44 protein-coding genes and 2 riboswitches (2 of these 46 running past the window's edge) are annotated in these 57,671 nt (G+C 35.7%); of the genes, 9 read left to right on the top strand and 35 right to left on the bottom strand.

Annotated elements, in window-relative coordinates:
* Window positions 1–626 carry the 5' portion of an A/G-specific adenine glycosylase gene (gene mutY / locus ABEB31_RS05440; protein WP_347050340.1) on the bottom strand. Its footprint begins 409 nt before the window's first position, so 626 of the gene's 1,035 nt are visible here — the first part of the coding sequence; it begins with the start codon at window positions 624–626; the stop codon falls past the left edge of the window.
* A 140-nt stretch (window positions 627–766) separates the two neighbouring features.
* On the opposite strand from mutY, the gene ABEB31_RS05435 reads away from it, so the two are divergent.
* Both ABEB31_RS05435 and ABEB31_RS05430 read left to right on the top strand, forming a co-directional pair.
* Window positions 767–1,057, top strand: a complete 291-nt coding sequence (locus ABEB31_RS05435) for an HU family DNA-binding protein (RefSeq protein ID WP_007805026.1) — start codon at window positions 767–769, stop codon at window positions 1,055–1,057.
* Window positions 1,058–1,462: 405 nt separating this feature from the next.
* A complete protein-coding gene (locus ABEB31_RS05430) occupies window positions 1,463–3,007 on the top strand; it encodes an Rne/Rng family ribonuclease (RefSeq protein WP_347050339.1) in 1,545 nt (514 codons plus the stop codon).
* Window positions 3,008–3,108: 101 nt separating this feature from the next.
* On the opposite strand, the gene pbpC is transcribed toward ABEB31_RS05430, so the two are convergent.
* The 3 genes from pbpC to ABEB31_RS05415 all read right to left on the bottom strand — a co-directional run bounded on the left by pbpC (window position 3,109) and on the right by ABEB31_RS05415 (window position 11,918).
* Complete coding sequence (gene pbpC / locus ABEB31_RS05425; protein ID WP_347050338.1) at window positions 3,109–5,484, bottom strand: penicillin-binding protein 1C; 2,376 nt, start codon at window positions 5,482–5,484, stop codon at window positions 3,109–3,111.
* Between the two features lie 121 nt (window positions 5,485–5,605).
* Window positions 5,606–11,281, bottom strand: coding sequence for an alpha-2-macroglobulin family protein (locus ABEB31_RS05420; RefSeq protein WP_347050337.1), 5,676 nt, complete (start codon window positions 11,279–11,281; stop codon window positions 5,606–5,608).
* Between the two features lie 193 nt (window positions 11,282–11,474).
* The gene (locus ABEB31_RS05415; RefSeq protein ID WP_347050336.1) at window positions 11,475–11,918 is read right to left on the bottom strand and encodes a nucleoside deaminase; all 444 of its coding nucleotides are present in this window, start codon (window positions 11,916–11,918) and stop codon (window positions 11,475–11,477) included.
* A gap of 60 nt (window positions 11,919–11,978) precedes the next feature.
* On the opposite strand from ABEB31_RS05415, the gene ABEB31_RS05410 reads away from it, so the two are divergent.
* The 4 genes from ABEB31_RS05410 to ABEB31_RS05395 are packed head-to-tail and all read left to right on the top strand — an operon-like array spanning window position 11,979 to window position 16,551.
* Window positions 11,979–12,809 carry an energy transducer TonB gene (locus tag ABEB31_RS05410; protein WP_347050335.1) on the top strand — a complete coding sequence of 277 codons (831 nt, stop codon included), beginning with the start codon at window positions 11,979–11,981 and terminating at the stop codon, window positions 12,807–12,809.
* 5 nt (window positions 12,810–12,814) lie between these two features.
* Window positions 12,815–13,675 (top strand): hypothetical protein, encoded by an 861-nt coding sequence (locus ABEB31_RS05405; protein ID WP_347050334.1) that lies wholly within the window; start codon window positions 12,815–12,817, stop codon window positions 13,673–13,675.
* A gap of 53 nt (window positions 13,676–13,728) precedes the next feature.
* The gene (locus ABEB31_RS05400) at window positions 13,729–15,516 is read left to right on the top strand and encodes a 1-deoxy-D-xylulose-5-phosphate synthase (protein ID WP_347050333.1); all 1,788 of its coding nucleotides are present in this window, start codon (window positions 13,729–13,731) and stop codon (window positions 15,514–15,516) included.
* A 33-nt stretch (window positions 15,517–15,549) separates the two neighbouring features.
* A complete protein-coding gene (locus ABEB31_RS05395) occupies window positions 15,550–16,551 on the top strand; it encodes a DUF3078 domain-containing protein (protein ID WP_347050332.1) in 1,002 nt (333 codons plus the stop codon).
* A gap of 77 nt (window positions 16,552–16,628) precedes the next feature.
* On the opposite strand, the gene ABEB31_RS05390 is transcribed toward ABEB31_RS05395, so the two are convergent.
* The 5 genes from ABEB31_RS05390 to ABEB31_RS05370 all read right to left on the bottom strand — a co-directional run bounded on the left by ABEB31_RS05390 (window position 16,629) and on the right by ABEB31_RS05370 (window position 23,130).
* On the bottom strand, window positions 16,629–17,975 hold the full coding sequence (locus ABEB31_RS05390; protein ID WP_347050331.1) for a deoxyguanosinetriphosphate triphosphohydrolase: 1,347 nt from the start codon (window positions 17,973–17,975) through the stop codon (window positions 16,629–16,631).
* A 161-nt stretch (window positions 17,976–18,136) separates the two neighbouring features.
* Window positions 18,137–18,919 (bottom strand): pyruvate formate-lyase-activating protein, encoded by a 783-nt coding sequence (pflA, locus tag ABEB31_RS05385; RefSeq protein ID WP_347050330.1) that lies wholly within the window; start codon window positions 18,917–18,919, stop codon window positions 18,137–18,139.
* An 85-nt stretch (window positions 18,920–19,004) separates the two neighbouring features.
* Window positions 19,005–21,239: a formate C-acetyltransferase gene (pflB, locus tag ABEB31_RS05380; RefSeq protein ID WP_347050329.1), complete on the bottom strand. Its 2,235-nt coding sequence runs from the start codon at window positions 21,237–21,239 to the stop codon at window positions 19,005–19,007.
* Between the two features lie 110 nt (window positions 21,240–21,349).
* The gene (locus ABEB31_RS05375) at window positions 21,350–22,531 is read right to left on the bottom strand and encodes an L-lactate MFS transporter (protein WP_347050328.1); all 1,182 of its coding nucleotides are present in this window, start codon (window positions 22,529–22,531) and stop codon (window positions 21,350–21,352) included.
* A 137-nt stretch (window positions 22,532–22,668) separates the two neighbouring features.
* A complete protein-coding gene (locus ABEB31_RS05370) occupies window positions 22,669–23,130 on the bottom strand; it encodes an Lrp/AsnC family transcriptional regulator (protein ID WP_347050327.1) in 462 nt (153 codons plus the stop codon).
* 157 nt (window positions 23,131–23,287) lie between these two features.
* Here ABEB31_RS05370 and metE point away from each other — a divergent pair, with 157 nt between their 5' ends.
* Window positions 23,288–25,609 (top strand): 5-methyltetrahydropteroyltriglutamate--homocysteine S-methyltransferase, encoded by a 2,322-nt coding sequence (gene metE / locus ABEB31_RS05365; RefSeq protein ID WP_347050326.1) that lies wholly within the window; start codon window positions 23,288–23,290, stop codon window positions 25,607–25,609.
* Window positions 25,610–25,994: 385 nt separating this feature from the next.
* Here the strand turns inward: metE and ABEB31_RS05360 are convergent, their stop codons facing one another.
* Window positions 25,995–26,573, bottom strand: a complete 579-nt coding sequence (locus ABEB31_RS05360) for an outer membrane beta-barrel protein (RefSeq protein ID WP_347050325.1) — start codon at window positions 26,571–26,573, stop codon at window positions 25,995–25,997.
* A gap of 147 nt (window positions 26,574–26,720) precedes the next feature.
* Here ABEB31_RS05360 and gldA point away from each other — a divergent pair, with 147 nt between their 5' ends.
* Window positions 26,721–27,617 carry a gliding motility-associated ABC transporter ATP-binding subunit GldA gene (gene gldA, locus ABEB31_RS05355; protein WP_347050324.1) on the top strand — a complete coding sequence of 299 codons (897 nt, stop codon included), beginning with the start codon at window positions 26,721–26,723 and terminating at the stop codon, window positions 27,615–27,617.
* Between the two features lie 53 nt (window positions 27,618–27,670).
* Here the strand turns inward: gldA and ABEB31_RS05350 are convergent, their stop codons facing one another.
* The 18 genes from ABEB31_RS05350 to ABEB31_RS05265 form a co-directional block, all read right to left on the bottom strand.
* Window positions 27,671–28,435, bottom strand: coding sequence for a hypothetical protein (locus tag ABEB31_RS05350; RefSeq protein WP_347050323.1), 765 nt, complete (start codon window positions 28,433–28,435; stop codon window positions 27,671–27,673).
* 84 nt (window positions 28,436–28,519) lie between these two features.
* The gene (locus ABEB31_RS05345; RefSeq protein WP_347050322.1) at window positions 28,520–28,957 is read right to left on the bottom strand and encodes a helix-turn-helix domain-containing protein; all 438 of its coding nucleotides are present in this window, start codon (window positions 28,955–28,957) and stop codon (window positions 28,520–28,522) included.
* A gap of 728 nt (window positions 28,958–29,685) precedes the next feature.
* On the bottom strand, window positions 29,686–31,095 hold the full coding sequence (locus ABEB31_RS05340; RefSeq protein WP_347050321.1) for a pyridoxal phosphate-dependent decarboxylase family protein: 1,410 nt from the start codon (window positions 31,093–31,095) through the stop codon (window positions 29,686–29,688).
* Window positions 31,096–31,178: 83 nt separating this feature from the next.
* Window positions 31,179–32,402 (bottom strand): dicarboxylate/amino acid:cation symporter, encoded by a 1,224-nt coding sequence (locus ABEB31_RS05335; protein WP_347050320.1) that lies wholly within the window; start codon window positions 32,400–32,402, stop codon window positions 31,179–31,181.
* 71 nt (window positions 32,403–32,473) lie between these two features.
* Window positions 32,474–33,142, bottom strand: coding sequence for a class I SAM-dependent methyltransferase (locus tag ABEB31_RS05330; RefSeq protein WP_347050319.1), 669 nt, complete (start codon window positions 33,140–33,142; stop codon window positions 32,474–32,476).
* A gap of 97 nt (window positions 33,143–33,239) precedes the next feature.
* Complete coding sequence (gene metF, locus ABEB31_RS05325; RefSeq protein WP_347050318.1) at window positions 33,240–34,196, bottom strand: methylenetetrahydrofolate reductase [NAD(P)H]; 957 nt, start codon at window positions 34,194–34,196, stop codon at window positions 33,240–33,242.
* Window positions 34,197–34,275: 79 nt separating this feature from the next.
* Window positions 34,276–36,951 carry a methionine synthase gene (gene metH, locus ABEB31_RS05320; protein ID WP_347050317.1) on the bottom strand — a complete coding sequence of 892 codons (2,676 nt, stop codon included), beginning with the start codon at window positions 36,949–36,951 and terminating at the stop codon, window positions 34,276–34,278.
* A gap of 260 nt (window positions 36,952–37,211) precedes the next feature.
* On the bottom strand, window positions 37,212–37,670 hold the full coding sequence (locus tag ABEB31_RS05315) for a hypothetical protein (RefSeq protein ID WP_347050316.1): 459 nt from the start codon (window positions 37,668–37,670) through the stop codon (window positions 37,212–37,214).
* 24 nt (window positions 37,671–37,694) lie between these two features.
* Window positions 37,695–38,693 carry a homocysteine S-methyltransferase family protein gene (locus ABEB31_RS05310; protein WP_347050315.1) on the bottom strand — a complete coding sequence of 333 codons (999 nt, stop codon included), beginning with the start codon at window positions 38,691–38,693 and terminating at the stop codon, window positions 37,695–37,697.
* Between the two features lie 346 nt (window positions 38,694–39,039).
* Window positions 39,040–39,155, bottom strand: a riboswitch (SAM riboswitch).
* A 215-nt stretch (window positions 39,156–39,370) separates the two neighbouring features.
* On the bottom strand, window positions 39,371–39,505 hold the full coding sequence (locus tag ABEB31_RS05305) for a hypothetical protein (RefSeq protein WP_347050314.1): 135 nt from the start codon (window positions 39,503–39,505) through the stop codon (window positions 39,371–39,373).
* Between the two features lie 296 nt (window positions 39,506–39,801).
* Window positions 39,802–40,854 carry an NAD(P)/FAD-dependent oxidoreductase gene (locus ABEB31_RS05300; protein ID WP_347050313.1) on the bottom strand — a complete coding sequence of 351 codons (1,053 nt, stop codon included), beginning with the start codon at window positions 40,852–40,854 and terminating at the stop codon, window positions 39,802–39,804.
* A 99-nt stretch (window positions 40,855–40,953) separates the two neighbouring features.
* Window positions 40,954–41,535 (bottom strand): precorrin-2 dehydrogenase/sirohydrochlorin ferrochelatase family protein, encoded by a 582-nt coding sequence (locus tag ABEB31_RS05295; protein ID WP_347050312.1) that lies wholly within the window; start codon window positions 41,533–41,535, stop codon window positions 40,954–40,956.
* 127 nt (window positions 41,536–41,662) lie between these two features.
* Window positions 41,663–42,439: a uroporphyrinogen-III C-methyltransferase gene (gene cobA / locus ABEB31_RS05290; protein WP_347050311.1), complete on the bottom strand. Its 777-nt coding sequence runs from the start codon at window positions 42,437–42,439 to the stop codon at window positions 41,663–41,665.
* Complete coding sequence (locus ABEB31_RS05285) at window positions 42,432–44,522, bottom strand: nitrite reductase (protein WP_347050310.1); 2,091 nt, start codon at window positions 44,520–44,522, stop codon at window positions 42,432–42,434. The genes cobA and ABEB31_RS05285 overlap by 8 nt, the downstream gene beginning before the upstream one ends.
* A 161-nt stretch (window positions 44,523–44,683) precedes the next feature.
* Window positions 44,684–45,928, bottom strand: a complete 1,245-nt coding sequence (locus ABEB31_RS05280; protein ID WP_347050309.1) for a sulfate adenylyltransferase subunit 1 — start codon at window positions 45,926–45,928, stop codon at window positions 44,684–44,686.
* A 118-nt stretch (window positions 45,929–46,046) separates the two neighbouring features.
* On the bottom strand, window positions 46,047–46,946 hold the full coding sequence (gene cysD, locus ABEB31_RS05275; RefSeq protein ID WP_012023580.1) for a sulfate adenylyltransferase subunit CysD: 900 nt from the start codon (window positions 46,944–46,946) through the stop codon (window positions 46,047–46,049).
* Between the two features lie 146 nt (window positions 46,947–47,092).
* Complete coding sequence (locus tag ABEB31_RS05270) at window positions 47,093–47,803, bottom strand: phosphoadenylyl-sulfate reductase (RefSeq protein WP_347050308.1); 711 nt, start codon at window positions 47,801–47,803, stop codon at window positions 47,093–47,095.
* Window positions 47,804–47,823: 20 nt separating this feature from the next.
* Entirely contained in the window at window positions 47,824–48,729 is a 906-nt protein-coding gene (locus ABEB31_RS05265) for a sulfite exporter TauE/SafE family protein (protein ID WP_347050307.1), read from the bottom strand.
* Window positions 48,730–49,032: 303 nt separating this feature from the next.
* Between ABEB31_RS05265 and ABEB31_RS05260 the strand changes: the two genes are divergently transcribed.
* Window positions 49,033–49,815 (top strand): sulfite exporter TauE/SafE family protein, encoded by a 783-nt coding sequence (locus tag ABEB31_RS05260; RefSeq protein ID WP_347050306.1) that lies wholly within the window; start codon window positions 49,033–49,035, stop codon window positions 49,813–49,815.
* A 153-nt stretch (window positions 49,816–49,968) separates the two neighbouring features.
* On the opposite strand, the gene ABEB31_RS05255 is transcribed toward ABEB31_RS05260, so the two are convergent.
* From ABEB31_RS05255 to ABEB31_RS05225, 7 genes are all read right to left on the bottom strand, one after another.
* Window positions 49,969–50,379 carry an RrF2 family transcriptional regulator gene (locus ABEB31_RS05255; protein ID WP_125722103.1) on the bottom strand — a complete coding sequence of 137 codons (411 nt, stop codon included), beginning with the start codon at window positions 50,377–50,379 and terminating at the stop codon, window positions 49,969–49,971.
* A gap of 263 nt (window positions 50,380–50,642) precedes the next feature.
* A complete protein-coding gene (locus ABEB31_RS05250) occupies window positions 50,643–51,815 on the bottom strand; it encodes a trans-sulfuration enzyme family protein (protein ID WP_347050305.1) in 1,173 nt (390 codons plus the stop codon).
* A gap of 140 nt (window positions 51,816–51,955) precedes the next feature.
* A complete protein-coding gene (locus ABEB31_RS05245) occupies window positions 51,956–52,381 on the bottom strand; it encodes an OsmC family protein (RefSeq protein ID WP_347050304.1) in 426 nt (141 codons plus the stop codon).
* A gap of 215 nt (window positions 52,382–52,596) precedes the next feature.
* Window positions 52,597–55,011, bottom strand: coding sequence for a bifunctional aspartate kinase/homoserine dehydrogenase I (gene thrA / locus ABEB31_RS05240; protein WP_347050303.1), 2,415 nt, complete (start codon window positions 55,009–55,011; stop codon window positions 52,597–52,599).
* A 1-nt stretch (window position 55,012) separates the two neighbouring features.
* A complete protein-coding gene (locus tag ABEB31_RS05235) occupies window positions 55,013–55,996 on the bottom strand; it encodes an alpha/beta fold hydrolase (protein WP_347050302.1) in 984 nt (327 codons plus the stop codon).
* Window positions 55,997–56,074: 78 nt separating this feature from the next.
* A riboswitch (SAM riboswitch) is annotated at window positions 56,075–56,182 on the bottom strand.
* Between the two features lie 190 nt (window positions 56,183–56,372).
* Complete coding sequence (locus tag ABEB31_RS05230) at window positions 56,373–56,573, bottom strand: hypothetical protein (RefSeq protein WP_347050301.1); 201 nt, start codon at window positions 56,571–56,573, stop codon at window positions 56,373–56,375.
* 815 nt (window positions 56,574–57,388) lie between these two features.
* A protein-coding gene (locus tag ABEB31_RS05225) for an O-acetylhomoserine aminocarboxypropyltransferase/cysteine synthase family protein (protein ID WP_347050300.1) crosses the window boundary here: on the bottom strand, window positions 57,389–57,671 show its 3' portion. It continues 1,022 nt past the right edge of the window; only the last 283 of its 1,305 coding nucleotides appear in the window; its start codon lies off the right edge, out of view; the stop codon is at window positions 57,389–57,391.

The following is a 57,671-nucleotide window of genomic DNA, read 5'->3' as shown; positions in this document are numbered from 1 at the left end:
TTTTGCAATGCAGCACAACTCTCATTAAAAACACATACAGAACAATCTGGACTTTTGGGAACACATTGCAGCGCACCAAATTCCATTATGGCCTGATTGAACATTGCCGGATTATCTTCTGGCATTAATTCACTTGCCAGGGCAGCAAATTCTTTTTTTGTGGCGGGCAGCGCAATATCAGATTCAATATCAAAATAGCGAGATAGTACACGGAACACGTTTCCGTCTACAACCGGCACGCATTCATTATAAGAAAAAGATGCAATTGCGGCAGCTGTATATTCCCCTACTCCTTTCAGTTTTATAAGTTCTGCATAAGCACCTGGAAATACCCCATTTAAATCATTACTAATATATTGTGCTGTTTTATGAAGGTTTCTGGCTCTCGAATAATATCCTAAACCCTGCCAAAGTTTTAAAACTTTTTCTTCTGAGGCTTCTGCTAAATCTTTTACAGTAGGAAATTCCTTGGTAAATGAAAAAAAATATGGCGTTCCCTGAGCAACTCTTGTCTGCTGAAGCATAATTTCTGAGAGCCAAATCTGGTATGGATCGACCGTTTTTCGCCACGGCAAATCACGCTTGTTTTGTAAATACCATTTTATCAATATGTTATGAAAATCCATTGCAAAATACTTAGAATACAAAAGTAAATGTTTATGTAATTAAAATTTAACGAATTAGCTTGATTAATTATTTTTTTAATTCCTATATTTGCAACCTCAAAAAAATAGTACACCATTTATAAAATAAAATAGGAAAGAAAATGACGAAAGCAGATATCGTAGCGAAGATTTCAGAGAAACTAGGTCTTGAAAAAGGAGACGTTCAAGCAACAGTAGAAACTTTTATGGAAGAAGTTAAAACTTCTTTAGAAACTGGAGACAATGTTTACCTAAGAGGATTTGGTAGTTTTATCGTTAAAACCAGAGCTGAAAAGACTGGAAGAAACATTTCTAAAAACACAACTATTAAAATTCCAGCACACAACATTCCTGCGTTTAAACCTGCAAAAGTTTTTGTAGAGGGAGTTAAAACAAACAACGAAGCAAAATAATATTAATTAACATAAATCTGACACGATATGCCAAGTGGTAAAAAAAGAAAGAGACATAAGGTAGCTACTCACAAACGTAAAAAAAGAGCGAGAGCTAACCGCCACAAAAAGAAAAAGTAGTTTTAAACTACTTTTTTTCTTTTTAAACGTTCATTGAAATTGAAAAAAAGATGAAAGAGTCAAGAAAACAGAAAATAGACGTAAAATCTATTCTCTTTCTTCTATCCTCCACTAATCTTCTTTTCCCCGGGTTCAATACCTGTTTAAATTATTGTTTAATCCATCTGTAGATAAGATTTTAGATTTTAGTCCCGATAGCTATCGGGATAGATTTTAGGTTTTTTTTTAATCTATTTTCTATTCTCTATATTCTATTTTCTGAAAAAACAGATAAAAATTTACAGTGTGAATAAAGAATTAATCATTAGATCTAGTTCTGAAGCCGTAGATTTTGCCTTATTAAAAGATGGAAAACTAATTGAATTACACAAAGAAGAAGAGAAAAGCAACTTTCAGGTTGGTGATATTTTTATTGCCAAGATTAGAAAACCAGTTGCGGGACTTAATGCTGCTTTTGTAAATGTAGGCTTCGAAAAAGATGCTTTTTTACATTATCACGATTTAGGTCCAAACTTAGCTTCCCAACTGAAATTCATAAAACTTGTAAGCGCAGGTAAAATAAAAGATTTCTCCCTAAAAACCTTTCAGTTTGAAAAAGAGATTGACAAAGATGGCATCATTACTGATATTTTAAGTGCCAATCAATCTGTTTTAGTTCAAGTTGTCAAAGAACCTATATCGACCAAAGGTCCAAGGATAAGCGCTGAGCTTTCTCTGGCCGGAAGATTTATCGTTCTGGTTCCTTTTTCTGATCGTGTTTCTATTTCTCAAAAAATAGAAGACAAAAAAGAAAAGGACCGACTAAAAAAACTTGTTCTATCGATCAAACCTAAAGGATTTGGTGTTATTGTTCGTACAGTAGCCGAAGGCAAAAACGTAGCCGAATTAGAAAAAGATTTGCAGAACCTGCTTGGCAGATGGTCTGCAATGTGTAAAAAATTACCAACTGCTCATCATCCATCAAAAGTATTAGGAGAACTTAACAGAGCTTCTTCTATATTAAGAGATGTATTCAACGATACCTTTAGTGGTATCCAGATAGATGATGAAGAGTTGTACCATCAAACGAAGGAATATCTGCAGGAAATTGCACCTTCAAAACAATCAATTGTAAAGTTTTATCAATCAAATGATACTCCAATTTTCGAGAAATACAATATAGAGAGACAAATTAAGACTTCATTTGGAAGAACTGTTTCTATGAGTAAAGGGGCTTATCTTATTATTGAACATACTGAAGCTCTTCACGTTATAGACGTAAATAGTGGAAATCGTTCTAACAAAGCAACCAACCAGGAAGATACAGCCATGGAAGTAAATATGATTGCCGCTGCAGAAATCGCAAGACAACTTCGTCTGCGTGATATGGGCGGAATTATCGTAGTTGATTTTATCGATATGTCTAATCCCGAAAACAGGAAAGTCTTGTTCGACTTCTTGCGAGAAGAAATGAGCGACGATAAAGCAAAACATAAAATATTACCGCCGAGTAAATTTGGTTTAGTCCAGATTACAAGACAGCGCGTAAGACCAGAAGTCAACATCAAAACCAGAGAAGAAGATCCTAACAATGAAAATGGCGAAATTGAAGCGCCAATTTTAATTATTGATAAGATTTCATCTGATTTAGACCGACTTCTTAAAATCCACAAAAAAGTTGTGCTTAATGTACATCCGTTTGTGGCTGCATACCTCAGTCAAGGTTTTCCATCATTACGCTCAAAATGGTTTTTTGAGCATAAGAAATGGGTGAAAATCATACCTCGTGACGCTTACACGTACTTAGAATATCATTTCTACGACATTAAAGGAAATGTTATTTCAGAATAAAGAAAAACCGCCTCTCGAAAGACTGGCGGTTTTTTTGTGCGCTATTGCGAAAAATAAAGCTATTTATATATTAATGTCCTCCTGATCAAAGTCGAAGAATTTTACTCCCTCACAATTTCGATTTTTCTTCTGATTTCATTCCCGGAAGCATCAACAACTGTAATATAATGCGTTCCAGTAGTTGGAGTAATGGGCAATTCATGGAATGTTTTTGTTGTGGCTTTATAAACATTATCTACATACCAAAACAATTCTTTATCTCTTTGGGAATAAGCAACTTTTAAAATTACGGGCTGAACATTACTATTAAAATCTTTTGTTAAATAGATTTTACTATTCGCTTTTGGATAAATAAAATCCATCGTTGCGATTTGCGTTCCTTCACAGCCTTCTTTAAACGGTGGCAGTGGCAAATATTCTATATGCTGACTTTTATAGTACCACGCCATAACCGGAGGCAACACAAACCAGTTTTTAGTGATAATGTTATCTATATTTTCACAACTGCTATTTACCTGAAATTGTTCTGTTTTATCTAAATGAATGGTTTTATGATACGGACAAACATTAGTCGATTTTCCTTTTTTAGGAACCCATTGTTTGATTTTCGGACAATTATCTTTTGCAAGATATCCGCTTAAGCGGCAAACCTCAACTTCGGCTAAATCTTTATATGGAGTATTAAACCACCTTTGTCTCGGCATCAGATTAAAAACATCAAACAAAATTGGTGCGGCACTTGTAACGCCGGTCAAAGTTGGTCTTCCTTCTCCTGTTGCATTTCCGACCCAAACTCCCACAACATATCTGGAATTTGTTCCTATTGCCCAGGCATCGCGATTTCCAAAACTGGTTCCTGTTTTCCAGGCAATTTTAAGTGAACTGTCATAAAACTTCCACGCTTCGTCTCCTTCCGGTCTGTTGACTTCTTCCATTGCATTGTATGTCAGCCAGATTGAACCTGCACCCAGAATATTTTTCTGATCACTTTCTGAGCCAAAATCGGGTTTAAAATTATTCTTATAATTTAACTCCGTAAATTCGTTTGTCCTGTATTTACCATGACTTGCAGAGTAAAAATTAACTGTCGAGGAAAGATTTGCATAGGTTCGGCACAAATCCCACAAATTACTTTCTGCACCTCCTAAAATCAGCGACAAACCGTAATGATCTGGTGTTTTATTGATGTTTTTGAGGTTAAATCGCTGCAATTCTTCATAAAATTTATTTACTCCAAAATCCTGCAACATTAAAACTGCCGGAATATTTAATGATCTCGATAAAGCCCGATGCGCAGGAACTGCTCCGTCAAAAGTTAAATTAAAATTTTGAGGCGTATATCCTGAAATCTGCGTCGGAATATCTGCAATCAAGGTATTTGGAAGTAATTCGCCATCATCAAGCATCGCAGCATATAAAAGCGGTTTCAAAATACTTCCTGTACTTCTTGGTGCATCTATAATATCGACATCTTTCTGATGATCGGCATCTGCAGGAGAATTTCCGACATAACTCATCACATTTCTGGTTTTTACATCAATCACTAAAATTGCCAGATTGTGAACTTCATTCTGTTTATATTGGTTGTAATAATATCTCGCAATTTGATTGACTCTGTTCTGTAGAGCAAAATCAAGCGTTGTTTTTACCCGTGTACCTTCTTCATTTTTTGCCGCTCTTTGTAACAAATGAGGCGCTGTCTGGGGCAAATCATAAGGTTTTTGAGGCAACGGTTCTTCGACAGAAAGTTCGTAAGTCTGCTTGTCGATTATGCCTTCCTGGTGCAGTTTCAGCAACAGACGATTGCGTTTATTTAATAATTTAATCTGGTTCTTACCCGGATAAATCAAACTTGGAGCATTTGGCAAAACGGCAAGAACAGCATTCTCTGCCCATGACAGCTGATTAGACTGAACACCAAAATACCTCCAGGAAGCCATTTCTAGTCCCACCACATTTCCTCCAAAAGGTGCGTGAGCGGCATACATTTCCAGAATTTCATTTTTAGTATAACCTAATTCCAGTCGGGTTGCCAGTATAATTTCAATAATTTTTTCGAAGTAAGTCCTCTTTTTTCCTTTTCGCGATAAGCGTATAACCTGTTGGGTCAGTGTACTTCCGCCTCTTACTACTTTTCCTGCTTTTTTATTCTGTTTAAAAGCGTTTACCATCGCTCCGGGATTAAATCCGGGATGTTTATAAAAGTATTCATCTTCAAAATAAACAATACATTTCTTAAATTTATTAGGCACGCTATCCTGCGCAGGAAAACGCCATTGCCCGTCTTTAGCAATTTTAGCACCTAACAATTCTCCCTCTTTACTTTCTATAACTGTGGAATATGGTTCTTTGAATAAAGTCCGGGGTATCGAAAAATAGTAAATCAGCAAGAGCAGAAATGCAATTGCTGATTTAATTTTATTTTTTTTTATCCAGTTTATAATGCGTTGGAAAAATGCTTTTATTTTATTTTTCAATCCTAATAAGTTTAACCTTAAAGTTTTTGTCCACAGATTACATAAAGTAAACAGATCTTTACAGAGTAATTAAAATAAGTTCAAATCTGTTTAATCTGTAAAATCTGTGTCCCATTCAAAACTATTTCACAACCTCAACCCAGAATCCTTTTGTTCTGGCTAAGAAAGTGTTGTCATACATTGCCTCACATTGCAATCCTGGCAGATAGTAATTACCTAAATACGATGCATTTAGCAGAATACGGAATACTTTAGTCTCTCTTCCTTTCATTCCAAAATAGAAATTAGTGCGGTCATCACGAATATCAATATAATCAGCGATATTATTTACTGCATCTCCATAATCGGTAAAACGAGTATTTACAATTTCAAAACCAGATGGCAGAATTTGAGACAATGCAACATTTTGAACGCTTTCTCCTCTTTGGTTTTTAATCGTTACCTCGGCAACAAATTCTGTTCCCTGACTTATTCTGGAAACATTGATAACACTTCCTTTTCTGTTTTTAAACACAATAGAAGCCGTAACATCACTTTGAACCACATTTTCCTGTCCGATTGGCAAAATTCCGGTATTCAGTACCCGAACATATACCGTATTAGCTTTATTGTTTTTTAAGGTGATACTATTTGCACCCGAAGCCACTGACAGACTTCGATCGGCAATAGATTTACTTGTATTTATAATTTCTCCTTTTCCGTTTTTACTAAACTGAATATTAATTCCTTTTGGACCATTGCTTATGGCAAATTTAGACATCGCATACAAACAATAAGCCGTCGTTTGTGTACTCATCCATTGATTAGCCGACATCTCCTTGGCTAGTTTCGCAGCCGTTGCAAATGCTTTTTGCTTCTGATCTAAAAGCAGCATCGTTTCCAAAGCCATTGCACGATTTCGTTCATCCGACCCGTAATAGTAATAGCTATACTCGTCTGAATTTCCATCGATACGCGTATGCAAAAATAAATTTTGTCCAGCCGATTTTTGCCCGGCCAAAACATACGCTGCAGCCAGACGAAGCATACTTTCGTTTGAAATTCCTTTAGTTTCCCTTAATCTGTTCATTGAAGATAAATCGGCATTTCCTGCCAAAGCTAAAGTATATAAACGATACGCCTGAGCTAAATCATTTCCGTATTTGGGTTCAAAACGCCATTGTTTAGCTTCTTTTTGCTGATACGACAGCCATTTTGATTTAAAATTTATTGGCAGGACATATCCTTTTTTCTCTGCTTCAATTAAGAAATGTCCCGCATATGAAGTTCCCCAATCGTCTGCAATGGCATTTCCCTGCCAGTAAGGCAATCCACCGTTTGATAGTTGGAAATTTCCTAATCTTGCAATTCCCGCTGTTACATTTTTTTGAATCAGTTCTTTACGTTTTGCATCAATATCAGCAACATCACCCAAATATAATTGTGGAAAAACAGAAGAAGTAGTCTGTTCGACACAGCCATGTGGATACTGAATTAAAAATTGCAGTCTTCCGTTTAAATTCATCGACGGCATCGAAGAAACTTCCAGTCGCGCTTTATTGCTTCCGGCAATTCCAAATGTTTTCCATGAAATTGTTTTTGAACTCTTTGGTGCCAAAACAACATCTGTAAAAGTACTCGTAACCGGATTTGGGTTTGTCATATCGATTTCAACATCATAAACCGATTTCTCACTTCCTGAAGTAGCAATAACCTGAACTTTTGCAATTCCGGTCGCTGCACCTACCACCAAATTAAAATACGCCATTTTTTCATCCGGCTGCGTGAAATTCAGCCTTTGTACGGCACTTCCCATAATTTTTAATCCGTTACTAGTTTTTACCTGAATGGAAACATTTTTGATTTTATTTTCCGTAGCAAAAACGGTTACCGGAAGCGTTACTTTTTCAGAAGGCGAAATTTTTCTTGGCAGTGAAGCCAAAACCATCAACGGACTTTTTACCGGAGTTGCTTTTTCAACACTCCCGTAGGCACTGGTATTTGCATCTCCAGCTACGACCATTGTACGGACAGAACCAATATACTTTGGCAGTTTTAACTGGTGCGATTTCGTTTCTCCTTTTCCTAATTTAAATGGCCCGTAATACAGCACCACCGGTTTAAAACGATTGGCTTTTTTAGCTTTTCCACCGCCTAAATCCTGATCTCCACCAATACTGAAAATCTGATTTATTTTTCCGCCATAAGCACCAATTACATCATCATAAACATCCCATGTTTTTACTCCTAAAGCTTCACGAACATAAAAATTGTCCCATGCATTTGGCGTTTTAAAACGTGTTAAATCCAAAAGTCCTTCATCTACAACGGCAATTGTATAGGTCATTTCCTTACCGGATTTCTCCCCTACTTTTACGGTAAAGGGTTGTTCGGGTTTTAAAATATCAGGCATATTGATAGTCGGTGCCAGAATAGTATTTTTATCGACCACTTCAATCGGAACTATACCATACATACGAATAGGCGAATCATTTTTGGTGGAAGCATGAGGCTGCAATAATGTAATATTAAAATAAACATTTGGCGCCATCGCTCCTGTAATCGGAACCTCAACTTTTGTTTCTCCGTTTTTAGTTTCTGCCCAGATGGTCTGTACAACTCTTGATCCGTTTTCGATAGAGATTAAAGCTCTTCCACCTTCACTGGATGGGAAAGAGATTTGTGCTTTTTCGCCAACAGCATAATTTTTCTTATCGGTAGAAAAAACCAGCATATTTGCCGTAGAAGCATCTCTGTTTCTCGTTTTTCCCGACCAGACTGGCCAGTCAATATTTACTGTCAGAGCTGTCGCATGACCGTCATTTGTATCTTCAACACGAATTAAATAACGTCCCCATTCCTGATCTGTAAGTGAGAATTGAAAACTCCCTTTACCATTTGCATCTGTATTGATGACCAACGTTTTATACGATGTTGTTGCATTTGAAGAGTTGTAATTGGAAAGATTATCGCTAGAGGAATCCCACCACCATCTCCAGTCTACTTTGTAAATTCTCACTTCGAGATTACGAACGGCTTTAGGCCTTCCGTTTTCATCAACCGTTACAACATCAAAACGATTATTTGCACGGGTTTCAAGCATGCTATACTTATTGAGTTCCGGCGTTTTAAGTCCGACATACGTTTTATACGGAGAATAAGTTGTAGACATGACATCTGTACTAAAATCTCCACCTTCTTCATATACTTTTGTAATGAAAGAGGCGCGCAACATTCCCGGGGCCTGACCTTGTAATTTCGGCTGAATATTTACTGATGCTTTTCCACTTTCATTCAGTTTTCCGGAGAAAACATTGATTTCTTCTGTACTAAACTGACGCACTATATCATCAAAAGTATATTTTTCATATCCTTTGAAAGTAGTGGTTTGCTGAGAAAATTTAGCCTGCATTTCTACATTCAGATTCTTTGCAATTGCACCATGAAGCCACGTCACTTCAAGATTATCTGTGTTTGGATAAGAGGACGAAAGTGTTTTTCTGCTAAAGGCATTTTTAATTTTTAAACGGTTTGGTTTAATCGTCTCAATTTTAATGCTTTTGTAGAATTTCGCTCCGCCGACACTTACCATCGCTTCCCAATTTCCTGTTGGCGCATCCTGATTGGTCGGCACTATAAAAGCATAATGATTTAACTCATTTGTTTTTTGAACTGTCTGATAAACTGTTTTGCCGTTTGGATCATTTAATCGAAATTTGATTGGATGAGATTTCGGCAGTTTATTCGCAGCATCATTCAGAATAAAAGATAAATACAAATTATCTCCAGGACGCCAAACGCCTCTTTCTCCATAAATAAATCCTTTCAGACCTTTTTGTAAAGTCTCCCCGGCTACATCAAAATTACTGACAGAAAGTGAAAGTCCGTCGTCCAGTTTTACGTAAGTTGACTGATCTCCTAAACTTACAATCGCAAAATAAGCGAATTTGTCCAGCTGGAAAGAAGCTATACCTTCACTGCTTGTAGCTTGAGAACTAATTTTTTGCTGTTGAAAATTATATAAATCTACTCGTGCGTTCGAAACCGGCTCTGTGGTAACAATATTATTTACAGCAAATAAATACGATTTATTTTCCCCTCTTTTGGCAATAACCCCTAAATCTGAGGCCAGGATATTGGTCGCAATTTTTGCATTGTAATAGTAGGAGCCTGTACAAGGATCCTGACTTTCTCTCCACTCATAATCATCGTAATAATAATCGTCGTAAGAGTTTCCGCTGTAGTTTACGTCATTTTCGTCTACTTCTTCTTCTTCATTTTCATCTTCCGAACCTTCTGAAGTTTCACATTTATATAGGGAATATTTCTTTTTGTATTCAAATTCAACTCTGTAGATCGCTCCGGGTTCCGGTTTTATGATTTTAGATAAATCCAAAGCATACGTATTCCATTTCGTCGGATTTACCAGAGTGCTTTCTTTTAAATTAAGTGTTGTTTTGGCAATTGGCTGTGCGACTTTCTTGAGATTCTGCGCTCCATTGAATTCATTATACTGAAGAAATTGCAGAATATTGTTTTTATAGATTTTATAAACTTTTACATCAACAGCGCTTAAATTTACTGCTTCAAAATTCAATTTCAAATTGTTTGAACTTGGCAGAATAGTTCCGTTCTTGACAAATCGAACATTGGGTTTAATTTGATCAAAAGAGATTTTTTCACTATAATTTTCTGCCAGTTTTTTACCGTACTGACTTTCTATTCCCTGAAAAACTTCCAACAATAATTCGCCCGTGATGACTTGTTCAGGCTCTTCATCCGGAACCACTTCTACAATGTCTTCTACTGCAACTGTATCAACCACAACTGAAGCGGAATCTACCGCAATGGAAGCAGAATCTACCCCAACAGCGACAGGCTCTTCGACAACAGGTACAGATTCTTCTTTTTTAGGTGCATTCTGATTTGTAAAATATACTTTCAGTAAATTTCCCTGAGTTGAAAATTTTAAATTATTGGTGTTTTGAATGGAAACTAAACCTTTAAAATCTTGTCCCTTTTCTAAAGGTTCCGAAAAATTAATCAAAACCGATTGATTATTTCCATCCGGAACTTCGACCTTTACGACTTTAAATTCATTAATGCCTGTAATCGGAAAATCAATTTGTCCTTTCTGATCAATATCAAAATCATTTCCATCATAAATAATTTCGAGATTTGAAGCTTCAGACTGACGCTGAATACTATCGATTATAAAACGAAATTCTTTACCGGTTCCGGAATTTTTTTCAAATTTAATTTTCAGATTATTTCCGTTATGTTTGGCTTCAACCAATTTTTTAGCAGTTTCAATGTCAATATTATCTGCTGTTTTCAACACACAGTTTAGGTATTGATATTCTTTGCTGTAAGATTGAATATCTTCGGTATTTATTGTAAAATCCTGTTTTACAGTTTTAACGGTAAAATTGAATTTTGAAAGTTCCTTTTCTTTCTCTTTGGGAATTGCCGTCAGTTTATCGAGATTTAAAGTAACCTGATATTCTGTACCCGGTTCCAATTTTTTCTCGGGAATAAAAGCAAGGGTATTAGTGGAAAGCGCTACGACTTTTCCATGAACGCTTGGCGAAATGTCAAACAAATCGTCGTCTAATTCCTGATTGGGTTTCCAATCGTTTTTATCGAAAGCCAAAACCACGCGAATATCAGAATCTGAAGAAACAATTCCACCTGTAAAACTGGTAATGTAATCTTTAAATAATGAAAAATCGGAATTGAAATCTGCAGCTGATTTGCGTCCGCAGGATTGAAAAATAAAAAACACAAAAAATACGAGAGACAGCCCTTTTACTTTCACTTTTACCAGAGTTATATGGATTAATAAACTTCTTATTTAACAGATTTACTGTTATATGCGATAACAGCAAAATACAAATTAAATTGCGATAAATGTAAAGTATTTTTTGACTGCTTTAAGAAGAAAATTCTCTAATAATAATTATTTAACTTTTGTTGAAGTTTTGAATCAGAAGAGCCTCAATTCAGATAATTTATTTTCGTCTTTCAAGAAAAAAACGTTTCATTAAATCAGCCGCTTCATTTGCCATAACGCCGGATACCACGGTAGTTTTAGGGTGTAATTTTGTTCCCATCGTTAAAAACCCTCTTTGCTCATCGCGTGCACCAAAAACAATTTTAGAAATCTGGCTCCAATACAATGCACCCGCACACATCTGGCAAGGCTCTAAGGTGACGTAAAGCGTGCAATCTTTCAGATATTTTCCGCCAAGGAAATTTGCGGCAGAGGTAATCGCCTGCATTTCAGCATGCGCCGTAACATCATTTAATAATTCGGTTAAATTATGTGTTCTTGCAATTACTTTGTCGGCGACTACAATAATAGCTCCAACAGGAATTTCGCCCTTATCAAAAGCCATTTCAGCTTCCTGCAGGGCTTTTTTCATAAAATATTCGTCGGTGAAAGGATTTTCCATAATTGCAAAAATAAGATTTAGAAGTTATTTTTTATTACATTTATTTGCTGAAAGCTCTTTATGGATAAAACTCATAAAATTACCATTCCCAAACCGTGCCACGAAAACTGGAACAAAATGACGCCAAATGAAAACGGTCGTTTTTGTTTGAGCTGCGCTAAAACGGTTGTTGATTTTACTTCGATGCTTCCTAACGAAGTTCAGCATTATTTCATCCAAAATGAAAATATAAAAATCTGCGGAAGATTTAAAAATACGCAATTGGAAAGCATCACTATTCAGATTCCCGATCGGGTTTTATATTCTCAAACCAATTATTCCAAAATGTTTCTGTTGGCTTTATTTGTGTCTATGGGAACTACCTTATTTAGCTGCGCAGATAATAATGGAAATAAAAACAAAATTGATAAAATTGAGATTGTTAACAACATAGAACAAGATGAGAATGAAGATGTTTCTTCTTGCTACGGACACCAGATTGAATCAAAAAAAGAGAAAAAGAAAAAAGACCTTCTTAATCCTGGATTTACAACAGGGAACATTATTATTTCCAACTCCATTCAGACAGGGAGCTTTAATTATCATACAATATATAATTCAACCGATTTGGATGTTCTGCCAGTTCCGGAAATCGGAATGGAAAAATTCTATGCTTTTTTTGCTAAAAATTTTAAAGCTCCAAAAAACATGAAAAAGTTTTATGGAAAAGCCTTTATAGTTTTTGTTGTTGAAGAAGACGGCAGTCTTAGTAATTTCAATATTGAGAAAAACACATCCATAGAAATAGGGAAAGAAGCTATAAAAATTTTAAAAACTGCTCCCAATTGGATTCCGGGAAAATTAAAAAAACGTATTGTTCGATCATCATTCACATTCGAAATTCCATTATAAAAGTTATGGATGATAAACATAAAATCACAATTCCCGAACCGTGCCACGAAAACTGGAACAAAATGAAGCCAAATGAAAACGGCCGTTTTTGTTTGAGCTGCGCTAAAACGGTTGTTGATTTTACCTCGATGCTTCCTAACGAAGTTCAGCATTATTTCATCCAAAATGAAAATAAAAAAATCTGCGGAAGATTTAAAAATACGCAATTGGAAAGCATCACCATTCAGATTCCCGATCGGGTTTTATATTCTCAAACCAATTATTCCAAAATGTTTCTGTTGGCTTTATTTGTAGCAATGGGAACAACCTTGTTTAGTTGTGCAAATAAAGATGGGAAAAAGAAAAAGATAGATAAAGTTGAAGTTGTTACAGACCTCTCTCCGACTAATGATATAATAGTTGGAGAGCCGGCAATTGACGAAAATGACACAAAGAACGTTGTTATTCCGCCTCCGCCTCCACCAAAAGTTGATCAGGTTAAATTTATAAAACCAATTGAAGAATCAAAAATTAAAAAAAGTAATTCTTCACGAAATGAAACTGTAGAAACTGAAGATGTTTCTCTTAAAAAGGAGCAAGCTCCTAAAAATGCAGAATTCCCGGGTGGCATTGATCAATTTCACAGCTTTTTTATGAAAGAATATAAAAAACCGGAAGGCGTAAGTTATTGGAAACTTAATTTTACGCTGGCCTTTGCAGTAGAAAAAAATGGTACTGTATCATTTCTCGAATGTTCTCCTGCTATTGAAGAACCTTTGCAAAAAGAAATCATCAGAGTTTTGAGTGTATGTCCCAAATGGCAGCCAGGCGAATCGAACGGAAAAAAACTTAAAATGCAATATTCTGTACCTATTTTATTGAAATAATACACTTCAGGAAAATTAAATTTAAAACCGTAAATTTGCTTTTTACCTTATAAATGAAAAGCAATTTACTTTCAAACATATATAATCCAGCCGATTTACGTCTTTTAAAAGAAGGGCAGCTTACTCAGGTTGCTCAGGAATTGCGTCAGTTTATTATTGATGTCGTTTCTGTAAAAGAAGGTCATTTGGGCGCAAGTCTCGGCGTTATAGAGCTGACAATAGCCTTACATTACGTTTTTAATACTCCCGAAGATTTATTGGTTTGGGATGTTGGCCATCAGGCATACGGACATAAAATCCTGACCGAAAGACGGGAAAATTTTCATACCAACAGACAGATTGGAGGTCTTTCAGGATTTCCAAAAAGAAGCGAAAGTATTTATGACACTTTTGGTGTCGGGCATTCTTCAACTTCTATCTCTGCCGCACTAGGAATGGCGATTGCTTCTAAATTAAAAGGTGATTTTGATAAAGAGCATATTGCCGTAATCGGAGATGCTTCTATTGCAAGCGGAATGGCTTTTGAAGGCCTCAATCATGCCGGAGTTACCGATGCCAATTTACTGGTAATTTTAAATGACAACGCTATTGGGATTGACCCCAGTGTTGGCGCACTGAAAAAATACCTCACTGCTGTAAAAGAAGGGAAAAATCCCCGAAAAAATAACATGATCAAATCACTGAATTTTGATTATTCGGGTCCGATTGACGGCCATGATCTTCCTCTTTTAATTCAGGAACTGAATCGTTTAAAAAACATAAAAGGCCCAAAATTTCTTCATATTGTTACTACAAAAGGAAAAGGCTTACAGCAGGCCGAAGAAAATCAGGTTAAATATCATGCTCCCGGAAAATTTGATGCCTTAACGGGAGAAATCCATTTAAAACCAGAAGAAAATCTTCCTCCGAAATATCAGGATGTTTTTGGACTAACGATTTTAGATTTAGCCAGAAAAAATGAAAAAATAATCGGAATCACACCTGCCATGCCTTCCGGAAGTTCGTTAAAGTTTATGATGGACGAATTACCGGATCGCGCTTTTGATGTGGGAATTGCAGAACAACACGCCGTAACACTGGCAGCAGGAATGGCAACGCAGGGCATGATGGTGTATTGCAATATTTATTCGACATTTTTGCAGAGGGCTTACGATCAGGTTATTCACGATGTGGCGCTGCAAAATTTACCTGTTATTTTTTGTCTGGACCGCGCAGGTCTGGTTGGTGAAGATGGTGCAACACATCATGGCGTTTTTGATATTGCTTATTTACGTTCTATTCCGAATATGATTATTTATGCCCCGTTAAACGAAATCGAGCTCCAAAATATTTTGTATACTGCTCAATTGGGTTTAAATCATCCTATTGCAATTCGTTATCCAAGAGGTCGCGGAGTCCTGCCAAATTGGGAAGTAGAAAATTTCGGACATTATGAAAAAATAATTTTAGGCGCCGCAAAATGCTTAAAAGATGGTACAAAAATTGCGGTTCTGTCGGCCGGAACAATTGGAAATAATGTTATTGAAGCACTGGAAAAATCAACTCATTCCATCGACATCGCCCATTACAACTTTAGTTTTATTAAACCATTAGACATCAATACATTAAATTATATTTTTTCAACTTTTGATAAGATTATTACCATCGAAGACGGCGTTAAAACCGGCGGTTTTGGAAGTGCCATTTTAGAGTTTGCAGCAGCTCATAATTTCAAAAATACGATTGAAATTTTGGGTGTTCCTGACCAATTTATGGAACACGGAACAGTTAATGAGTTACAACAATTGTGTGCGATTGACGTTAAAAGTTTAATAAATCTTTTTTCTAACGGTTCAAAATAATTATTTTGCAACACCAAAAAAAAAATTACCAAAATGAAATTATTGCGTTCTACCCTTTTGCTGCTGTTGCTTTTGAGTACTTCTAATAACTTTGCCCAGATTATCCAAACCACCCTGAGTCCTAATCAGGCACCGAAACCGCCTTCTAACTGGTCAAAAAAGAATCAGCTTGGGTTTGATATTTCCGAAATTGCTTTTGTAAACTGGAGTGCCGGGGGAACAAGTTCTATTTCAGGTTTGTTTAAAGGCGAGTTTGGAAGAACTTACGCTAAGAAAAATCATAAATGGGTAAACGAACTTATAGTTAAATATGGTTTAAATAAACAAGACGGAACCGAATTAAGAAAAACAGACGATGCTTTTCAATTTAATTCGACTTATGGTTTCAGAAAGGATACGGCTTCAAATTGGTATTATTCTTCTAAGTTAAACTTCAATACACAATTTACAAACGGTTATAACTATCCAAACAGAGATGTTGCCATTTCCAAACCTTTTGCACCAGCTTATATATTTCTGGGAGCTGGAGCTGAGAATGCAAACAAACAAAAGAACAGGGTGTTTTATTTCTCTCCGATTACGTTAAAAACCACTTTAGTACTGGATCAATATCTGGCTAATCAAGGTTCTTTCGGGGTTAAAAAAGCCGTTTATGCAACTGATCCGCTGGACCCTACTCAACAAATTTTAATTGAAGAAGGTCAGAAGGTAAAAGCCGAATTTGGTATACTTTTTACGGCTTACATGAAAAACGAAATCTATAAAAATGTTTTTTATGAAAACCGTTTAAGTCTGTATACCGATTATCTCAATAAATTTGGAAATGTTGATATCGATTATGACACGCGTCTGGATCTGGTTGTGAATGCCTACGTAAAAGCAAATATTGGCCTCCATTTAATTTATGATGACGATATTAAAACTAAAAAAGACGTTGTTGATCCTTCTACAGGCAATACAACGCAAGTCAATGACGGACCGAGAATGCAGTTAAGACAGGTTCTTGGTGTAGGTCTGGTTTATGCTTTTAAATAATAAAATCATCAAAATAAAAAAAAGCTTCTTTTAGAAATTCTAAAAGAAGCTTTTTTTTATTAAAGCGAGAAACTTACTTAACGCTTTTTTTGTCCTTTGATCGTTTCATACAACTCAAGCGCATTTCCGTCTGTTAACAATGAAACATAATGACAAATGTGCAATAAACGTTCGTACAAATTGCCTTTGTCTAAATGATGTTTTTCGGGCAGCATTTTCAAAATCAGTTTATCGTAGTTTGAAGCCGTGCCATCATATTTATTATTGAAAGCGGTAATAAATTTATCCAGCAGGGTTTGTATAATCTGATAACCTACTATTTCTTTTTCTATGACTTCCCGGCTTTGATAAATTTTTTCAACGCTCAGTTTGATAATATCATCCATCTGCGCTTTGTATTTACTTTTGTCTGTTAAAGCAAAAGGGAAATTGCCGGCAAGGATAGCTTCTTCATTTTCTATAAATACATCTACTGCATCGGTAATTAAAGTTCCGATTGCCAATGCTCTTAAATACGAAATACGATCTTCTTTTGTTGTTAACGATTTGTATTTAGAAACTCCAATATTATCTTTTACCAGTTTAATTAAATATTCTAACGCAAAATCTTCAGAAACCAGACCAAGATTAATTCCGTCTTCAAAGTCAATAATTGTATAACAAATATCATCTGCTGCCTCCACCAAATATGCCAGCGGATGTCTTTCAAAGCCAATATCTCCTTCAGATTTATTAGCAATCATTCCCATATCTTTGGCTACTTCTTCAAAAAACAATTTGTCTGACTGAAAGAAACCGTATTTTTTATCAGCAATATTATTGGTTGGTTTTTTAGGAAGGCTTTCTTTGGGATATTTCATGAAAGCGCCCAAAGTTGCGTACGAAATACGCAGTCCGCCATCGATTCCCGGACGACTCGCTGTCAAGACCGAAAAGCCGTTAGCGTTTCCTTCAAAATCAATTAGATCCTGCCATTGTTTATCTGTCAGCTGATTTCTGTACTGCTGCCCTTTACCAATTGAGAAATATTCGCCAATTGCTTTTTCACCGGAATGCCCAAAAGGCGGATTTCCGATATCGTGTGCCAAAGATGCAGCGGCTACAATCGCACCGAAATCATTCATATGATAACCATGAACTTCTTTTAAATACGGATATTTTTCGATGATTTTTTTCCCAACCAAACGCCCAAGTGAACGCCCTACAACCGAAACTTCTAAACTATGAGTCAAACGGGTGTGCACGAAATCGGTTTTGGAAAGTGGAATAACCTGTGTTTTATCCTGTAAACTTCTAAAAGCGGAAGAAAATATAATTCGGTCATAATCGACTTCAAATCCTAAACGGGTGTCATCTTGTTCTATACGCAATCTTTTGCCCGTGTCTCCCTGCTTTTTAAGTGATAAAAGTTGTTCCCAGTTCATTTTTGTATTTTAGATTTAAGTCCGGATCCCGATGCTTCGGGACGGGATAGATTATAGATTTTCATCTAAGCGTCAAAAATACGTTTTATTTAGGATTTCATTCAACAAAATATACTATTTAAAAGATAAGCCTACTTCATATTCAGACTACACAAAATTTTCTACTTGAGTATGACATTTTTGAAATATTGGCTAAAAATTGCGAATACCTCTACTTTACTTTCGGCTGTAGGCCCGGCAGTATCTTTAAGAGTATAAGGCATATTAAGTAATTCCCATTTTTGAGATCCCAGCTGGTGAAACGGTATAATCTCCACACGTTCAACTGTTTTATAATTGGTAAAGTGCTGTGCCCATTCTTCCAGGTATTGTGGCTGGTCTGTCCAACCCGGAACTAAAACATATCTTAACCACATTGGCTTTCCGGTAGATTCCCTATAGGCTGCCACCTCTAATGTCGTTTTATTACTGACTCCTGTAAGCTTATGATGTATGTCATCATTAATATGTTTGACATCTAAAAGCAAAATATCTGTATTATCAAAAAGTTCCTGTGCCTGTTTGTTATTTAATCTTCCGTTGGTGTCCAGACAGGTACTAATTCCTTTTTCATGCAGTAATTTAAAAAAATGAAGCAACTTGTTTCTTTGAAGCAAAGGTTCTCCGCCGGAAACTGTAACTCCACCCGTTTTACCGAAGTAACTTTTCTGCCGAACGGCTCTTTTTACTAATTCTTCTATTTCGACTAAGGAACCCGCTTTAACATCTAATGTATCAGGGTTTTGACAATATAAACATCTAAACTGACATCCTTGTGCAAATACCACCATTCGGATACCAGGACCATCATGAGTGCCAAAAGTTTCAAGAGAATGTATTCTTAAATGATCAGGATCATCAATATTTAATTTAGCAGCTTCAATATCTTGTAATTGAAAATACATGGTTTAAAAAATAAGAGTTGAAAAATAATAAAAATAGGCTAGCCAAAAATTAGCCAGCCCATATCTGATTCTTTTCTGGCCACTTTTACATAGCTTCGTGAAAAGTACGCGCTATAACTTCTAACTGATGTGCTCTTGATAATCGCACAAAATTAACAGCATAACCCGAAACTCTTATGGTAAGTTGTGGATGATTTTCAGGATGATTATAAGCATCCTGAAGGGTTTCGCGATTTAATACATTTACATTTAAATGATGGGCCATTTGTTTAAAATAACCATCTATTACATGCACTAAATTGGTTACTTGTTCTTCTCTTGTATCTCCAAGTGACTTCGGAATCATGGAAAAAGTATTCGAAATACCATCTTGCGCATCATTGTAATTCAGTTTTGCGACAGAATTTAATGAAGCAATTGCGCCGCTGCAATCACGTCCATGCATTGGGTTGGCTCCCGGTGCAAAAGACTCACCATCTTTACGTCCGTCGGGAGTTGCTCCTGTATTGGTTCCGTACATGACATTAGATGTAATCGTCAATAATGAAAGAGTTGGTGTTGCATTTTTATATGCAGTATGTTTTCTAAGTTCTCCAATAAAGAAAGCCGTTATTTCCTGAGCAATAGAATCTACTCTGTCATCGTCATTTCCAAATTTAGGATAATCGCCTTCTATATTAAAATCTACTGTAATTCCGTTTTCATTTCTAATTGGTTTTACTTTAGCATATTTAATTGCAGATAACGAATCGGCAATTATAGAAATTCCTGCTGCCCCATAAGCGATGTCTATATGCGGATCAGAATCAATCATAGCCATTTGTGCTCTTTCATAATAAAACTTATCATGCATATAATGAATAATATACATAGACTTGGCATAAACTCTGGCCACTTCCTTTAGAGTACGTTTAAATACATTGCTTACCACATTATAATCTAATACTTCGTCATGTATAAACGGAATATCTTTCATTACCAATGCTCCGCCACGTTCTTCCCTCCCTCCGTTTAAAGCAATCAGTAATGCTTTGGGTAAATTGGCTCGCGCCCCAAAGTGCTGAATTGATTTGCCAATTTCCTGATGCGATACACAGCAAGCAATTCCGTAATCATCAGAACCTCTGTTAGGTCTCATCAAATCATCATTTTCATATTGAATTGATGAGGTGTCAATTGACACCTGCGCACAGAAATCCTTAAATCCCTGTGGAAGATCTTCTGACCATAAAACTGTTAAATTCGGTTCCGGAGATGCTCCTAAATTATATAATGTCTGGAGAAATCGAAATGATGTTTTGGTTACTTTCGTTCTTCCGTCATTAAACATACCTCCAATACATTCTGTTACCCAGGTTGGGTCTCCTCCAAATATTTCATCGTAGGCTCCAGGTCTTAGATGGCGCACCATTCTTAATTTCATTACAAACTGGTCTACTAATTCTTGTGCTTCAGATTCAGTAATCGATCCTTCTTCAAGATCTCTTTGTATATAAATATCGAGGAATGAAGATACATTTCCTAATGACATTGCTGCTCCATCCTGCTCTTTCACCGCAGCCAAATAAGCAAAATAAACCCATTGAACTGCTTCTTTTGCATTTTGTGCAGGAAGAGAAATATCAAAACCATAATCGGCCGCCATTATAAGCATGTCTTGTAAGGCACTAATCTGTGACGCTATTTCCTCGCGCAAACGAACTTTATGCTCGGTCATTTCGCCGCCAACTTTATTATGATCTTCTTTTTTAAAAGCAATAAGCTGATTAACTCCGTACAAAGCCATACGGCGGAAGTCACCAATAATACGTCCACGCGCATAATTATCAGGCAAACCTGTCAATATATGTTTAGAACGATACTCTCTAATTTCTTTATCATAAGCGTCGAAAACTTTTTCGTTATGATTTTTAGCATAGTTAAAAATATCGGTCACACGATCAGACACTTTTAATCCTCTTTCTTTTACTGCAGATTCTACCAGCTTAATTCCTCCAAAAGGTTTCATGGCTCTCTTTAACAGTTCATCTGTCTGTAAACCAACAACTACTTCGTCTTCTTTTTTAATATAACCAGGCTTAAATGCATTTATAGTTGATATCGTTTCCACATCAATTGCCGAACATCCATTATTTGCTCGTTCTTTTAGTAAAGCTTCCTTACAGATATTCCACAAATTGGTAGTTTTTACTGATGGCCCGGATAAAAAAGAAGAGTTTCCTTCATAAGGTGTAATGTTTTTTAATACAAAATCCTGAACATTTACTGATGATTCCCATTTTCCTGACGTAAATACCTTTTTTTCTACATTTGCTTTCATAACTCAAAATAATTTTAATTGCGTATATTATATCATCAAATTTCGAGGCTTTTTTCAGACAAAAACATGATAATAATCAGATTTAGAGTTTATTTTTATAAAAATGACAACTATTTTCGTGAAATAAGTTTTGATCTTACCATTAGGCACATTATTGCAGTCAAACTCAAAATCCCGGCAAACAAATAAAAGATCAACGAATAATTTTTAGTAAGAGAAATTAATCCCGGACCAACGAAGGCCGCAGCAGACCAGGCAATTAATATAAAACCAAATGGAGTACTCATTTTATAAGGCCCGTAAAGATCTTTAACAAAAGCGGGCATTGCCGCAAATGCTCCTCCGTAACAACTTATAATAATAAATACCATAATCTGGAATACAATTGGAGTATGGGTCTGACTTAGCATAATAAAACAGAAGGCGCCAATAGCAAAAAATGTAAAAAAGGTATACCAGCGACCAATTTTATCCGATATACTGGACCAAAACAACCGGCCAAATCCATTGAAAAAGCCAATGAAACCAACAAAATTAATGGCTTGCTGATCATTAATATGAATTATATCTTTTGCCATTGGCGCTGCAATAGAAATTAAGGCAATCCCACAGGTCGTATTTAAAAATAACATTAGCCAAAGACTATAAAAACGAAAATCTGTTAATAATTCTTTTAACGCGACTGGAGAATTGTTTTTTAAATCGTCCTCTGTAGAAACTGCTGAAAAAGGAAGCGAAAGACACAATGAGGCTAAAACCATGATTGCAAAATAAACCAATCCCAGAAGATAAAAACTATGTGAAACTCCAATTGATTCTGTTAGTGGTAAAATAATGCGGGAAGCCAATATCGAGCCCAAGGCAAACGACATAATTACCAACCCTCCCGCAAATCCCGGTTTTTCAGGAAACCATTTTACAACAACCGAAATGGGTGTAATATAACCAAACCCCAAACCAATGCCGCTTATTACACCGTAAAACAGATAGAATAGGGGTAGGGATTTTTCTGCTATAGCAAATCCGCTGCCCATTAATCCAACACCAAAAAATAAAGCAGCAATTAATCCTGCTTTTTTAGGGCCAAATTTTCGAACAAACTTTTGCATAAAAGCAGCGGTAAGTCCTAAAAAGCAAATGGCTAAGCTAAAGGATAATTTTAATTGGTGTGCATCCCACCCATTAATTAACTGGATAGGATTAATCCAGACACTGTAAGCATAAATAGAACCTATTGATAATTGCAATAACATTCCGGCTGATGCAATAACCCATTTATTTATTTTTATCATAAGACGATATATTTAATATGCGCCTTACAAATTTATAAGTCGAAATTTGCAGAAAACGTGATTTTTATCGTGTTTCTATTAAAAACACAAAATAAATTCACGAAAACGTTGTATAAAAACTACAATTAGAATTAAAATCAGAACTCTAATGCAGTGCTATGTTTAATCTCTCCCATTACAAAAATACTGTTAGTGTTTCCGATGTTTTCTATGGTCGACAATTTATTCATTACAAAATCCTGATAACTCGCCATATCCTGCACTAAAATCTTTAGCATAAAATCGTAATCGCCGGCAATATTATAACATTCTATAATCTCAGGAAGTGCAACGATGTCTTTTACAAAATTACTTCCGACATTTTTGGCATGTTCTTTTAAGCGAACATTACAAAAAACAGTCATTCCGCGATTCATTTTTTTCTTATCCAAAAGAGCCACATATTTCGTAATGTATCCGTCTCGTTCCAATCGTTTTATACGTTCGTAAACCGGAGTAACCGTTAGAAATAATTTGCCTGCAAGATCTTTTGTATTGATATTAGAGTTCTCCTGAAGATGTTTCAGAATCAATAAATCGGTTTTATCTAAGTTTTCCATAGTATTTTTTACGGCTAAAGGTTGATTAAAAACATATTCACAGTAATAAAATCTTTTAAATATTACATATAAAACACATTTTACTGAAATAAGCCTCAAATATAAGTTATAAAAACCAAGAACGTAAATTTGTTCAGTAAAATATACTGAATCAAAAATGAAAACAAACAACCTGGGTTACCCAAGAATTGGCAGTAACAGAGAATTAAAAAAAGCATCTGAACTGTATTGGGCGGGAAAAATTTCTGCCGATGAACTTATTAAAGCCGGAAAAGATATTCGCCATAAAAATTGGCATTTACAATCTCAGGCGGGCGTAGATTTAATTCCGTCTAATGATTTTTCTTTTTATGATCAGGTTTTGGATCTGACTCTGACTGTGGGTGCAATCCCAAAACGCTATCATGAAGTAGCAAAATCTAATTCTTCCCTCGATTTGTATTTTGCAATGGCGCGCGGTTCTCAAAAGGACGGACAGGATGTTGTAGCAATGGAAATGACAAAATGGTTCGATACCAACTACCATTATATTGTTCCTGAATTTACTAAAGATCAGAAATTTGAATTGTTTTCTGAAAAAATAATCAGTGAATTTAAAGAAGCCAATGATTTGGGAATTAAGACCAAACCGGTTTTGATCGGACCGGTTTCTTATTTACTTTTAGGAAAAGAAAAAGAAGAAGGTTTTGAGCGAATCGATCTGTTGGATAATTTACTTCCCGTTTATTTTGAAATCCTTGAAAAATTACAAGCAGAAAATGCGGAATATATTCAACTTGATGAACCTTTTCTGGCGTTAAATCTCAGCGAAAAAGAACGTAACGCTTTCACGAAAGTGTACAATGAAATCAACGTTCGTTTCCCGAAACTAAAAATTGTCCTGGCAAATTATTTTGACTGTTTTGGAGCAAATCTGGAAACAGCTTTAGCGCTTCCTGTTGATACTTTTCATCTGGATTTAGTTCGTTGCCCTCTGCAATTAAATGATATTTTAGAATCAGGAAAATTGGCTCCCAATGTAAATCTTTCGCTGGGAGTTGTAGACGGAAGAAATATCTGGAAAAATGACTTTAGAAAGTCTTTAGAAATAATTAAAAAAGCAACTGATGCATTAGGCGAAAGCCGAATTCTGATTGCGCCTTCGTGTTCTTTAATTCATAGTCCGTGTGATTTGGATTTAGAGACGAACGACGAAACCTTAACGCCGGAGATCAAACAATGGCTGGCTTTTGCAAAACAAAAAGTAAACGAAATTGTGCTTTTGAAACAATTTGCTTCTAATGAAACTGATGTGACAAATTCTGTGGATTTTGAAAGAAATGTAATTGCCAATGAAAATCGCAAGACTTCAAAATTAATTCACAATAATGAAGTTAAAAATCGTGTAGCGAATATTTCTGCTTCAGACGATAAAAGAAAAAGTACGTTTGACATTAGAAGAAATAGCCAGACCGAAGCCTTAAATCTGCCATTATTTCCAACTACTACTATTGGATCTTTTCCTCAGACTGCCGAAGTACGCAGCTGGAGGGCAAAATTCAAGAAAGGAGAATTATCTGCTGCCGAATACAACGACTTAATCGAAAAAGAAACAGAAGCTACAATTCGTTTTCAGGAAGAAACAGGAATCGATGTTTTGGTTCACGGTGAATTTGAACGAAATGATATGGTGGAATACTTTGGAGAGCAACTGGCAGGATTTACATTTACCAAAAACGGCTGGGTGCAAAGCTACGGAAGCCGTTGCGTAAAACCACCTGTAATTTACGGAGACGTTTCGCGACCACAACCAATGACAATAAAGTGGTCGGAATATGCACAATCTTTAACTCCAAAATGGGTAAAAGGAATGCTGACAGGGCCTGTTACGATTTTGCAATGGTCGTTTGTACGTAACGATCAGCCCCGTTCTGAAACTTGTACGCAGATTGCCCTGGCGATTCGTGATGAAGTTGTCGATTTAGAAAAAGCCGGAATTAAAATCATTCAGATTGATGAACCTGCGATTCGCGAAGGTTTGCCTTTACGAAAAGAAGAATGGGCTAACTATCTGGACTGGGCCGTTCGGGCTTTTAGAATTTCTGCGAGCGGTGTTCAGGACGATACGCAAATTCATACACACATGTGTTACAGTGAGTTTAACGATATCATTCAGAATATTGCAGATATGGATGCCGATGTAATAACGATTGAATGTTCGCGTTCGCAAATGGAACTTTTAGACGCTTTTGCGAATTTTAAATATCCAAACGAAATTGGTCCCGGCGTTTACGATATTCATTCACCCCGAGTTCCTTCAAGCGCAGAAATGGTTCGGTTGTTAGAAAAGGCTTCGGCCGTTATCCCGATCGATCAGTTATGGGTAAATCCAGATTGCGGTTTGAAAACACGCCACTGGGACGAAACTAAAAAAGCTTTAATTGAGATGGTTTCTGCTGCTCAGGAGATGAGAGCAGCTGTGGAACATCCGGTTGGATAATTATTTTAATAGATATTTTTTTTGTCAACACGTGAAACCGAAATGAGTATTATTAAATTCGGTTTCACTGCTGTTGGCATTATTTTTTTAATTTAAAAAAGTTTACAAAGAATAAATGAAACTATAAATCCTAAAACAAACCATATTACTTTGGTAATCATATTCTCTCTGATTATTTCTTCTCTTTCGATATTTCTAATTTTCATGGCACTTTTATTTAATAATTTGGTTACGCAAAATTATATTGAACTGAAAAACAAAATAGACTCTATCGAATTAAATAGTATCACAATAGGACAAAATATTGTATTATTTTTTATTTTTTAAATAAAAAAAAGCACTCCAAATGGAGTGCTTTCTGAAATTGAATTTATAAAACTTAAGATTAGAAGTTTTTAGAAATTCCGATATTAAATGTCTGACCGAAGTTGAAGTTAAATCTGCTAACATCAGGACCATTATTGTCATAGCTTAAAGTATCATAACCTAAACCTCCAATGCTGAAGTTTAAACCAAAACCTTTTTGCATGTTGATGAAAAGTGCAGGAACTACACCAATGTACATTCCGTCTGCCTTATCTTTTGAATAATTAGCTCCAACATAAGATTTTTCGGTTCTGTTTTGAAAACCAGCTCCTAAATCTGCAAAAACAGCAAAAGTCTGGCTTAATGGCATTGTATAACGTACAAATGCTCCAAATCTTGAAGTATTGGTTTTGTACTCATTTGCACCCTGATCGTCTTTTGAAGAAGCAACAGTAAACTCACCTCCTACAGTCCAGTTGTCATGAAACTGGTAACCTACTTTTGGAGAAAAACTGAATTCATTAGATTTTGTTTCTCCAACATTGTAATCTACAGTTTCAGAAGTGTAACCAATGTTACCACCAACTAAAACTGTTCCTTTTTGTGCATTTGCAAAACTGCAGATAGCTAAAGCAGCCATCACTAAAATTTTTTTCATTTTTGGGATTTTTTAAAATTTAAGTTTCCTTTAACAACAACAATGCCGTGAAAGACGAGACTCTTAATTTTTTTAAGAAATTCTTTAGAGCATAAAATGTAGTAATCAAAGCGATTTCTCTTTACTTTTGTAGCAAATAAAAAGTTCATGTCGATAGAAGTAAACAACATATCAAAAAGTTACGGCACACAAAAAGCATTAAATTCAATTTCTTTTAAAATTGAGAAAGGAGAAATCGTAGGATTCTTAGGACCAAACGGAGCCGGAAAATCAACTTTAATGAAAATTTTGACCACTTATTTATTGGCAGACGAAGGCTCAGCCCTTGTAAATGGTCACGATGTCATGACAAATCAAAAAGCGGTTCAGGGTTCTATTGGTTATCTTCCCGAGCATAATCCGTTGTATCTGGATTTGTATGTGCGTGAATATTTGGCATTTAATGCTGATGTTTATAAGGTTTCAAAATCCCGAATTGAAGAAGTAATTCAACTGACAGGACTGACACCGGAAAGCCATAAAAAGATTAGTCAGCTTTCTAAAGGATACCGCCAGCGCGTTGGTCTGGCAAATGCTTTACTCCATAATCCTGACGTTTTAATTTTGGACGAACCAACTACGGGTCTGGATCCGAATCAATTAATGGAAATTCGCAACGTCATTAAAAATGCCGGAAAAGATAAAACAGTTTTTTTATCGACACATATTATGCAGGAAGTTGAAGCCATCTGTGATCGTGTCATAATTATTGACAGAGGACAAATTGTTGCAGACAATAAACTGAACCATTTAGTATCTGCAAACAAAGAGCAAGTTATTGAAGTTGAGTTTGATTACAAAGTTGAGGAACAACTTTTGGCTAAGCTTGAAAATATTTCATCGTATGTTAATACACATGACATGATCTGGGAACTGACTTTTATTACAGAAAAAGATATGCGTCCTGCCATTTTTGATTTTGCTACTGAAAATGGTTTAAAAACATTACAATTAAATCAGAAAAATAAAAATCTGGAAGCCGTTTTTAGAGAAATCACGAAATAAGTTCCATTTTTATAAAACTAATAAGCTCATTTGACAACAAATGAGCTTTATTTTTATACCATTATTTTCTTTAAATATATCGTGAATAATAACGAGAGTAAAACTGCAGAAAATCTAAGCACATTTTTTAAAAACAAATTATTGATTGTTATCGAAGGCAGATTAGATTTGGTTCTAAAAAAGAAATCCACCAGTCGTTTATAATCTAATAACATTAAATACAAAACCCCGATAGTAAGCAATACCGACTGCATTAAAGCACCGGCATTCATATCATAAAAAATGTTGATTAACGTTAGATTTAAAAGCAAAGAAAATAAAATTACTGTTCCGGCAAGGAGCGTTTTTCTATATAACAACATGATGCCTCCAACAATTTGAATCAAGGCTATTATAATTCCAAAAGCTGGCGAATAGCCAAAATAGAACCAGGTGAGCCATTCGCCGCTCTGTTGATTCATGGGGTTTTTGGCGATTTCAGAAGGCACAATAAACTGAAGTCCGTAAAACTTTTTCCAGCCAAAAGCCATGACATTAAAAGCTGTACAATAACGTATTGCACTGTATAAAAACCCATAAATCTTTTGGGAACTGGTTTTTTCTTTTCTTTCCCTCCAGTGCCATATAAAAGGAAGAACAATTGATGCCGCAAGCGAAATTCCAATTATAGAAAAAACGAGAACCGGTGGCAGCCACGGAATATTTCCTCCGTTGCCGAGAAGTAAAAATAAAGCTGAAAATTCGAGTCCAAAAATTAAGGCGGCTAAAATTTTCTTTCCTAAAGAAGTAAAAAATTCGGAATTTGACTGTTCTGACATGTGTTTCTGGTTTGAGTTAATAGGTCCCAAATTTGAATATTAATCACGAACTGAATGTTCCAATGTATGCAGGCGAACTTCTTTTTACACTTTATTTTCTGCAACTGCATTTGCTTTTAAAAATTCGCGCGGAGAACAACCTGTATATTTTTTGAATGTAGTATTGAATGTTGTTTTGGAATTGAATCCTGACTCATAAGCAATTCCAAGAATATTCAACTGATTGTATCGGGTAGAAAGCAATAGTTTCTTTGCTTCTTCTATCCGGTATTTATTGACAAAGTTGTAGAAATTATCGCCGTACAATTCATTAATAGCAAACGATGTGTCATTACAGCTTGCATTGATACTTTTTGCTAAGGCAGGCAGATTTAATTGATTGTCTAAATACAACTTCCTCTCGTTCATGGATGTTTGCAATTGCAGATTCAATTCTGCCAGTCTTGATTCTGAAAGTCTTTTCGGGGTTTCTTTTTTATCGTTTATGCTTTCCTTTACATCTTCAGAATCTAATGTGTCCACATCAAAAATTTCTTTTTGCTGTAGAGAAAAGTAAGCCAGAAAAAACAAACTTATCAAATATATAAAAGGTGTAAATTGTATTAATTCTGTCACATTAAAAAACACAAGATTAAGCCAGCTTACTACGATTAATACTATCACCAACAAAAATGACCGCAGCCAGAGGAGATCTATAGTTGCTGTATCGGATGAGAAGTTCCGAATATTTTCAATGTGCTTTTCCAACCTCCAAAATGATAAAAACCAATATATTACAGTCTGTAGCGGCAATGCAGTTCCCAGTATAAAAAATACAATACGACCGGTTTCATAATTAAATTCGAAATTTTTGCCTGTTATAAAAAAAGGGAATCTAAAAAGGGCAAATACCAGAAAGGGCAAAAAATGCCATATCATCTTCTTATTAAATTTTTTATGTACAGAAGTAAAATACACTATACTTATATAGAGAAACGGCGCCGTGAGAAATCGAACCAGACCAATTATCTCAAATAATTTTGGATGCTGAACTTGAAATTTCTCATAAAATAACGGTATTTCTATCAGCGCGAGACCAACCGTTATTACAAATAAGCCGAGATATCTGTTTGCCGTTATATTTACTTTTCGGGGATGAGCAATAAGCAGAAATCCCAACAAAAAGGCAGCCCCAGAAGTAATTCCTATAATAATTGGAAAATTAATCATATAGATTATTTGCTAATTTTACTCATTCCGAAAATAATATTTTATACTCCTATATCTGCCAGAACAGCTTTCATTTCTTTTATGACCAGTCTGACATCTTCTTCTGTAGTTCGCCAATTTACAAACGAAGCCCTGATTCCTTTTCGGTTTTTATAAATTGTTGGTGTCATAAATACCTTTCCCGTATCGTTGAGCGTCATTAAAAACTGATTTACCTTCTCCTGATTGGATTCTCCTTTTAAGGTAAAACAAACATTATTTAATCGAATTGGGGCTAAAAGTTCAAAGTTTCCTTCTTCTATTAATTCGTTTCCAAAAATCAATGCCAATTGCGTATTGTTTTCTACAATGCTGCAAAAGCCTTCTTTTCCATACGCTTTAAGCGAAAACCAAACCGGAAGTGCCCGCAATCTTCTTGAGTTTTCCGGAACTACATTTAAATAATTAAAGTTTTCTAACGGATCTCCTAAATAAGGCGCATTCGAATTTTGAAAAGTTTCAATCTGCAGATTAATATGCTCTTTTTTAACCAAATAAAATGCGCTTTCGTAAGGAACATTCAGCCATTTATGACAGTCTATTGTAATACTGTCGGCACCTTGCCAGCCTTCAACCAAATGTTTGTATTTATTGGAAACTGCAGCAAAACCTCCAAAAGCAGCATCAATATGCCACCAGAAATTATATTTTTCTCTCAGTTTTAAAATGGCTTCAAAATCATCAAAATCCGCAGTATTTACTGTTCCGGCGCTCGAAATCAAAATAAAAGGTTCTCCTTTTAATGCCTGAATATTTCGTTCTAAGTCAGCAATATCTAGTGCTTCTCGATTGCCTTCTATTGTTTTTACAACGGTGTAATTTTGGCTTCCAATTCCCAACATAGAAAGTGCCTTAATGGAAGACGAATGAGGTGTTGCCGTGAGAATATTAATTTTCTCAGAAATTCCTTTTTTTGCAAAATCTTTTCCAAATTGTTTTCCAAACCATTGTCTGGCTACGCCTATGCAAGTAAAATTTGACATAGTTGCTCCGGTTACAAATCCGCCCAAAAAAGAATCCGGTAAGTCTAACAATTGGAGCAAAAGATTAATAGTTTCCAATTCTATCAAAGCCGATGTACCTCCCTGCCCTTTCACGGCTTGCGGATTCTGATCGTAAATGGTCGCCAGCCAATCGCCAACAATAGACGCAGGAGTTGAGCCTCCTGTTACAAATCCCCAATATCTCGGACCCGACGAGGCAACCATTAAAGGCGCTAATCTTTGATTGAATTCCTGTAGAGCTTCAATGGAACCCAAACCTAATTCATTTAATTCTCTTCTGCAATCAATCGTATAATTTTGAGAAGTGGAAATGTTTTGAATATCATTTAGATAATCAATTCCCTGCTGTTTTGTTTTTTCTAATATATTTTCGAAATCGTTTAGATCTTGTTGTAATATTGAATTCATAAGCTTACATATTAGTTATTCTCACGCAGACTGCGCGGACATAAAAGATTTGGAATTAGAGAATTGAAATTCTTCTACAATAGCTACCATTTCGTTTTCTCAGAAAATCTCGAAACCAGCATAGAAGAAATGACATCGCCGTTGGCGTTTAATAAAGTTGCAATTGGATCAACCAAAGTTCCAAGAATCATCGCAACCGGCAAGGCCTGCTCCATCGGGAAACCGTAAACAGTAATCGCCAGAACTTCGCCTATATAACCTCCGTTTGGTATTCCGCCTTCAACAATTGAAACAATTACGGTAATTCCTAATGCTAAAAGTATCGTTGAAGGTTCTGTGAAATCTTTTCCAAACATGGCAAACAGAAAAGTAATTTTTAAAATAGATGACATGCTTGAACCGTCTTTGTGCAAGGGCGCCCCAAGCGGAATTACCAAATTACGGACATGAGACGGAATTCCCATTTTTTGAGCCGCATCCAGATTGGCAGGAATCGTAGCAATACTGCTGCAAGTACCAATTGCAGTTAGAGATGGTGCGATATTATTACTCCAAAAGACTTTAAAAGCTCTTTTCCCTCCTGCGACAATTGCATATAAACTAAAAAAGGTAAAGAAATAGAATACGCAGGCAGCATAATAAACACCTAAAGGTTTTGCATAAATTCCGAACAATTGCGGTCCAAAGACGCCAACCTGATAAGCAAAATAAGCGCCTAAACCAATTGGTGCAAATTTCATTATAATGTTTAAAAGCTGTTTCATGACTTCATTTCCGGAGTCCAGAAAACTTTTAAAAGCATTTCCTTTTTCACCCGATTGCAATGTCGCAAAACCAATTAAAAAGGAAAAGATTATTAATGCCAGCATGCTTTTTCGCGAAAGCAGTTCAAAAAAATCATTTGTAGTAACCAATTGTGCAATCTGATCGCCAACAGATCCGGACTGAATATTTTCAACCGGAACTTTAGAAATTATCATATCCTGATGAATCGGGAATAGATAAACTGCAAGAATCATTACAATTGCAGATATAAGAAGTGTAGAAAGGAAAACTAAAAGCATTATGCCGAAAAGTTTCCCCAGTTTTTCTGTTCGTTCTAAATTAGCGATGGAAGAACCGATTGTAAAAAATATTAAAGGAATTATCGCTGTGAAAAGCAAATTCAGGAAAATATCTCCGATTGGTTTTATAACCTCAACTTTTTCTTTGAATAGTAATCCAAAAACACTTCCTATTATTATACCTCCAAGAAGCCATAAAATACTGCTGTAACTTTGTAGAAAATTGATTTTTTTTTCTTCCATATTTTTACAATTTAGAAACCACAATGAAACAATGAAAGTGCTGAAAGTTTGCTAATAAATGCAGCAGCAAATTAAAATGATTTGAAAGATTTCTCTAAAACAATAGTTGTAAAAGCCCTGTCGACCAATTCACCGGTTTTGCTTTTTACTTTTTCAGTCTGCGTTTCTTTGTAAACAATTTTAAAAGCCGATTTGCCAATTAAATCCTGTGCCTTCTCGGTACTATAGAGCTCAAATTCATATTGCGTGAAAGGAAGCGTTTTCATAAAACTTTCTTCAGCAAACGTTAGGCAGAAATTACCGTCTGGTTTTAAAACTCTATAAATTTCTGCAAGTAATTCTTCCGGTTTCTGCCAAAAATAAATGGTGTTTACTGTGAATACTTTATCGAAAGATTCGTCTTCAAACGGAATTTTATTTCCGTCATAAAGCGAAAAGAAAGCTTGCTTTTGAGAAACAAAATTTCTGTTTATTTGTCGGGCTTCCTGAAACATCAGTTCAGACATTTCTATGCCGTAATATTTTAATTCTTTCCCTTGTTCGAATAAGAATTCGACATGACCCGCATTTCCGTGACCCAATTCAAGAATTTTATTTTCTTTTGAAATATTTAGATTTTGAATGGAATGTTTAATCATATTGATGTTCGTTTCGTTCATCATATGGGCCATTTCTATTCCCTTTTCTCCGGAAGGATTCTTTAATTGAGAGGCAATTGCTTGTAATTCTTCTTGTTTCATAATATGAAATTTAAACTTCTAAATTAAGCAAAATCCAAATTCCAACTGAGATAACTTTGTCTAAGTTTAAAACTTTGACAAAGTTCTATACTACAAATTAAAAAACCTGACTCGCGATCTGTCTGATATTCTCAGATTTACCCATTGAATAATAGTGTAAAAAAGGAACTCCGGCTGCCTTTAATTCTAATGACTGCTGGATCGCCCATTCGATTCCGACTTGCTTAATTTCAGCATTATTTTTGCATTTATCAACGGCATCGATTAGATCTTCCGGTAAATCGATTCTGAAAATTTGTGGCAGAACCTGTAAATGTCTTTGCACTGCAATTGGTTTAATTCCGGGAATAATCGGAATTGTAATTCCCATTTCTCTTGCCTTTTCTACAAAAGCAAAATATTTAGAATTATCAAAAAACATCTGTGTCACCACATAATCTGCACCGGCATCTACTTTTTCTTTTAATCTTTTTAAATCTGACTGTAAAGATGGTGATTCTAAATGTTTCTCCGGATAACCAGCCACGCCAATACAAAAATCAGCTTTGTTGTCGACATCCATAACTTCGTGCAAATACTTTCCACAATTCAAATCGTTGATTTGTCGCACCAAATCTATTGCATAATGGTTTCCGCCTGCTTTAGGAACAAAAGATTGTTCGTCCTTCATCGCATCACCTCTAAGTGCCATGACATTGTTGATTCCCAAATAATGACAGTCAACCAGCATATATTCTGTTTCTTCCTGTGTAAATCCGCCGCACAGTAAATGTGGCACCGTGTCTACATTGTATTTATGTTTTATAGAAGCACATATTCCAAGCGTCCCCGGGCGCATACGAGTTAGTTTTTTATCTAAAAGTCCGTTACCGCGATCGATATAAATATACTCTTCACGCGAAGTAGTTACATCAATAAACGGCGGTTTAAACTCCATTAACGGATCGATGTTATCGTACAATTCCTGAATGCTTTTCCCTTTTTGAGGCGGAATAATTTCAAATGAGAATAATGTTTTTCCTTTTGCGTTTTCTATATGTTCTGTTACTTTCATTTTAAGTCTTAAAGTTGTAAAGTCCAAAGTCCAAAGTCTTTTCCTCTCGGACTTTTGACTTTCGACTTTATGACTATATTTAGTCTGCTATATTAGGATTTAACCATTTCATTGCGTAATCCAGCGGTACATTTCGGCGTTTGGCGTAATCTATAACCTGATCTTCTTTGATTTTTCCGAGGCCAAAATACCTGCTTTTCGGATTTCCAAAATAATATCCGGAAACAGAAGAAGCCGGCCACATCGCCATACTTTCTGTTAAGGTTACTCCGATTTGTTTTTCAACATCCAAAAGCTTCCAAATCGTTGGTTTTTCCAAGTGATCCGGACAAGCTGGATAACCCGGAGCCGGACGGATTCCTTTATAATTTTCTTTGATCAATTCTTCATTGGTCAAAGATTCTTCTTTATCATAACCCCAGAAATCTTTACGTACTCTCTCGTGAAGATATTCGGCGAAAGCCTCAGCAAAACGATCTGCCAATGCTTTTACCATGATCGAATTATAATCGTCAAGATTTTTCTCGTATTCTGCAGCCCATTCGTCAACACCAAAACCGGTTGTTACACAGAAAGCCCCCATATAATCGTCGATACCACTTTCTTTTGGCAAAATAAAATCGGCTAAAGCTGGATTTGGAGCGCCTTTTGTTTTTTGAGATTGAACTCTCAAAGTCAAAAACTTCTCTAAAACTTTTCCGTTTTCATCTCGCAATTCGATATCGTCGTCATTTACCTGGTTACATGGAAAAATTCCGTAAATACCTTTTGCTTTTAGTTTTTTCTCTTCCAGAATTACTTTAAGCATCGCCTGAGCATCTGCAAAAACAGAAGTTGCTTGTTCACCCACAACCTCATCCGTCAAAATTGCAGGATATTTTCCATACAATTCCCAAGTCTGGAAAAATGGTGTCCAGTCGATATACGGAACTAAAACATCCAGTTCAATTTCGATAGTTTGTGTGCCAATTTTCTTTGGTTTCGTCGGAGTATATTCAGACCAATCCAATTGCAATTTATTTTTACGCGCATCTTCAATTGTCAGGAAGTTTTTATCTCTCGAACGATTTAAAAACGTTTCTCTAAACGAATCGTATTCTGCACGAATATCTGCTGCATATATTTTTCGGTTATGATCTAACAGATTCCCTGCAACCGTAACGGCTCTGGAAGCATCGTTTACGTGAATTACCGTTTCTCTGTACTGAGGCGCGATTTTCACGGCCGTATGCGCACGCGAAGTGGTTGCCCCGCCAATCATAATCGGGATTTTTATTCCTTGTTTGTCTAGTTCTTTGGCTAAGTAAACCATTTCGTCAAGCGAAGGCGTGATCAATCCGCTTAAGCCGATAATGTCAACTTCATGTTCAATTGCCGCTGCAATGATTTTCTCTGGAGGAACCATTACACCTAAATCTACAATCTCGTAATTATTACAAGCCAAAACCACCGAAACGATGTTTTTACCAATATCGTGAACGTCACCTTTTACAGTCGCCATTAAGATTTTTCCGTTTCCGGATTTGTCTCCGGCTTGTTTACTGGCTTCGATAAATGGCAATAAATAAGCAACGGCTTTTTTCATTACACGAGCCGATTTTACTACCTGAGGCAGGAACATTTTTCCGCTTCCGAATAAATCTCCAACGACATTCATTCCCGTCATCAAATTGATTTCGATCACTTCGATTGGTTTTGTCGCTGCCAGACGTGCTTCTTCTACATCTTCTTCAATAAAAGCATCAATTCCTTTTACCAACGAATGTGTAATACGATCCTGAACCGAACCTAAACGCCATTCCTGAATTGCTTTTTCATCGCTTTTTACTTCGCCTTTTACATTTTCTGCAAAATCCAAAAGTCTTTCTGTAGCATCATCGCGTCGGTCAAGAATTACGTCTTCTACGTGTTCTAATAAATCTTTTTCAATATCATCGTAAATCGTCAACATTTCTGGGTTAACGATTCCCATTGTCATTCCGTTTTTGATGGCGTGATATAAGAAAACTGAGTGCATCGCTTCACGAACGTGATCGTTTCCTCTAAAAGAAAACGAAACGTTGCTCACTCCACCACTTATATGTGCGTGAGGCAAATTATCGCGAACCCATTTTGTTCCTCTAAAAAAGTCCAAAGCATTTAAGCGATGTTCCTCCATTCCCGTTGCCACCGGGAAAATATTTAAATCGAAAATAATATCCTGTGGAGGAAAACCAACCTGGTTCACCAAAATATCATACGAACGCTGACAAATTTCAACACGACGATCGTAATTATCGGCCTGACCTACTTCGTCAAACGCCATGATAATTGCTGCCGCCCCGTAACGTTTAATCAGTTTAGCATGATGAATAAAAGCTTCTTCTCCTTCTTTTAACGAAATCGAGTTTACGACACTTTTTCCCTGAACTACTTTTAGACCCGCCTCGATAATTTCCCATTTCGAACTGTCGATCATAATCGGCACTCGGGAAATATCCGGTTCCGCCGCAATTAAGTTTAGAAATTTCGTCATGGCAGTAACACCATCCAGCATTCCTTCGTCCATATTAATGTCGATGATCTGTGCTCCACCTTCTACCTGTTGTCTTGCAATGTCAAGCGCCTCATCATACTTCTCTTCCTTGATTAGTCGCAGAAATTTTCGCGAACCCGTTACGTTTGTACGCTCACCAACGTTTACAAAAACGCTTTCCGGCGTAATAATCAACGGTTCTAATCCTGCTAATACAAGGTCTCTTCTTTTTTCAGTCATTTTCTTTTAAGTTACTGAGATTCTTAGATACTAAGATTCTGAGTTTTTTTATTCTTTATTTCTTTCCTGCTCCCGAGGCTTCGGGACAAAACCTTGTAGGTCTTTACGTTTTCTAATAATCTTATTTTGGGCGTGATTCGCCGCGGCGAACCGGGCTATCCGTTGCAAGTCCTCACTCTTCCTTCGTCAGGCTGTGAGCTTTCCACTGCTATCCTTCACGCGGTTTTAGGTTTCATAAGAGATTCATTATCTTTCTTTTCTCAATTATCTCCTTTATATTCGATCTGCCAGTTAAGACTATCCAATTTCTCAAGAGTGATAAAATATTTTTTACTATAAATATTTTTGGCAAAAATTGTTTTCCAACTGTACTTATCTACACTATCTTTCTCTACTACAAACAACCTTGCTTTTTTATCTTCTAAATTTTGAAAATAATTATCCCAATATCTAGGTCTATCATGATTTGCACTCATTTTCCCACTCATTATTTCCTCAAAAATAAATGGGGGATCATAATCTCCTCTTTTACTTTCATTAAAATCATCTTGATATTCATAATAAAAGCCTGAATTATTCATACTATCATTTTCGGATAAAATGCTATATATTATTTTGTGAGAACTATTTTTAATAATCAATTCTCTTGTATCTAATTTATCACACGAACAAAAATTAAGCAAAATAAAAACCAAAAGAATTTGTCTGTATTTTAGCATAAGTATTTTTCCTAATAAGTTAAATTATGCTAAAACCGGCGCCACTCTAGGCTTATAATCCTTAGCAACCTCAGCCATTAATCGAATATGATCTGGTGTTGTTCCGCAACATCCACCGATTATGTTGATTAAATTATCATCTAAATATTCTTTGATGAAAGCCTGAGTTTGTTCTGGTGTTTCATCGTATTGTCCGAATGCGTTGGGCAATCCTGCATTTGGATGCGCCGATACATTGAATTGTGTATGTTGTGCTAATGTTTTTAAATAGGGTTTCAACAAATCGGCTCCTAAAGCGCAGTTGAAACCAACACTCAATAACGGAATATGCGAGACTGAGATTAAAAACGCTTCTACAGTTTGCCCGGAAAGCGTTCTTCCTGAAGCATCTGTAATCGTTCCTGAAACCATGATTGGCACATCGATATTACGTTCGTCTTTTACTTCTTCTATGGCAAAAAGCGCAGCTTTTGCGTTTAAAGTATCAAAGATTGTTTCTACTAAAAGTAGATCGCAGCCTCCGTCTAATAAAGCTTCTACTTGTTGTTTGTAGGCGATTCTTAAATCGTCAAACGTAACGGCTCTGTAACCCGGATCGTTTACGTCTGGCGACATACTTGCCGTACGGTTTGTTGGTCCGATGGAACCTGCTACGAAACGTGGTTTTGCCGGATTTTTAGCGGTGAATTCGTCTGCTACTTCACGGGCAATTTTAGCCGATTCGTAGTTTAATTCGTAGACCAGATCCTCCATGAAATAATCGGCCATACCGATTGTGGTTCCCGAGAATGTATTGGTTTCTACAATATCTGCGCCGGCTTCGTAATATGCGGCGTGTACAGCGCGAATGGCCTGTGGTTGTGTCAGGGATAATAAATCGTTGTTTCCTTTTAAAGGATGCGGAAAATCTTTAAAACGTTCACCACGAAAATCTTCTTCTGAGAAGTTGTAGCGTTGTAACATGGTTCCCATTGCTCCGTCGAGGATCAGGATTCTTTCTTTTATTGCTTCTTTTATTGACATATTATTTTGTCTTTTGCCACGAAGACGCTAAGACACTAAGCTTTTTTTAAAATTTAATCTTGCAGTTAAACCTGGCGGGTTTTTAAAACCCGTCAGGTTTGAACTCAAATGATTTGTTTTAATTTGTTTCCAAAAGTTCACAATTGCTGGCTCTTTAGCCCCGATGGGAGCAAATATCCTTTTATTCTGGTCCCGAAGCATCGGGACAGAATAAAAGATATTGTGGACAGCGGGAACCCATGACGGCAAAAATGCGCCAATGATTCGCTCCTTTCACTAAATATTATTCGGTGAAATTATGTTGTAATGTTGTCAGGAAAGGTTTTGAGAAATACTTTTTGTATTTGTGTTATCTATCTTAAATACTGTGTTTATAGTATAAAGTAGAATTTAGCACCTTCTTTATGGTAAAGGGTTGCTAAGGTTTCATTGGGTCTATCCCTCCGCCTTTCGTGATAACTGTCAATAAAATTATGAACGGTGCAAAGTAACGACATACGCACAACAATTGCAAGTGTTTTTTAAAGTTTCTAAGTCGCTGAGATACTAAGCTTCTAAGCCTGAAATTTGGAAACAAAAAAAGCTCCAACTTTATTTCAAGTTGGAGCTTTTGTTTGATTTTTTTCGGTTTCAACTCAACGATTTGAGCGTATGGTTCCCTTTGCCAGAATGTTTGTTTAAAAACTTCTGTCCCAATTTAAAAATGTATTCATGACTTCCTGATGATCTGTAATTTCATTTTCTGCCATTCTTATCTCATTTTCAATTTTTGCCTTTTCTTCTGGTAATTTTTCCTCACTCCAATTGTTCATAGTAGATAATTTTTTAATACATGTCTCAAGTTAGCATTTTTATTTTAATTCTTCAAATGCAAGACCAATTTTTATTTTATGTTACAAAGTTACTATGCCTTAACCTGACGAAAAAGGAAGCGAGATTAAGTTAATGTGATTTTTTTGAAGACTCTAAGTTTCTGAGCTTCTAAGAGGCTAAGTTTTTGAATTCTGAATTTAAATTTGCCGCAATAAAAAGCCCAAACTTTAAAAAAGTTTGGGCTTACTATTTAAAAACTTAGTCGCTTAGCAACTTAGAACCTTAGCACCTCAGATTAAACAATCGCTTTCACAACTGCTTTCGGCGCTTCTTTACGTGTTCCGTCGAAACCGTCTACTCCTGAAACTGTTGTATATTTCAATACATATTTTTTACCTGGATTAACAATGGCGTATGCGGCCTGACACATTAAAGTAGCTTCGTGGAAACCACAAAGAATTAGCTTTAACTTTCCAGGATATGTATTTACGTCGCCAATTGCGAAGATTCCCGGAATATTAGTCTGGTAATCCAAGGCATTGTTTACTTTGATTGCATTTTTCTCAATTTCTAATCCCCAGTCTGCGATTGGTCCTAATTTTGGAGTTAGTCCGAAAAGCGGAATGAAATAATCGGTTTCGATTTTACGGTGTGCTCCGTTTTCTTCGATATCCAACGATTCTACGTGCTCTGCACCATTGATTCCGATCACTTCTGCCGGAGTGATTAGTTTAATTTTTCCGGCTGATTTTAGTTCCTGTACTTTTTCTACAGAATCAAGAGCTCCTCTAAATTCGTTTCTTCGGTGAATTAAAGTTACTTCTGAAGCTACATTTGCAAGGAAAATTGACCAGTCTAATGCTGAATCTCCTCCTCCTGCAATAACCACTCTTTTGTCTCTGAATTTCTCCGGATTTTTAATGAAATATTTTACTCCTTTATCTTCATAAAACTCGATATCTTCTATAAGCGGTTTACGAGGCTCAAAACTACCTAAACCTCCGGCGATTGCAATAACCGGCGCATGGAATTTTTTACCTTTATTTGAGGTTACGATAAAACTTCCGTCTTCCTGCTTTTCGATTGTTTCAGCACGTTCTCCTAATGTAAAACCTGGTTCAAATTGTTTAATTTGTTCCATTAATCCGTCAACTAGATCGCCTGCTAATACTTCCGGGAATCCGGGAATATCGTAGATTGGTTTTTTCGGATAAAGTTCTGATAGTTGTCCGCCCGGCTGTGGCAAAGCGTCCAGAATGTGGCATTTTAATTTTAACAATCCTGCCTCAAAAACGGCAAATAAACCTGTTGGTCCTGCTCCAATTATAAGTATATCTGTTTTAATCATTATGGTTGTTGTTTATAATCATTCTTAATAACACAAAGAAACGAATAATTTATTCTATTGACAATGATTTTTATCATTGATTTCCCTGCTATTCTGTTTTTACTCCTTATTCTTTAATGAAGCCGTGATTTCATTCATTCTTTTAACCTTATCTTCAAAATCACCTTTTAGCGTTTTTCTGTATTCATTGAGGTTTTCGACCATTTCATTGATATCTTCCGGAATGACTTCTTCAAAAAATTCGCGAAGTCTTTTTGCCGTTGTGGGCGATTTTCCGTTGGTCGAAATCGCAATTTTTACATTTCCTTTTGTTACGATTCCGCCCAGATAATAATCACATAAATCTGGCGTATCGGCTATGTTGCAAATCAAATAACGCTTTCTTGCTAAATCGTATACTTTTTTATTGACTTCTAAATCGTCTGTACAGGCGATTACCATGTGGCGCTTTTTGAGCATTCTTTTCTTAAACTTCGACTGCGTTAATGTTATTGATGGATGCTTTTCTGCTAAAACTTTTATTTCTAAATGAAAGTCTTTCGACACGACCTCAACATTGGCATTTGGACTCGACTTTAATAAAAAAGAAAGCTTTTCTAATCCAACGTTTCCTCCGCCAACAATCAAGACATTTAGATTGTGGAGTTTTAAAAATATCGGATATAATTCGTTTTGTTCCATTTTAATTTTTTGTTCGTCGAAATTACGAAAATCTGACGTTACAATATTTGGTCGGATTAAAATCCGATTTTTATGTGCTGCGCGTTCAATCCTATCGTTCCAAGGGTTGAAACCGTGGGCTATGTTTTTATTTTGCGATTTCTTTGGATAGAAATTCTTCGTAGAAACCTTTTAGTTTATGACTGGCTTTAACCACTTCTCCAAGCACAATAATTGCCGGCGAACTCAGGTCTTGTTGTTTTACAATTTCTACAATAGAATTTACTGTTCCAACGCCCACTTTTTCTTCTGTTGTTGTTCCGTTTTGAATGATCGCTACGGGCAAATCGCCTTTATTTTCTTGTTGAAATAATGCAACAATTTCGTTCAGTTTATGCATTCCCATTAAAATCACAACAGTTGCTGACGATTTTGATGCCAAAGCAACATCTGCAGATAATTTTCTGTCGGATGTTGTTCCGGTGATCGCCCAAAAGCTTTCTGAAACGCCTCTTTTGGTAATAGAAATTCCGAGACTTGCCGGAACTGCTACTACCGAAGATATTCCGGGAATTACTTTTGTTTCAATTCCGAAGCTTTCTGCGAATTCTATTTCTTCGCTTCCTCTGCCAAAAATAAACGGATCTCCACCTTTTAGTCTGACAACATTCCCATAAGTCAGCGCGTTATCAACAATCAATTGATTAATCTGATCCTGCGTATAACTGTGATTTCCTTTTCGTTTTCCAACAAAAATCCTGATGGCATTTTTGGGTGCGTACTCTAATATTTCGTCATTGGCAAGTGCATCGTACAAAACCACTTTCGCTTCAGCAAGTGCTTTTACGGCTTTTAGCGTAAGCAAATCCGGGTCTCCAGGGCCGGCGCCAACTAAAGTTACTTTGGGTTTTATGGTATTATGCATTTGCTAATTCTTGTGCTCTGTATTTTTCTATGATTGCAAAAAATGCAATTCCTTCTTCAATGTATTGTTTTGCAAAAGCTTCCGTTGGTTCATTTTTATTGATTTGATAAACCAATTCGTTAAACGTTGTCGGCAAACCAATTTTAGCGCTTTCAACAAAAACCTTATCAAATAAATCAACGATTCCCGCGTGGTTGTTTGTTTTTTCATTTTCAGAAAGTAACAATGCTTTTGCACCGTTTACAAATCCTGCGTAAGCGTGATAAATCGCATCTGCCCATTTTCCTTCATCGAAAGATTCCTGAGCGAAAGTCAATTTGTCTTTTGCTTCTAATAATAAAGTAGCAACCAAATCAATTACAACTCCGGCACATTCTCCAACTCCAACCGCTTTTACATAATTGTCTGCGTTACCCCAATCGATAAAATCAGCTTCTGTAAGGTTGGTTACATCTGCGAAAGGTTTTAAGATTTCGTAGAAATATTTCTCTCCTTTTGCATCATAGTAATTAAGGAATTTTTCTCCGTTTGCATTTGCATCAAAATCATTTAGGATTGTACGTAATGCATCTGGTCCTCTTCTGCTTGGAATTTTAATTACTTTATCAGCAAAACGTCCTTCTCCGTTTCCTAATCTTCCTCCACCCAACAAAACCTGCAACGCTGGCGCTACTAATTTTCCTGAGTTGATAGACATTCCCTGAAAACCAATTGCAGACATATTATGTTGTCCGCAGGCATTCATACAACCCGAAATTTTAATCTCGATTTCCTGGTTATTTTTGTACTGAGGATATTCAGCATTGATTACTTTTTCTAACTCTTCAGCTATACCGGTACTACTTGCAATCCCCAAATTACAAGTATCTGTACCCGGACAAGCTGTAATATCCATCGTTGAATTATAGCCTAAATGAACAAAGTCCAACTTGGCTAATTCCTGATAAAAGAAAGGAAGATTCTCTTCTTTTATATGGCGGATTACAATATTTTGACGCAATGAAAAACGTAATTCATTGGCTCCGTAATTTTTAATTAATTCGGCTAATGCTCTGGCTTTATCGGTATAAAAATCTCCCAATAAAACTTTGATTCCGATAGCGTAATAACCGGCTTGTTTTTGTGCAATTACATTTGAAGCTTTCCATGTTTCATAAGCTTCTTTGTCTTCAATTGTAACTTGCGGAACAGCTAATAAGGGTTCCGGAATCGGACCGTCAAAAGCGGTTGTATCTATTTCGTACGTTTCAAAGGCGATTGCTTTTTTCTCTTTTTCAACTAAATCTAAAAAGACATCTTTTCCGATTTCTTTAATTAAGAATTTCATACGTGCTTTCATTCTTTTGGCACGTTCTCCGTATCTATCAAAGATCCTGATAATTCCTTCAGCTGTTGGAATAATTTCGTTTACCGGAACAAATTCTGAAAGTAATTCAGCATGTGCCGGTTGAGATCCTAAACCTCCTCCGAACATGATTTTAAATCCGCGTTGCCCGTCTTTAATTTTCGGAATAAATCCTAAATCGTGTAAATAACTCAAAGCCGTATCTTCGTCTGAAGAAGAGAACGAAATTTTGAATTTACGTCCCATTTCCTGACAGATTGGGTTTCTCAACAAATATTGAAACATGCCGTGTGCATAAGGCGAAACATCAAATGGTTCGTTTACATCTACACCGGCCAATTCGCTTCCTGTAATATTTCTCACGGTGTTTCCACAAGCTTCACGCAATGTAATATCGTCTTTAGCCAGATTTGCCCAAAGCTCAGGAGTTCTGTCTAAACTTACATAGTGAATCTGAATATCCTGACGCGTCGTAATGTGCAGACGCCCAGTAGAATATTCGTCAGAAACTTTTGTGATACGTACCAATTGCTCGCTGGTTACTTTACCGTAAGGCAATTTTATACGGATCATTTGTACACCTTCCTGGCGTTGTCCGTAAATTCCACGCGCCAAACGAAGACTACGAAAACGCTCATCATCAATTTTTCCTCCACGGAATAAGTGAATTTTTTTCTCTAAATCGATGATCTCCTTTTGTACGATCGGATTTTCTATTTCTGTTCTAAAACTTTCCATTTCTTTTACGCTTTAAGCTTTAAGCTGTACGCCTTAAGCTTTATTAACTTTGTGGTTTCTTTCTTTAAGCTTTGGCAATGCGCCTTAAGCTTATTTCATAATTTATCATCCATTTTTTGCTAAAAGCTTACAGCTTAAAGCTTATTGCTTACAGCAGGTTTTTACCTAATGAATCCTACTCCTGCAGTTGTATTTGTTGCAGTGTCAATTAAAATAAAAGCTCCGTTTGATTTGTTGTCGTTATAGGCATCAAAATATAAAGGTTTACTTAGTTTGATACTTACTTCTCCGATTTCGTTGATCGCTAATTGCGAAGCTTCTTTTGTCCCTGAATAATCAGTTGAGATTGTATTTTTAATACTTTCTACTTTTGCCAAAACTCTGTTGGTATTGTGTTGTATCAAATATTTTGTGCCGGCAACCAGTTTTTTGCTGTCCATCCAGCAAACTGTTGTTGTAATATTTTTTTCAATTTTTGGAAGCTCATCTGATTTTACAATCATATCACCTCTCGTTACATTGATATCATTTTCCAATTCTATTGTAATCGATGAACCTGCAACAGCTTCATCAAATGTTTTATCGAAGAAATGAATTTTTGAAACTTTTGATTCTGTTAATGAAGGAAGAACCGTTACCGCATCTCCAACTTTAATAGAATTTCCATATAATTTTCCAGCGTAACCTCTAAAATCGTGATATTCTTCCGTTTTCGGACGAATAACAGTCTGAACCGGGAAACGTGCCTTTCCTGCTTCGTAAACATCATGAGAATGTAATCCTTCTAAATGTTCCAAAACAGTTTGTCCGTCGTACCAAGGCATATTTTCTGATTTGTCCACCACGTTTCCACCATTAATAGCACTTAATGGAATGTAACTTACATTTTGTTCCTTGAAAGTACTTTTTGCATTTAAGGCCTGAAAATCTGCTTTGATTTTATTGAAAACTTCTTCTGAATAATCAACTAAATCCATTTTGTTGATGGCAACGATTACCTCTTTTACTCTCAATAAATTATTGATAAAAAAGTGACGGTAAGTCTGCTCAATTACACCTTTTCTGGCATCGATCAAAATAATAGAAACCTGAGAAGTCGAAGCTCCTGTAACCATGTTTCTCGTATATTCTACGTGTCCCGGAGTATCGGCAATAATGTAACTTTTCTTTGCAGTAGAAAAATAAATGTGTGCAACGTCAATCGTGATTCCCTGCTCTCTTTCTGCTACTAAACCATCTGTAGCCAAAGAAAAATCAAGATAATCGTATCCTTTTTGTTTACTGCTTTTCTCGATTGCTTCGATTTTATCTGTTGTCAACGATTTTGTATCGTACAATAATCTTCCGATCAAAGTACTTTTTCCGTCATCTACACTTCCTGCTGTTGCTATTTTTAAAACGTCCATTTTATATTTTGTTTCTCCCGAAGCCTCGGGATAAAGTTTCAGGTTTAATGTTCTCTCGAAACTTTATTCTGTTATGTTTTTTGATTCTTCTAACTTCTAACTCTTAACTTTTAACTTATTAAAAGTATCCTTGTTGTTTTCTTTTCTCCATCGCGGCCTCAGATCTTTTATCATCGATTCTGGCTCCTCTTTCTGAGATTGTTGATGATCTGATTTCGCCTACAACTTCTTCAATTGTCGCTGCGTAAGATTCAACAGCCGCTGTACAACTCATATCTCCAACGGTTCTGAAGCGAACAATTCTTTCTTCGATTTGTTCGTCTTCTTCCTGGTACACAAAAGGAGAATGCGACCAGATTAAACCGTCTCTCAAAAAAACTTTTCTTTTATGTGAAAAATAGATCGAAGGAATCTCTATATTTTCTTTTTCGATATAACTCCAAACATCTAATTCTGTCCAGTTTGAAATTGGAAAAACACGAACGTTTTGACCATTTTCGATTTTTCCATTCAAAATATCAAACAACTCAGGTCTTTGATTTTTCTCGTCCCATTGTCCGAAATCATCACGAACAGAGAAAATACGTTCTTTAGCTCTTGCTTTTTCTTCATCACGACGCGCACCGCCTATACAAGCATCAAATTTAAATTCTTCGATTGCATCTAAAAGTGTAGTCGTTTGTAAGCTGTTTCTACTAGAATATTTTCCGGTTTCTTCAACTACTTTTCCTTCATCAATAGCATCCTGAACATTACGAACGATCAATTCTAACCCTAATTCTTCAACCAATTTATCTCTGAAAGCAATTGTTTCAGGAAAATTATGTCCCGTATCAACATGCAATAGAGGAAACGGAATTTTAGCAGGAAAAAATGCTTTTTGTGCCAAACGCACTAATGTTATAGAATCTTTTCCTCCAGAGAAAAGTAAAACCGGTTTGTCAAACTGTGAAATTACTTCTCTGAAAATGTATATTGCTTCACTCTCTAAAGCGTTTGTTTTTAATACTGAACTCATTGTTGTTTTTGTTTGATATTTTATTTGTGAAATTTGTTTCAGGTTTAAAGTTTCAAGCTTTACCTAATCTAAAATCTTCACTCTTTATTCTATTCTCTATATTCTATTCTCTTGAAGAAGTCTTGCCTCTAGCTTCTTTCTTCTTCTTAGTCTTTTTTCGCACTGTGAAGCCCACATTCTTTATGACTTGATTCCCACCACCATCTTCCGGCTCTGATATCTTCGCCTGGGAAAATTGCTCTTGTACAAGGCGCACATCCGATGCTTACAAAACCTTCTTTATGAAGAGCATTCTGCGGAACATTAAATTCTTTCAGATGATTTTCTACTTCTTCTAAAGTCCATTTTAATAACGGATTGAATTTAATGATTTCAAAACCTCCGTCGTATTCAAACAGATTTAAATCGTGTCTGTTTTCTGATTGCTCGGCTCTTAAACCTGTAATCCAGACTGCATTTCCTGCTAAAGCTTTTCTAAGCGGAATCACTTTTCGGATGAAACAGCATTCTTTTCTGTTCTCAACCGAATCGTAAAAGCTGTTCGGGCCTTTTGTCTGAAGTAAATTTTCTACCGCTGTTGCTTCCGGAAAATAAACCTCTATTTGTTTTTTGTACTTTTTTAATGTTCTGTGAAAAACATCATAGGTTTCCTGAAATAACCTTCCTGTATCTAAAGTAAAAACCTTAATAGCAATATCATTTTTGAAAATGAAATCAGTTATCACCTGATCTTCCTGTCCAAATGAAGTGGAAAAAATTACCTGATTTGGATATTTTTCTGCCAGAAAACGTAACGTTTGTTCTAACGAAAAATCTTTTGTTTGTTCTAATAATGACTCTACAATTGTCGCACTCATATTCTTTCCTTTCTAAATCTTTATAACAATTTAGATAATGTTTTTAAACTCAATAAGATGATTAAGATTCCAACCGCAATCATCATTGGTTTTCTTTTAATTTTATTTACTAAAAATGCCGCTATCGGTGCTGCTATTACGCCGCCTAATATTAATCCGATGATTACCTGCCAACCGTGGATTCCTCCAAAAAGCATGAAAGTGATTCCGCTAGCAAACGAAATGGCAAACTCAGCCGCATTAACAGAACCGATTGTATATTTCGGATTTCTTCCTCTTCCTAATAAAGTCGAAGTCACAATCGGACCCCAGCCTCCGCCTCCAACGGAATCCATAAAACCACCAAAAACAGCTAAAACACCTAATTTTTTGGTTTTCTTTTTCTCAACATTTTTCTTTAAAGCTTTCTTTATAATGATGGCCGCCAAAACTATCATATAAACCGCAATAAAAGGTTTAATTAGATCTCCATTAATTACATCAGACAATAAATAAGCTCCTGTAATCGATCCTAAAACTCCCGGAATCAACAAATGCTTTACTAGTTTTTTATTGATGTTTCCAAAACGATGATGCGACAGCGCTGATGCTCCTGTCGTAAACATCTCGGAAACGTGAACTGCTGTACTGCTCACAACCGGCGGCACTCCATAAGCCAGCAGAAATGACGTAGAAGTTGCTCCATAACCCATTCCTAAAGCTCCGTCTACCAATTGTGCGAAAACGCCAATTAAGAAAAATGCCAAAAGATTTTCGTCAAGCCCCTGAATTAAACCATTCCACGAAAATTCGGCATGATGATTATAAATTAATGTACCTACTAAACCCAACAATAAAATTACAGGTATAATTACCCATAATTTTTCTTTAGAAAAAGCACCATTAGCTTTTATCGAAGTATTGTTTAATTTAAGTTCATTTTCCATATTCTGAGATTTTTTTATCTCCAAAATCCATTACCCTATCGGCTTAGTAGATTACTTTGCAAATGTACCATATATTTTGAAATATCAAAACAATAAATTTACTTTTTTGCAGTAGTTATTTCCTTTAAACCAGCATGGGAGACATTAGAGAGGTGATTACTTATTAATTTAACAAATTATACATGGGTTTATCAGATTGTAACAGGACAATCCTATTTTGTGATTTACAAAAATACACATTTAATCTCTACCAAATCTATAGGATAATTATAAAAATGTTGTATTTTTACGCAAATTTTTTTTATGGATTTTCAGATTGGTCTTGTCATTGCGGGTTTGGTAGTAGGTTTTATTGTTGGGTTAACAGGTGTTGGCGGTGGTTCTTTAATGACGCCAATATTATTATACTTTAATATTCCGCCTACAACCGCTGTAGGAACCGATTTACTTTATGCCGCATTTACTAAAGCCGGCGGTATATTTGTTCACAATAAAAAAGGCAATATCAACTGGAAAATTACAGGATGGCTTACTTTAGGAAGTGTCCCTGCTGCCCTGATTACTTTATGGATTCTACACAGCATAAAAACAGACATTGAAACCATAAATCGTGTTATTAAACAGAGTTTAGGCTGGGCTTTATTGTTTACCTCAATTGCCATTATATTCAAACAAAGAATATTAAGATACTCTCAAAAACACGCCGGAGATAAATTTCACAGCGAAAGTACCACTCAAAATATGCTGACTATTGCAATTGGAGTTTTACTGGGTGCAACTGTTACTTTAACATCAATTGGCGCGGGAGCTTTAGGAACTGTAACTTTATTTTTCCTTTATCCTTTATTACCAACTCCAAAATTGGTTGGAACCGAAATTGCACATGCTGTCCCTTTAACTTTAGTGGCAGGAATTGGTCACGCTTCTATGGGAAATCTGGATTTAGCTCTATTAGGACAATTATTAATGGGATCACTTCCAGGAATTTATATGGGAAGTATGTTAAGTGGTAAAGTTCCGGATCAATTCTTAAGAAATGCAATTGCAGTTATGCTTTTTATTGCAGGATATAAATTGATATTTTAATTTTTTTTCATTAGCATCAATTCTCCTGCAAGGTTTCCAAAACCTTGTAGGTATGTCAAAGTTTATACTATTCAGTTGTAAAAATTATACCTACAAGCTTTTGGAAACCTTGCAGGAAACTAAAATGTACTTATATAACTTATATGGTTTAAACTAAAAAGCGATGTCTGCCAGGGAATTACTTTCGAGAATTTTAAGTGTATTATCTCTTACTTCGGTCATTAAACGGCGTGCTGCGCAGGTAGTTTCATCATCGCAGTCGTCACATCTTTCGTAAAAATTATGACTGGCACAAGGCAATAAGGCAATCGGACCTTCCAGAATTCGATAAACTTTTGCCATACTGATATCTTTGGGATCTTTTATCAAATAATAACCCCCGCCTTTTCCTTTTTTAGCACCCAGAAAACCGGAGTTTCTCAAAAGCAATAAAATACTTTCTAAAAATTTAATCGAAATATGCTCACTTTTAGCAATCTCAGCAATCTGCACCGGTTCATTATTCTCTCTTCTGGCCAAATAGGTTAAAGCTTTAATTCCGTATTTTGTTTTCTTTGAAAGCACGTACTGTATTTTAGATTTTAGATTGTTGACTTCAGATTTTACTCTTATTACTCCTCTAAATTTATTAGAAAACAAAAATATACTTTTTAAATGACTTATACTCTACTTAATCTATCTTATTTAAAAATGACGCTAAATCAAAATAAAAAAAACGATTTTCAATAGCCGCTTGTTACTATCAAAAATCGTTATCAATATAAGTTTAAGTGAAATCCAAAATCTGTCCCGTCCCGAAGCATCGGGATCAGGACTAAAATCTAAAATTAATCAAGCGCTTGTTTCAAATCTGCAATTACGTCTGCTACGGTTTCTAAACCAACAGAAACACGAACTAAGCCCTGCGTGATTCCCACTGCTAATTGATCTTCTTCAGACAATTTGCTGTGTGTTGTTGATGCGGGATGCGTTACAATTGTTTTTACATCACCAATGTTGGCAGAAAGAGAACATAATTTAATTTTATCCAAAAATTTTCTTCCTGCTTCAAGACCGCCTTTAATTTCGATCGCAATAATATTACCGCCTAAAAGCATTTGTTTTTTGGCAATTTCATATTTCGGATGTGATTTCAGGAACGGATATTTTACACTGTTTACATTCGGGTGACTTTCTAAAAATTCAGCCACTTTTAGCGCGTTTTCACAATGTCTGTCTACACGAACAGCCAAAGTTTCTAGACTTTTTGACAAAACCCAAGCATTAAATGGTGACATTGCCGGTCCTGTATTTCTAGAAAATAAATATATTTTACGAATCAATTCTGCATCACCAACGGCAACTCCTCCTAAAACGCGTCCTTGTCCGTCCATCAATTTAGTTGCCGAATGGACCACGATATGTGCACCATATTTAATTGGCTGCTGAATGTATGGCGTTGCAAAACAGTTATCGATAATTAAAATTAGATTGTGCTTTTTGGCAATTTGACCAAGAAGCTCCAAATCAATTACGTCTACACCTGGATTTGTTGGAGTTTCAGCATACAGAATTTTAGTATTTGGCTGAATAAAACTCTCAATTGTTTCCGGTTTATTGATATCAAAATACGAAGTTTCAATTTTCCATTTCGGAAAATAAGTCATGAACAAAGCGTGAGTTGAACCAAATACGCTTCCTGCAGAAACAATATGATCGCCGGATTCCAGTAAAGCCGCAAAAGTCGAATATATTGCTGCCATTCCCGTTGCAAAAGCATAACCCGCTTCGGCTCCTTCCATTGCGCAGACTTTATCTACAAATTCTGTTGTATTCGGATTGCTGAAACGAGAGTATATATTACGGACTTTTTCTTCTGTAAAAGAAGCTCTCATATCCTCTGCATCTTCAAATATAAAACTTGAAGACAAATACAAAGGAGTTGAATGTTCCTGAAATTGTGTTTTTTCTAAATGTGTTCTGATGGCTTGTGTTTCAAAACCCAAATCTTCTATATTCATTGTGTGTGTTTTTGTTTTTTTGTTTCAAGTTTCAGGTTTCAAGTTTTTACCTTGAGTTAAAAATTCAAAACATAGAATTATTTATGTTCATTTTAAAAATTATCGAATGGAATCATTTTCTAATTGAACAATTTTCTTATTTACAAAGCTTCGTTATTTAAAACCACTTTGTACTTAATTGTTGCCGTCGGCTCAACAGTTTTGGCTACTGAACAGTATTTCTCGAAAGAAAGTTGTGCTGCTTTTTTAGCTTTTTCCGGATTGATTTCGCCTTCTAAATAGAAAACGACATCAATTTCCTTAAAAGGTTTTGCTTCTCCAACCTGAACTCGTTCTCCTTCAACCTCAGCATTAAAAGAAGTGATTTCCTGACGCTGCTTTTTCAAAATCGAAATCATATCAATTGCGCTGCATCCTGCAACTCCCATTAAAACCAATTCCATCGGACTTGCACCTAAATCGCTTCCGCCAAATTCGGCTCTGCTGTCAACGTCAACTATATGTCCGCGTTCATTTTTTAATTTAAAATGAAAATCGTCGTTTACTCTGTTTAAGGTTACTTTCATTGTGTTTTTGTTTCTTTTGTTTTTTATTCTAATTAATAATTTTAGATCACTGCGTTTCCTCAATCTTGTCATTTCGACGAAGGAGAAATCGCAATAGTTTGTCGACATAGATTAATCCTTTACTTTGTAGAGTTTCGAGTGTGATTTCTCCTTTCAGTCGAAATGACAAACTGCGTTAAAAATCTAAAATCTGAACTCTAAAATCTAAAATTAAATTACCCTTTATCCGACAATCTTAATATATCTCCAAAGACACCTCTCGCCGTAACCGCAGATCCTGCACCGGCTCCCTGAATTACTATCGGACGATCTCCATACGATTCCGTATAAATTTCGAAGAACGAATCAGAGCCTTTTAATCCGCCCAGCGCTGTGTCTGACGGCACCGAAACTAGCTTTACTTCAAGATTTCCTTTATCATTCTGTAAATCACCGGACAATTCACCAATATATCTTAAAACGTGATTCGGCTGTTGTTCTGCTTTTATTTTATCGTAAATCGGATCAAATTCTTTTAGTTTGGTTAAGAAATCGGAAACATTTCCTTCGCGTAAATGTTCCGGAATTAAGTTCTGAATCGAGATTTCTTCAAATTCGTTCTGAAGATCTAATTCTCTTGCCAAAATCAATAATTTTCTACCCACGTCATTACCACATAAATCCTCACGCGGATCGGGTTCTGTATAGCCATTATCAATTGCTTCCTGTAAAATTTCACTGAAAGGCGCTTCTTTTGCAGAAAAATTATTGAATAAATAACTCAGCGTCCCGGAGAAAACTCCTTTTATTTTAGTGATGTTTTCGCCGGAAAGATGCAATAATTTGATGGTGTCAATTAATGGTAAACCAGCACCCACATTAGTCTCATACAAATAATTCTTCTGATTATCAGCCAACGCTTTTCTCAATTCTTTATAAAAACCATAGCTTAAAGTATTGGCTACTTTATTGGAAGAAATCAAATCGAAACTGCTTTCTACAAGCGGAATATAATTTTCTACAAATGTCGCACTTGCCGTATTATCAATCGCAATAAGGTTTTCCAAATGATGATCATTCGCATAAGCGATAATATCGTTAATCGTATAGGCTTCTCCTTTTGTTTCAATTTCGCTTTTCCAGTTATTGGTCACGCCGTATTTGTTCAAAAGCAATTTTTTAGAATTCGCGATTGCAAATACATTCAGTTTGATGTCTTTACGTTTCTCAATCGCCGCAGCCGATTCCAGAATTTGATTGATTAATGTTCCTCCAACTAAACCATGTCCGAAAATAGCGATGTTGATTTTTTTTGAAACTCCGAAAATTTCTCCGTGAATTACGTTTAAGGCTTTATTCAGTTCTTCTTTTTTAACAACCAAACTCACGTTTTTACCCGTAACCGTATTGTTGAATAAAATAGGAACTATTTTATTTTTAATTAAAGCCGTATAGGGCTTATGAAAAGTACTCAAATCCTGACCGATAATCGAAATTACCGAAACATTATCTGTTACCGTAATCTGGTTTACGTCTTTAGAATAAAAATCATTTTCAAATTCTTTTTCTAATTCTACCACTGCGGTTGTAGCTTTATCAGTTGCTACTACAAGTCCAATTCCTCTTTCTGAAGAACCTTGAGAAATGATACTTACACTAATATTATGATCTCCCATTACTTTAAAAATACGGGCATCGACTCCGGCTTTTCCAAGTAATCCACGGCCTTCCAGATTTACCAAAGAAACATTTTCTAAAACAGAAAGTGTTTTAATTCCTTCTTTTGCAGAATCTGAAGTAATTAAAGTTCCGCGGTTTTCATGATTGAAAGTATTTAAAATACGAAGCGGAATATTTTTTTCTAATAAAGGAATAATCGTTTTGGCGTGCAAAATCGTTGCACCAAAATTGGCCAGCTCATTTGCTTCGTTAAACGATAAATATTCAATCTTTTTAGCATCGGCAACCAGATCAGGATTTGCAGTATAGATTCCGTCAACGTGTGTAAAGTTTTGTAATTCTTCGGCATTCAAATAATTGGCAATTAATGAAGCGGTATAGTTACTGCCATTTCTGCCTAAAGTAGTGGTGTCGTTATTGTTGTTTGAACCAATGAAACCCGTAACTATATTTACCGTTTCGCCATTATGTGTTTTAAAATAATTGACTACATTTTTTTTAGAAAGCTGCTCTAATGGCTGTGCATCTCCAAATTTAGAATCTGTTTTTAGCAATTCCCTTGTGTCTACAAAGTTTGCCGGAATACCTTTTTCCAATAAAATTGCAGTTAATAATCGGGCTGAAAGCAATTCTCCTTTAGATAAAATCTGATCTTTGATTTTTTTACTGTAATCGCCAATTAAACTTACCCCTTCAAAAAGTTTGTCCAGTACATTGAAATCTTCCGACAGATCTACCTGCGGATAATCTGAGATTTGGTATTTCTTAAAATTCTCTAACAGTTCTTTATAACTGCCATTTTTAGCAGCAATGTTTAAAATAAATTCCAGTTCATCTGTTGCATTTCCACGGGCAGAAACGACAACCGCAATTTTTTCTCCCTGATTTACTTTATCAGAAATGATCGAAACCACTTTATTAAGTCCTTCTCCGTTTGCTAACGATTTACCTCCAAATTTTAATACTTTCATTTTATTTTTTTATTGTTTCTGCCTTAAAAATGTCGGCAAGTAAATGATCTAATTGTTTGTACTCGATTAAAAAAGCGTCATGTCCGTGAACCGAATTAATTTCGCTATAGAAAACATTGTCTTTAAACTTTCTCAATTCTTCATAAGTTTCTACATTTTCTTTTGCTGTAAAAAACAAATCAGAATTGATTCCGATAATATGAATAGAGGTTTTTGATTTGGACAATAATGTTTCAAAGTTCTCGCTGTTTCTCGTAATATCAATTGTTTTAAGCAACTGATTCATTAACTTATAAGAGGACAACTGATATCGTTTTTGCAATTTTTTGCCGTGATGTGCCAGCCAGCTTTCGATATTAAAAATCAAAAGATCCTGATTGATGGTTCGCTGAAATTTTTCTTTAAAAGATTCCGGCGAACGATAACAAAGCATAGCGTGAATTCTGGCATCTTCAATTGGCTGCGACGAATTATTCAGAATTCGCTCCTGGAGAAAACAGTTAGCAATAAGCCAGTCCGTCGATTTCCAGTCACTTGCAATCGGAATAAGATTATCTGTGATATTGGGTTGTAAAGCCAGGATTTCCCAGGCAATTCCACCGCCGACAGATCCTCCGATAATGGTAAAAAGTTTTTCAATATGTAAAGCTTTTAATCCTTCGATAAAAATCCTTGCGATATCACGGGCTGTAAAATCAAGATAATTTTCGATTGTATGAGAATCATTTCCGTTTCCCGGAATATCAAAAGCTAAAATGGTGTAAACAGCCGTATCAATGGTTTTTCCTTCTCCAATCAAGTCATTCCACCAGCCATTTTCTCCGGTAACTTGTGAGTTTCCGGTCAGGGCATGATTGACCAAAACAACAGGCGCGCTAAAAAGCTGTTGCCCTGCCAAAGTAAAATTTAACGGTATAGAATGGTAAACTGCACCACTTTCTGTGATGAAATCTTGAATTATAATAGGATTGGGTATATTTTCCAATTTCAAATCTGTTGTATTATTGATCTGTATCTGGAAATATTAGAAAGAAAAAACTAGCTTAAACTAGAAAAATTCTGATTGTTATCTTTCCACGTTGAGCGTGGTAGAATGCAGCACCTTCTTCGAATTAACGAAGGGTTGCTAAGGATTCATCGGGTCTAATCCCTCGTCCTTTCTTTATAACATTTCAATACTTTTATGAACTTAACGGTGCAAATTAACTACTAATTTCTGTAACAAACAAATTTTATCTCTAAGTGTTTGTTAAATTTCATGAACATTATGCAACAAAAACTATTGCACGCAAAAAATTACCGAACAGGAATGCCCAGTAAATTTAAGCAGGTTTTAGCCTAATTTATAATGCTTTTTGGATTTAGATAAAAAGCGTTTCATTTTCTTTTGAATACATCAAAAACAATAAAGAATTTGGCGTTATTTTTTTTGAATTTTTATCTGCTTCTGTTATTCCGAATCTTGGATGAGCCAATTCGTTTGGCGGTGGCGGATTATTTCTTTTAGTTCTTCTGTTTTTCAAATTTGAAATTTTTTCTGCTAAGTAATTTAATGTGCTCATGATATTAAGTTTAGTTAAGTTGTGTTTTATAATCTTTATTTCTCTTTTATGTTTGTGTTAAATTCTTTTAAAAAATAAAAAAACCCTTTTGGAATTTCAGATACCAAAAGGGTTTAAGTTTTTAAACTCATTTATACTTTTAGTATCAACAGACGCATACGCAAATAAGCGCGACAGCAAACATCTTGTTCATCTGTAAGGATTGATTCATCTGTGATTTATATTGTGTTTTAAAATTTTGCATTTTATGTAAAATTAAAAAGCCTCCCAATATTTTGTGGGAGGCTTTTACTATATATTGTATTCTTACAATTTTTAAGCAATAGACAACCCCGCCCCGGCAATTACCGAAATGGCATAAAACATTTTGTTGACTTTTAAGTTCATTTGATTCTCGTAGTTTTTGGGTATCACAAATATGCAAATATTTTTTTTATTATACAAATGAAATTCAAGAATTTAATTACAAAAATCGTTAAAAATGTGTTTTTTTAAGACAAATATCCACTTACAAACTTAACCCGAATAAAAAACTTACAAAACAAGCTTTTTTTCTCCTCAATTTCGTTTTACAAATCAGTTTATCAAAGAACTTTTATCTGACAAAATTCCTTTGTAACCAATTTTATACACAGAAGTTAAATCTTAAAACCTCTTTATCATACAATCCGTTCATTTTAAAGGGATTAATATATTCATTTGTATATCAATGGAACTTAAGTCAGTTATCTAAATTTATCTTATGCTTTGTACAAAAAATTACCTTTAGCGAAACCAATCGCTAAAGGCAACTTTCAAACAAAAAACAAAAAAACCTAATTCTTATTGATGTTGTACTGCGATTGCTTTACACTGGCAAAGACAGTTTCCAGATCGGCAATTAAATCTTCGATATCTTCAATTCCCACCGAAAGACGAATCAAATCTTTTGAAACTCCGGTTGACAATTGATCTTCTTCAGATAATTGCTGGTGCGTTGTACTTGCTGGATGGATAATCAATGATTTTGTATCACCAATATTGGCAAGCAGCGAAAACAATTTGGTTTCGTCAACCACTTTTTTAGCAGCATCAAATCCGCCTTTTAATCCAAAAGTG

The sequence above is a fragment of the Flavobacterium olei genome (assembly GCF_039749035.1).
Taxonomy (GTDB): Bacteria; Bacteroidota; Bacteroidia; order Flavobacteriales; family Flavobacteriaceae; genus Flavobacterium; species Flavobacterium olei.
This window is presented reverse-complemented; position numbering and strand designations above follow the sequence as displayed.

What these genes read in the sequence shown, in the direction of transcription:
- ABEB31_RS05435 (WP_007805026.1), top strand. Translation starts at nt 767, where the DNA reads ATGACGAAAGCAGATATCGTAGCGAAGATTTCAGAGAAACTAGGTCTT.
- ABEB31_RS05415 (WP_347050336.1), bottom strand. Translation starts at nt 11,918, where the DNA reads ATGGAAAATCCTTTCACCGACGAATATTTTATGAAAAAAGCCCTGCAG.
- ABEB31_RS05410 (WP_347050335.1), top strand. Translation starts at nt 11,979, where the DNA reads ATGGATAAAACTCATAAAATTACCATTCCCAAACCGTGCCACGAAAAC.
- ABEB31_RS05405 (WP_347050334.1), top strand. Translation starts at nt 12,815, where the DNA reads ATGGATGATAAACATAAAATCACAATTCCCGAACCGTGCCACGAAAAC.
- ABEB31_RS05400 (WP_347050333.1), top strand. Translation starts at nt 13,729, where the DNA reads ATGAAAAGCAATTTACTTTCAAACATATATAATCCAGCCGATTTACGT.
- ABEB31_RS05395 (WP_347050332.1), top strand. Translation starts at nt 15,550, where the DNA reads ATGAAATTATTGCGTTCTACCCTTTTGCTGCTGTTGCTTTTGAGTACT.
- ABEB31_RS05390 (WP_347050331.1), bottom strand. Translation starts at nt 17,975, where the DNA reads ATGAACTGGGAACAACTTTTATCACTTAAAAAGCAGGGAGACACGGGC.
- pflA (WP_347050330.1), bottom strand. Translation starts at nt 18,919, where the DNA reads ATGTATTTTCAATTACAAGATATTGAAGCTGCTAAATTAAATATTGAT.
- pflB (WP_347050329.1), bottom strand. Translation starts at nt 21,239, where the DNA reads ATGAAAGCAAATGTAGAAAAAAAGGTATTTACGTCAGGAAAATGGGAA.
- ABEB31_RS05375 (WP_347050328.1), bottom strand. Translation starts at nt 22,531, where the DNA reads ATGATAAAAATAAATAAATGGGTTATTGCATCAGCCGGAATGTTATTG.
- ABEB31_RS05370 (WP_347050327.1), bottom strand. Translation starts at nt 23,130, where the DNA reads ATGGAAAACTTAGATAAAACCGATTTATTGATTCTGAAACATCTTCAG.
- metE (WP_347050326.1), top strand. Translation starts at nt 23,288, where the DNA reads ATGAAAACAAACAACCTGGGTTACCCAAGAATTGGCAGTAACAGAGAA.
- ABEB31_RS05360 (WP_347050325.1), bottom strand. Translation starts at nt 26,573, where the DNA reads ATGAAAAAAATTTTAGTGATGGCTGCTTTAGCTATCTGCAGTTTTGCA.
- gldA (WP_347050324.1), top strand. Translation starts at nt 26,721, where the DNA reads ATGTCGATAGAAGTAAACAACATATCAAAAAGTTACGGCACACAAAAA.
- ABEB31_RS05350 (WP_347050323.1), bottom strand. Translation starts at nt 28,435, where the DNA reads ATGTCAGAACAGTCAAATTCCGAATTTTTTACTTCTTTAGGAAAGAAA.
- ABEB31_RS05340 (WP_347050321.1), bottom strand. Translation starts at nt 31,095, where the DNA reads ATGAATTCAATATTACAACAAGATCTAAACGATTTCGAAAATATATTA.
- ABEB31_RS05335 (WP_347050320.1), bottom strand. Translation starts at nt 32,402, where the DNA reads ATGGAAGAAAAAAAAATCAATTTTCTACAAAGTTACAGCAGTATTTTA.
- ABEB31_RS05330 (WP_347050319.1), bottom strand. Translation starts at nt 33,142, where the DNA reads ATGAAACAAGAAGAATTACAAGCAATTGCCTCTCAATTAAAGAATCCT.
- metF (WP_347050318.1), bottom strand. Translation starts at nt 34,196, where the DNA reads ATGAAAGTAACAGAACATATAGAAAACGCAAAAGGAAAAACATTATTC.
- metH (WP_347050317.1), bottom strand. Translation starts at nt 36,951, where the DNA reads ATGACTGAAAAAAGAAGAGACCTTGTATTAGCAGGATTAGAACCGTTG.
- ABEB31_RS05315 (WP_347050316.1), bottom strand. Translation starts at nt 37,670, where the DNA reads ATGCTAAAATACAGACAAATTCTTTTGGTTTTTATTTTGCTTAATTTT.
- ABEB31_RS05310 (WP_347050315.1), bottom strand. Translation starts at nt 38,693, where the DNA reads ATGTCAATAAAAGAAGCAATAAAAGAAAGAATCCTGATCCTCGACGGA.
- ABEB31_RS05305 (WP_347050314.1), bottom strand. Translation starts at nt 39,505, where the DNA reads ATGAACAATTGGAGTGAGGAAAAATTACCAGAAGAAAAGGCAAAAATT.
- ABEB31_RS05300 (WP_347050313.1), bottom strand. Translation starts at nt 40,854, where the DNA reads ATGATTAAAACAGATATACTTATAATTGGAGCAGGACCAACAGGTTTA.
- ABEB31_RS05295 (WP_347050312.1), bottom strand. Translation starts at nt 41,535, where the DNA reads ATGGAACAAAACGAATTATATCCGATATTTTTAAAACTCCACAATCTA.
- cobA (WP_347050311.1), bottom strand. Translation starts at nt 42,439, where the DNA reads ATGCATAATACCATAAAACCCAAAGTAACTTTAGTTGGCGCCGGCCCT.
- ABEB31_RS05285 (WP_347050310.1), bottom strand. Translation starts at nt 44,522, where the DNA reads ATGGAAAGTTTTAGAACAGAAATAGAAAATCCGATCGTACAAAAGGAG.
- ABEB31_RS05280 (WP_347050309.1), bottom strand. Translation starts at nt 45,928, where the DNA reads ATGGACGTTTTAAAAATAGCAACAGCAGGAAGTGTAGATGACGGAAAA.
- cysD (WP_012023580.1), bottom strand. Translation starts at nt 46,946, where the DNA reads ATGAGTTCAGTATTAAAAACAAACGCTTTAGAGAGTGAAGCAATATAC.
- ABEB31_RS05270 (WP_347050308.1), bottom strand. Translation starts at nt 47,803, where the DNA reads ATGAGTGCGACAATTGTAGAGTCATTATTAGAACAAACAAAAGATTTT.
- ABEB31_RS05265 (WP_347050307.1), bottom strand. Translation starts at nt 48,729, where the DNA reads ATGGAAAATGAACTTAAATTAAACAATACTTCGATAAAAGCTAATGGT.
- ABEB31_RS05260 (WP_347050306.1), top strand. Translation starts at nt 49,033, where the DNA reads ATGGATTTTCAGATTGGTCTTGTCATTGCGGGTTTGGTAGTAGGTTTT.
- ABEB31_RS05250 (WP_347050305.1), bottom strand. Translation starts at nt 51,815, where the DNA reads ATGAATATAGAAGATTTGGGTTTTGAAACACAAGCCATCAGAACACAT.
- ABEB31_RS05245 (WP_347050304.1), bottom strand. Translation starts at nt 52,381, where the DNA reads ATGAAAGTAACCTTAAACAGAGTAAACGACGATTTTCATTTTAAATTA.
- thrA (WP_347050303.1), bottom strand. Translation starts at nt 55,011, where the DNA reads ATGAAAGTATTAAAATTTGGAGGTAAATCGTTAGCAAACGGAGAAGGA.
- ABEB31_RS05230 (WP_347050301.1), bottom strand. Translation starts at nt 56,573, where the DNA reads ATGAGCACATTAAATTACTTAGCAGAAAAAATTTCAAATTTGAAAAAC.